Annotated in this window: 53 protein-coding genes (2 of these 53 running past the window's edge); 24 read left to right on the top strand and 29 right to left on the bottom strand. The window is 64.4% G+C overall.

Annotation, left to right across the window (positions count from 1 at the left end):
* The 3 genes from QKY98_RS14535 to QKY98_RS14525 form a co-directional block, all read right to left on the bottom strand.
* Positions 1–276, bottom strand: the 5' portion of a protein-coding gene (locus tag QKY98_RS14535; protein WP_007159112.1) for an outer membrane lipoprotein. 189 nt of this gene lie to the left of the window's left edge; 276 of the gene's 465 nt are visible here — the first part of the coding sequence; its start codon is at positions 274–276; its stop codon lies beyond the left edge, outside the window.
* 133 nt (positions 277–409) lie between these two features.
* Positions 410–1,057: a pyridoxamine 5'-phosphate oxidase gene (pdxH, locus tag QKY98_RS14530; RefSeq protein WP_074584359.1), complete on the bottom strand. Its 648-nt coding sequence runs from the start codon at positions 1,055–1,057 to the stop codon at positions 410–412.
* An 80-nt stretch (positions 1,058–1,137) separates the two neighbouring features.
* Positions 1,138–1,983 (bottom strand): OmpA family protein, encoded by an 846-nt coding sequence (locus QKY98_RS14525; protein WP_027596870.1) that lies wholly within the window; start codon positions 1,981–1,983, stop codon positions 1,138–1,140.
* A 254-nt stretch (positions 1,984–2,237) separates the two neighbouring features.
* On the opposite strand from QKY98_RS14525, the gene QKY98_RS14520 reads away from it, so the two are divergent.
* Together QKY98_RS14520 and QKY98_RS14515 are read left to right on the top strand one after the other, a co-directional pair.
* Positions 2,238–2,657, top strand: a complete 420-nt coding sequence (locus tag QKY98_RS14520) for a hypothetical protein (RefSeq protein ID WP_284671130.1) — start codon at positions 2,238–2,240, stop codon at positions 2,655–2,657.
* 256 nt (positions 2,658–2,913) lie between these two features.
* Positions 2,914–3,507 carry an NYN domain-containing protein gene (locus tag QKY98_RS14515; RefSeq protein ID WP_027596872.1) on the top strand — a complete coding sequence of 198 codons (594 nt, stop codon included), beginning with the start codon at positions 2,914–2,916 and terminating at the stop codon, positions 3,505–3,507.
* An 18-nt stretch (positions 3,508–3,525) separates the two neighbouring features.
* Here the strand turns inward: QKY98_RS14515 and QKY98_RS14510 are convergent, their stop codons facing one another.
* The 4 genes from QKY98_RS14510 to QKY98_RS14495 form a co-directional block, all read right to left on the bottom strand.
* Positions 3,526–4,671, bottom strand: a complete 1,146-nt coding sequence (locus QKY98_RS14510) for a serine hydrolase domain-containing protein (RefSeq protein ID WP_284671129.1) — start codon at positions 4,669–4,671, stop codon at positions 3,526–3,528.
* Between the two features lie 135 nt (positions 4,672–4,806).
* A complete protein-coding gene (dinG, locus tag QKY98_RS14505; RefSeq protein ID WP_074584362.1) occupies positions 4,807–6,951 on the bottom strand; it encodes an ATP-dependent DNA helicase DinG in 2,145 nt (714 codons plus the stop codon).
* 135 nt (positions 6,952–7,086) lie between these two features.
* Positions 7,087–7,347 carry a DUF1145 domain-containing protein gene (locus QKY98_RS14500; protein WP_007159119.1) on the bottom strand — a complete coding sequence of 87 codons (261 nt, stop codon included), beginning with the start codon at positions 7,345–7,347 and terminating at the stop codon, positions 7,087–7,089.
* A gap of 90 nt (positions 7,348–7,437) precedes the next feature.
* On the bottom strand, positions 7,438–8,097 hold the full coding sequence (locus QKY98_RS14495; protein WP_284671128.1) for a PA1041 family peptidoglycan-binding anchor lipoprotein: 660 nt from the start codon (positions 8,095–8,097) through the stop codon (positions 7,438–7,440).
* Positions 8,098–8,233: 136 nt separating this feature from the next.
* On the opposite strand from QKY98_RS14495, the gene QKY98_RS14490 reads away from it, so the two are divergent.
* Entirely contained in the window at positions 8,234–8,731 is a 498-nt protein-coding gene (locus QKY98_RS14490; protein WP_145249350.1) for a DUF6231 family protein, read from the top strand.
* 1 nt (position 8,732) lies between these two features.
* Complete coding sequence (locus QKY98_RS14485) at positions 8,733–9,206, top strand: YchJ family protein (protein ID WP_284671127.1); 474 nt, start codon at positions 8,733–8,735, stop codon at positions 9,204–9,206.
* Between the two features lie 12 nt (positions 9,207–9,218).
* On the opposite strand, the gene QKY98_RS14480 is transcribed toward QKY98_RS14485, so the two are convergent.
* Entirely contained in the window at positions 9,219–9,785 is a 567-nt protein-coding gene (locus QKY98_RS14480) for a hypothetical protein (protein WP_150338375.1), read from the bottom strand.
* A gap of 169 nt (positions 9,786–9,954) precedes the next feature.
* Between QKY98_RS14480 and QKY98_RS14475 the strand changes: the two genes are divergently transcribed.
* Both QKY98_RS14475 and QKY98_RS14470 read left to right on the top strand, forming a co-directional pair.
* Positions 9,955–10,437 carry an LEA/WHy family protein gene (locus tag QKY98_RS14475; protein WP_284671126.1) on the top strand — a complete coding sequence of 161 codons (483 nt, stop codon included), beginning with the start codon at positions 9,955–9,957 and terminating at the stop codon, positions 10,435–10,437.
* A 1-nt stretch (position 10,438) separates the two neighbouring features.
* Entirely contained in the window at positions 10,439–10,636 is a 198-nt protein-coding gene (locus tag QKY98_RS14470; protein WP_007159125.1) for an SEC-C metal-binding domain-containing protein, read from the top strand.
* Between the two features lie 57 nt (positions 10,637–10,693).
* Here QKY98_RS14470 and QKY98_RS14465 read toward each other — a convergent pair whose 3' ends face one another.
* Positions 10,694–12,187 (bottom strand): RimK family ATP-grasp domain-containing protein, encoded by a 1,494-nt coding sequence (locus QKY98_RS14465; protein ID WP_027596882.1) that lies wholly within the window; start codon positions 12,185–12,187, stop codon positions 10,694–10,696.
* Between the two features lie 139 nt (positions 12,188–12,326).
* Between QKY98_RS14465 and QKY98_RS14460 the strand changes: the two genes are divergently transcribed.
* From QKY98_RS14460 to yghU, 3 genes are all read left to right on the top strand, one after another.
* Positions 12,327–13,421, top strand: a complete 1,095-nt coding sequence (locus tag QKY98_RS14460; protein WP_042135720.1) for a GNAT family N-acetyltransferase/peptidase C39 family protein — start codon at positions 12,327–12,329, stop codon at positions 13,419–13,421.
* A 66-nt stretch (positions 13,422–13,487) separates the two neighbouring features.
* A complete protein-coding gene (locus tag QKY98_RS14455) occupies positions 13,488–14,390 on the top strand; it encodes an AraC family transcriptional regulator (protein WP_027596884.1) in 903 nt (300 codons plus the stop codon).
* Positions 14,391–14,575: 185 nt separating this feature from the next.
* Positions 14,576–15,409, top strand: coding sequence for a glutathione-dependent disulfide-bond oxidoreductase (gene yghU, locus QKY98_RS14450; RefSeq protein ID WP_284671125.1), 834 nt, complete (start codon positions 14,576–14,578; stop codon positions 15,407–15,409).
* 39 nt (positions 15,410–15,448) lie between these two features.
* On the opposite strand, the gene QKY98_RS14445 is transcribed toward yghU, so the two are convergent.
* Positions 15,449–16,840 carry a CoA transferase gene (locus QKY98_RS14445; RefSeq protein ID WP_284671124.1) on the bottom strand — a complete coding sequence of 464 codons (1,392 nt, stop codon included), beginning with the start codon at positions 16,838–16,840 and terminating at the stop codon, positions 15,449–15,451.
* A 162-nt stretch (positions 16,841–17,002) separates the two neighbouring features.
* Here QKY98_RS14445 and QKY98_RS14440 point away from each other — a divergent pair, with 162 nt between their 5' ends.
* From QKY98_RS14440 to QKY98_RS14430, 3 genes are all read left to right on the top strand, one after another.
* A complete protein-coding gene (locus tag QKY98_RS14440) occupies positions 17,003–18,046 on the top strand; it encodes an SDR family oxidoreductase (protein WP_284671123.1) in 1,044 nt (347 codons plus the stop codon).
* 85 nt (positions 18,047–18,131) lie between these two features.
* On the top strand, positions 18,132–18,671 hold the full coding sequence (locus QKY98_RS14435; protein WP_284671122.1) for a DsbA family protein: 540 nt from the start codon (positions 18,132–18,134) through the stop codon (positions 18,669–18,671).
* Positions 18,672–18,784: 113 nt separating this feature from the next.
* Positions 18,785–19,222, top strand: a complete 438-nt coding sequence (locus QKY98_RS14430; protein WP_284671188.1) for a YqaA family protein — start codon at positions 18,785–18,787, stop codon at positions 19,220–19,222.
* A gap of 76 nt (positions 19,223–19,298) precedes the next feature.
* Here QKY98_RS14430 and QKY98_RS14425 read toward each other — a convergent pair whose 3' ends face one another.
* The 3 genes from QKY98_RS14425 to QKY98_RS14415 form a co-directional block, all read right to left on the bottom strand.
* Positions 19,299–20,072, bottom strand: a complete 774-nt coding sequence (locus QKY98_RS14425) for a WaaZ-like lipopolysaccharide core biosynthesis protein (protein WP_284671121.1) — start codon at positions 20,070–20,072, stop codon at positions 19,299–19,301.
* A 531-nt stretch (positions 20,073–20,603) separates the two neighbouring features.
* Positions 20,604–21,002 carry a hydroxyisourate hydrolase gene (gene uraH, locus QKY98_RS14420; RefSeq protein WP_027602718.1) on the bottom strand — a complete coding sequence of 133 codons (399 nt, stop codon included), beginning with the start codon at positions 21,000–21,002 and terminating at the stop codon, positions 20,604–20,606.
* Between the two features lie 11 nt (positions 21,003–21,013).
* Positions 21,014–21,490, bottom strand: a complete 477-nt coding sequence (locus tag QKY98_RS14415; protein WP_042135734.1) for a GlcG/HbpS family heme-binding protein — start codon at positions 21,488–21,490, stop codon at positions 21,014–21,016.
* Between the two features lie 366 nt (positions 21,491–21,856).
* Here QKY98_RS14415 and dapA point away from each other — a divergent pair, with 366 nt between their 5' ends.
* From dapA to QKY98_RS14365, 10 genes are all read left to right on the top strand, one after another.
* On the top strand, positions 21,857–22,732 hold the full coding sequence (dapA, locus tag QKY98_RS14410) for a 4-hydroxy-tetrahydrodipicolinate synthase (protein ID WP_350030290.1): 876 nt from the start codon (positions 21,857–21,859) through the stop codon (positions 22,730–22,732).
* Between the two features lie 12 nt (positions 22,733–22,744).
* The gene (locus tag QKY98_RS14405; protein ID WP_284671119.1) at positions 22,745–23,911 is read left to right on the top strand and encodes an iron-containing alcohol dehydrogenase; all 1,167 of its coding nucleotides are present in this window, start codon (positions 22,745–22,747) and stop codon (positions 23,909–23,911) included.
* Positions 23,908–25,161: a four-carbon acid sugar kinase family protein gene (locus QKY98_RS14400; RefSeq protein ID WP_284671118.1), complete on the top strand. Its 1,254-nt coding sequence runs from the start codon at positions 23,908–23,910 to the stop codon at positions 25,159–25,161. Before QKY98_RS14405 ends, QKY98_RS14400 begins: the two co-directional genes overlap by 4 nt.
* A complete protein-coding gene (pdxA, locus tag QKY98_RS14395; protein WP_284671117.1) occupies positions 25,154–26,167 on the top strand; it encodes a 4-hydroxythreonine-4-phosphate dehydrogenase PdxA in 1,014 nt (337 codons plus the stop codon). Before QKY98_RS14400 ends, pdxA begins: the two co-directional genes overlap by 8 nt.
* Before the next feature lie 11 nt (positions 26,168–26,178).
* On the top strand, positions 26,179–27,129 hold the full coding sequence (locus tag QKY98_RS14390; protein WP_181083943.1) for a phosphoglycerate dehydrogenase: 951 nt from the start codon (positions 26,179–26,181) through the stop codon (positions 27,127–27,129).
* Between the two features lie 26 nt (positions 27,130–27,155).
* Positions 27,156–28,481, top strand: coding sequence for an MFS transporter (locus QKY98_RS14385; RefSeq protein WP_058792114.1), 1,326 nt, complete (start codon positions 27,156–27,158; stop codon positions 28,479–28,481).
* A 78-nt stretch (positions 28,482–28,559) separates the two neighbouring features.
* Positions 28,560–29,972, top strand: coding sequence for a sodium:solute symporter family protein (locus QKY98_RS14380; protein WP_144960315.1), 1,413 nt, complete (start codon positions 28,560–28,562; stop codon positions 29,970–29,972).
* Positions 29,959–31,089 carry a sialidase family protein gene (locus tag QKY98_RS14375; RefSeq protein ID WP_284671116.1) on the top strand — a complete coding sequence of 377 codons (1,131 nt, stop codon included), beginning with the start codon at positions 29,959–29,961 and terminating at the stop codon, positions 31,087–31,089. The genes QKY98_RS14380 and QKY98_RS14375 overlap by 14 nt, the downstream gene beginning before the upstream one ends.
* Before the next feature lie 11 nt (positions 31,090–31,100).
* A complete protein-coding gene (locus tag QKY98_RS14370; RefSeq protein ID WP_284671115.1) occupies positions 31,101–31,784 on the top strand; it encodes an SDR family NAD(P)-dependent oxidoreductase in 684 nt (227 codons plus the stop codon).
* Positions 31,785–31,839: 55 nt separating this feature from the next.
* Positions 31,840–32,601 (top strand): DeoR/GlpR family DNA-binding transcription regulator, encoded by a 762-nt coding sequence (locus QKY98_RS14365; protein ID WP_074584379.1) that lies wholly within the window; start codon positions 31,840–31,842, stop codon positions 32,599–32,601.
* A gap of 293 nt (positions 32,602–32,894) precedes the next feature.
* On the opposite strand, the gene QKY98_RS14360 is transcribed toward QKY98_RS14365, so the two are convergent.
* Positions 32,895–34,223 carry an APC family permease gene (locus QKY98_RS14360; RefSeq protein ID WP_042135753.1) on the bottom strand — a complete coding sequence of 443 codons (1,329 nt, stop codon included), beginning with the start codon at positions 34,221–34,223 and terminating at the stop codon, positions 32,895–32,897.
* Between the two features lie 107 nt (positions 34,224–34,330).
* On the bottom strand, positions 34,331–35,146 hold the full coding sequence (locus QKY98_RS14355; protein ID WP_042135754.1) for a carbon-nitrogen hydrolase family protein: 816 nt from the start codon (positions 35,144–35,146) through the stop codon (positions 34,331–34,333).
* 139 nt (positions 35,147–35,285) lie between these two features.
* Between QKY98_RS14355 and QKY98_RS14350 the strand changes: the two genes are divergently transcribed.
* Positions 35,286–36,068, top strand: a complete 783-nt coding sequence (locus tag QKY98_RS14350) for a helix-turn-helix transcriptional regulator (RefSeq protein ID WP_074584381.1) — start codon at positions 35,286–35,288, stop codon at positions 36,066–36,068.
* Positions 36,069–36,462: 394 nt separating this feature from the next.
* Here QKY98_RS14350 and QKY98_RS14345 read toward each other — a convergent pair whose 3' ends face one another.
* From QKY98_RS14345 to QKY98_RS14305, 9 genes are all read right to left on the bottom strand, one after another.
* On the bottom strand, positions 36,463–36,822 hold the full coding sequence (locus QKY98_RS14345; RefSeq protein ID WP_027596893.1) for a RidA family protein: 360 nt from the start codon (positions 36,820–36,822) through the stop codon (positions 36,463–36,465).
* On the bottom strand, positions 36,783–37,949 hold the full coding sequence (locus QKY98_RS14340; protein WP_284671114.1) for an NAD(P)/FAD-dependent oxidoreductase: 1,167 nt from the start codon (positions 37,947–37,949) through the stop codon (positions 36,783–36,785). The genes QKY98_RS14345 and QKY98_RS14340 overlap by 40 nt, the downstream gene beginning before the upstream one ends.
* Before the next feature lie 13 nt (positions 37,950–37,962).
* Entirely contained in the window at positions 37,963–39,342 is a 1,380-nt protein-coding gene (locus tag QKY98_RS14335; RefSeq protein WP_284671113.1) for an FAD/NAD(P)-dependent oxidoreductase, read from the bottom strand.
* A complete protein-coding gene (locus QKY98_RS14330) occupies positions 39,339–39,686 on the bottom strand; it encodes a (2Fe-2S)-binding protein (RefSeq protein WP_074584385.1) in 348 nt (115 codons plus the stop codon). Before QKY98_RS14330 ends, QKY98_RS14335 begins: the two co-directional genes overlap by 4 nt.
* On the bottom strand, positions 39,676–40,815 hold the full coding sequence (locus tag QKY98_RS14325; protein WP_284671112.1) for an NAD(P)/FAD-dependent oxidoreductase: 1,140 nt from the start codon (positions 40,813–40,815) through the stop codon (positions 39,676–39,678). Before QKY98_RS14325 ends, QKY98_RS14330 begins: the two co-directional genes overlap by 11 nt.
* Positions 40,812–41,609, bottom strand: a complete 798-nt coding sequence (locus QKY98_RS14320) for an ABC transporter permease (RefSeq protein WP_284671111.1) — start codon at positions 41,607–41,609, stop codon at positions 40,812–40,814. The genes QKY98_RS14325 and QKY98_RS14320 overlap by 4 nt, the downstream gene beginning before the upstream one ends.
* 5 nt (positions 41,610–41,614) lie before the next feature.
* Positions 41,615–42,487, bottom strand: coding sequence for an ABC transporter permease (locus QKY98_RS14315; protein ID WP_150338357.1), 873 nt, complete (start codon positions 42,485–42,487; stop codon positions 41,615–41,617).
* Positions 42,474–43,547 carry an ABC transporter ATP-binding protein gene (locus tag QKY98_RS14310; protein ID WP_074584388.1) on the bottom strand — a complete coding sequence of 358 codons (1,074 nt, stop codon included), beginning with the start codon at positions 43,545–43,547 and terminating at the stop codon, positions 42,474–42,476. Before QKY98_RS14310 ends, QKY98_RS14315 begins: the two co-directional genes overlap by 14 nt.
* A 229-nt stretch (positions 43,548–43,776) precedes the next feature.
* The gene (locus QKY98_RS14305) at positions 43,777–44,850 is read right to left on the bottom strand and encodes an ABC transporter substrate-binding protein (RefSeq protein WP_284671110.1); all 1,074 of its coding nucleotides are present in this window, start codon (positions 44,848–44,850) and stop codon (positions 43,777–43,779) included.
* Positions 44,851–45,073: 223 nt separating this feature from the next.
* On the opposite strand from QKY98_RS14305, the gene QKY98_RS14300 reads away from it, so the two are divergent.
* On the top strand, positions 45,074–45,967 hold the full coding sequence (locus QKY98_RS14300; RefSeq protein ID WP_284671109.1) for a LysR substrate-binding domain-containing protein: 894 nt from the start codon (positions 45,074–45,076) through the stop codon (positions 45,965–45,967).
* Between the two features lie 433 nt (positions 45,968–46,400).
* Here the strand turns inward: QKY98_RS14300 and QKY98_RS14295 are convergent, their stop codons facing one another.
* The 5 genes in view from QKY98_RS14295 to zorA1 are tightly spaced (at most 11 nt apart) and all read right to left on the bottom strand, a layout consistent with a single transcriptional unit that may run on beyond the window.
* Positions 46,401–49,502 (bottom strand): type I restriction endonuclease subunit R, encoded by a 3,102-nt coding sequence (locus QKY98_RS14295; protein ID WP_284671108.1) that lies wholly within the window; start codon positions 49,500–49,502, stop codon positions 46,401–46,403.
* A gap of 9 nt (positions 49,503–49,511) precedes the next feature.
* The gene (gene zorD / locus QKY98_RS14290; RefSeq protein WP_284671107.1) at positions 49,512–52,760 is read right to left on the bottom strand and encodes a type I Zorya anti-phage system protein ZorD; all 3,249 of its coding nucleotides are present in this window, start codon (positions 52,758–52,760) and stop codon (positions 49,512–49,514) included.
* Entirely contained in the window at positions 52,760–54,436 is a 1,677-nt protein-coding gene (gene zorC, locus QKY98_RS14285; RefSeq protein ID WP_284671106.1) for a type I Zorya anti-phage system protein ZorC, read from the bottom strand. Before zorC ends, zorD begins: the two co-directional genes overlap by 1 nt.
* Positions 54,437–55,174 (bottom strand): type I Zorya anti-phage system protein ZorB1, encoded by a 738-nt coding sequence (gene zorB1 / locus QKY98_RS14280; RefSeq protein ID WP_284671105.1) that lies wholly within the window; start codon positions 55,172–55,174, stop codon positions 54,437–54,439.
* 11 nt (positions 55,175–55,185) lie between these two features.
* Positions 55,186–56,111 carry the end of a type I Zorya anti-phage system protein ZorA1 gene (gene zorA1, locus QKY98_RS14275; protein ID WP_284671104.1) on the bottom strand. It continues 1,270 nt past the right edge of the window, so only the last 926 of its 2,196 coding nucleotides appear in the window; the start codon falls outside the window, past its right edge; it ends in the stop codon at positions 55,186–55,188.

Genomic DNA, 56,111 nt, shown 5'->3' with positions numbered 1-56,111 from the left:
GGCCACTGCACCGATGATGGCGGTGACGAAGCTGCCACGACCGCCGCCGATGGCGCTGCCGCCAATGCCACCGACCACGGCACCGGCCCCGGCGCCCACCGGCGACTTGGTGCCCTCGATGGTGACCGGGCGCAGGGCGGTGATGGTGCCGGTACGGACCGTCTGCACCTGCCGCGCCTCATCGCGCGAATAGACGTCGCCGGACTGATCGGAGGCGCAGCCGGCCAGCAGGGCGACGGCGGTCAGGGAGGCGGCGAGCTGAAGGACTCTGTTCATGGGGCAACTCCAAGGGCAGTTGAAAGACACTGGCCGTACCGGGCAGCGGTACTGGCGCAGATCGCTATTATCCTTGACCCAGGGCGTCCGGGGAGGTTTCCGGCGACTGTAACGCCGGTACCTTGCGAACGCCTTAAGGTGCCAGGCGCTGGCGCTGCCACTCGCCTTCCACGCGCCGGTAGTCCAGCCGATCGTGAAGGCGGCTGGAGCGGCCCTGCCAGAATTCGATGCGCTGCGGCCTCAGGCGATAACCACCCCAGAACGGCGGGCGGCTCGGCTCACCGTCGGCGAAGCGCTGCTGCACGGCGGCCAGGCGCTGCTCCAACTCATGACGATCGGCGATGACCTGGCTTTGCGGCGAGGCCCAGGCACCCAGGCGACTCCCCAGCGGGCGGACCCGGTAGTAGGCGTCTGATTCCTCGGTAGAGACCTGCTCCACCAAACCCTCGATGCGCACCTGGCGCTCCAGCGCCGGCCAGAAGAAGGTCATGGCCGCCCGGGGTTGCCTGGCCATCTGCTGGCCCTTGGCGCTGTCGTAGTTGGTGTAGAAGACGAAGCCCTGGGCATCGACGCCCTTGAGCAGCAGCACGCGGCAATGCGGCTGACCCTCGTCATCGACGGTGGCCAGCCAGCAGGCGTTGGCTTCGACGGGAGGCTGCTCGGTGCGCACCGCCTCTTCGAACCACTGCCCGAACAGGGCATAGGGATCCGCGGGTGCCTGGGCTTCGGTCAGGCCGTCGCGGGTGTAGTCGCGACGCATATCGGCGAGGGACGGTGACATGGAGGTCTCCTGCTAGGTCGTTGTCGACCTAGCTTAACCAAGTCCCGCCCCGCTCGCCTGCTTCAGGACAAGCTTTGCGGCTAGCGCGCGGCCAGGGATTGCAGGCTGGCCAGCACGGTGGCGCGCGGCTGGATCAGCACCTCGACGCGGCGGTTGGCGGCGCGGCCGGCGGCGGTGGTGTTGTCGGCACGCGGATGGGCGGCCGCAAGACCCCGCACGATCAGGCGATTGCCGCTGTAGCCACTGAGACGGAAGATCGCCGCCACGGCCTGGGCGCGCTGCAGGCTGATCTTGTCGTTGAGCGCGGCGGCACCGGTGCTGTCGCTGAAGCCGAGCACGATGACGGCGCTGTCTTCATCCACGCTAACCGACTTGGCCGAACGCGACAGCGGGCCGAGCATCACCGGCAGCAGCATCTCGGCGCGATCCGGATTGAAGGAGCCGTCCACCGGGGTCACCAGCACCAGGGCATCGTCGCGACGCTCGACCTTGACGTTGCTGCCGGCCACGGCGACGCGCAGCTTCTGCTCGTGCTCGTCCAGCCAGGCCTTGCTGACCTTGACCGGTACCGGCTTGAGGACTTCCGCCTTGGCGACGGGCTTCACGTCTTCGCTGCCGAAGGGCCACCACCAGTGACTGCCCTTCTCGCCGGCCGCAGCGGCCTGCTCCGGCTTGGCCGCCGGCGCCTTCGCCGCGACCTTGGTTTCAGCCTTGGGCTCGGCGGCCTTGGCCACCGGCTTGACTGATTCGGCCGCCTTGTCGCTGCCGCCGAACGGCCACCACCAGTGGCTGCCACTGGTGGCGGTGCTGGCCTGGGCATTGCCCGGCTTGGCGGGGGCGGCGGCCTGGTCGCCATTTCCCTGGAAGGAGCTGCAGGCGGATACGCCCATGCAGAGAATGAGGGTGGTGGATTTGATCAGCTTCATGCAAAGTTTCCCATCGGCGAGCCGGAGGACCGAGTGAATCAATGCCCCGGCCAGAGCCGGCAGCACGAGTGAACTTAAAGTAGTTTCGAGATTGTGGCCGCAAACCTACGCCGGGCAAAGCGGTGGAGTCACGAAATTTGCGTATCCGCCGACCAGTGGCGTGTCTTGAGCCACGCCTCGACCAGATCCATACAGGTCAGGCGACAATCGAGATCCGTGGGCGCAAGGTCGCCCGACCAGCAGGAGGCTTGGGCATGGAAGACTTCATCGATGTCGCGACCCTGAAGGAACTGGCCGCCACCGCTGCAGCCATTACCCAGGCCTGCCATTGCCAGCAGCGGGATCTGTCGGGATGGACAGCCTGGCCAGTGGGCTATCGGGAAGCGGATTTCGCCCGAGTCGGCACCCTGGCGCGCCACGCGCCCGAGGAGTCGACCCTTGAGGAGTATCACCCCGCAGGCACTCACTACTGGGCGAGCGCCGCCCCGATCGCACCTCGCTTCTATCCCTGCAACCAGAGCACACTGTGGCGGTGCCTGGGCTGCCAGCGGCTCTACCTGCGACATAACGATGACGGTGCTTACCACGTAGCACCGCGAATCCGGCTGCTGCAGCCGACGCTGATCGTCGATGCCGCCCACGCCAGCGACGGGCGCGACAGCACGGCGACCTGACTACGCCAGTGCCAGCCGGCCTCTGCGCTGGAGCTGCTGCCAGCAGCCTGGCACGACGCCCGTACCGAACTGGTGGTCGCCTCCCCCGTCGCCTGGAGCGACGCCTTCACCCTCGCGGGCGCTCTAGCATGCGCCCCCTGGAATTCCTTCGCGTTACCTGAGGCGCAAACCGGGAATTAAGCCCACAATAGGCACCGCGTATCCCGCGTGCGGGTGTGCGCCCATCAACGGTAGAAAACCTGGTCCCAGCAATACGATGGCTACTACAACTCGAACGGGCGTCGCCTGGTTTGTCGACGGCGCCTACGCCCTGAGCGCCTGGAATGGTTCGGTATATGGCGCCAAATTCGACTATCTCAAACTGCGGCTTTTCATCGAGCAGGATGCGGGCGAACCCATAGGCGACGCCTACTACTTCAACTGCGACAGCGATCCGCCCACCGTCGCCCAGACCAACTTCAACAAGTTTCTCAGCTCGGCCCCACCCAAGGGCGCCGGTCTCAGGGTCAAGCTCTACTGGCTGCAGAGCAAGGCCCACGAATGGCCCGCCTCGGCCGGCGGCGGCCCGATCCTGCATCCGGTGACCGGCGAGCAGTACACCACCAAGAGCCAGAAGGGCGTCGATGTCGGCCTGGCCTTCAACCTGATGCGCTCCCATGCCAAGCGCGGCTGGAAGAAGCTGTACCTGGTCGCGGGCGACGGCGATTTTCACGAGGTGGTGCAGTACCTGGTGGAAAACGAAGGGGTCGAAGTCACGGTGATCGGCGCGCACTTCTCCATCAGCGGCGAGATCGCGCCCTATGTCCGGGTTATCGAATTCAAGGACATCGAGGCGGCCATCGCCCGCTAGCCGCCCGTCGCGAGGTCCTTACAGGCACTCCCCCACCGCGCGCGCCAGGGCCTGGGCGCGCGGATCCATCAGTACATAGGGGCCGAGGGTGTTGGTGACGAAGCCAAAGGCCACCTCGCGCTCCGGATCGGCGAAGCCGGTCGAACCGCCCGCCCCCGGATGGCCAAAGGCCTGGGGGCCTAAGCCGTAGGTGGCATTGGCCTGGTCGGGCTGGTCGAGCATGAAGCCAAGGCCGAAGCGGGTCGGCGTGAGCAGGGTGCGGTCCTCGCCCTGGCTGTGCTCCACCAGGGCCTCGCTAAGCGTCTCCCATTCCAGCAGATCGCCGGCCAGCAGACCGGCATAGAAGCCCGCCAGGCTACGCGCATGGCCATGGCTGTTGGCGGCCGGCTGCTGGAAGCGGCGCCACTCCGCCTTGTTGGTGCTGGTGAGCACCCCGGACGGATTGCCAAAGGCCAGGGTCGGCAGCGCCGCCGGATCGCTCATGGTCGTCTTGAGCAGGCGCTGCGCGGCGGCGTCGCCCAGCACGCCTTTTCCACGCACGATATGGGCGACGCGTTCGTCTTCGCTGGCCGGCAGGCCGATATGGAAATCCAGGTCCAGGCGCCCGGCGGTACGGCCGACGATGGCCTCGCCCGGGCTACGGCCATCAGCGCGCCGGATCAGCTCGCCGAGCAGCCAGCCAAAGGTGATGGGCGCATAGCCATGGGCGGTGCCAGGCGTCCACCAGGGAGCCTCGGCGGCGACCGCGGCAGTCATGGTGTCCCAGTCGTACAACGCATCCCCAGCCAGGCGTTCGCGCAAGGCGGAAACGCCGGATCTGTGGCTGAGCAACTGCCGCAGGGTGATGTCGGCCTTGCCGGCGGCGGCGAACTCCGGCCAGCGTTCGGCGACCGGCGCATCGAGGGCCAGCTTGCCCTCCTCCACCAGCTGCAGCGCCGCCACCGTGGTGAAGGCCTTGGTGCAGGAGAACAGATTGAGCAGGGTATCGGTATGCCAGGGCGTCTGGCCGTCCTTGTCGGCCATCCCGCCCCAGAGATCCAGCACCGTTTCACCGCCGACCTGGACGCACAGCGCCGCACCGCGGGTCTGACCGGCTGCGAGCAATTCGGCGAAGGCTTCGCGGACGGATTCGAATCTCAGGTCATGGTAGCCGTGGACGGTCATGGGGGCTCCTGGGGGTTTAAGGTGTTTACCGATAGCGCTGACAGGGAGTTTGGATAGGATCGCGGCCATGGGCCGCTCCTACGGTTAGGGTTACCTGTAGGAGCGGCCGCATCGGCGGACCGCCATGGCCACGAATTACTGGATCTCCCGCCGGAACGGCGGCAGCGCATTGAGGATGGCCTTGCCGTAGCGCTGGGTCACCAGGCGGCGATCCAGCAGCGAGATGGTGCCGCTGTCCTGCTCGGTGCGCAGCAGCCGGCCGCAGGCCTGGATCAGGCGCAGCGAGGCGTCGGGCACGGCGATTTCCATGAATGGATTGCCACCGCGCGCCTCGATCCACTCGGCGAGGGCGGCTTCCACCGGATCGTCGGGCACAGCGAAGGGAATCTTGGCGATGACCACGTGCTCGCAATAGGCGCCGGGCAGGTCGACCCCCTCGGCAAAGCTGGCCAGGCCGAACAGTACGCTGGCCTCGCCATCGTCGACGCGCTTCCTGTGCTTGTTCAGGGTCTCCTGCTTGGACAGGTTGCCCTGGATCAGCACCCGCTTGCGCCAGTCGCGCTCCAGGCCGTCGAAGACGTCCTGCATCTGCCGCCGCGAAGAAAACAGCACCAGGGCGCCACGCGCGCCGTCGAGCATGGCCGGCAATTCGCGAACGATGGCCGCGGTGTGCTCGGCGGCGTTGCGCGGATCGGCCTTGAGATCCGGCACCCGCAGCACCCCGGCCTCGGCATGGCGGAACGGACTGGGCACCACGGCGGTGGCTGCCGAGCGCGGCAGTCCGGATCTCATGCGAAAGCGGTCGAAGGTGCCCAGGGCGGTCAGGGTCGCCGAGGTCACCAGGGCGCCATAGGCGACGTTCCACAGGTGGCGGCGCAGCATCTCCGCGGCGAGGATGGGGCTGGCGTTGACCTCGATGTCGTACAGCGAACCCGTTTCGGCGAGGGTCATCCAGCGCGCCATGGGCGGGCTGTCTTCCGGATCCTCGCAGGTAAAGGCCGTCCACAACTCCCAATTGCCCTGGGAACGCGCCAGCAGACTGCCGAACAGCGGATACCACTCCTCGGCCTGGTAGCTGGCCAGGCCGATGCTGGATTCGCCATCCATGGCCTGCTTGAGCATCTCGGTCAGGCGGGTGAAGAGATCGGTGAGCTTGGCGAAGCCTTTCTTCAGCTCGATGCCCATCTCGCGCAGGTCTTCGGGAATTACCCCGCCGACGAATCTGTGCCGCGGCCGCTCGCGGCCTTCCATGTCCTCGCCCGCGCGAAAATCCGCCAGGGCCTCGCAGGCGGTAAACATGAATTGCTGCTGGGTGCGGATCTCCCGCGCCAGTTCCGGTACCTGCTCCACCAGCCGGCCGAGATCGCCCGGCAAGGGGTGCTGGGCAAGGAGCTTGGTGAGGTTCTTGGCGATCTGCTCCAGCCACTCGGCGGTGGATCTCAGCCGGGTGAAATGGGCGAAGTGGCCGATGGCCTTGTCCGGCAGGTGGTGGCCTTCGTCGAACACATAGAGGGTGTCGCGGGGATCGGGCAGGATGGCGCCGCCGCCCAGGGCCAGGTCGGCCAGCACCAGGTCATGGTTGGTGACGATGACGTCGACCTTGGTCATGCCTTCGCGCGCCTTGTAGAAAGCACACTGCTGGAAATTCGGGCAATGGCGATTGGTGCACTGGCTGTGGTCGGTGGTGATGCGCGACCACTGGACGTCCTCGATGGCTTCCGGCCAGCTGTCGCGATCGCCGTCCCAGCGATTGCCGGCCAGGCGCTCGATCATCTTGCCGAACAGCTCGTTGGACGCCTCGTCCACATCGATCTTGAAGCCATCCTCGGCGAACAGCTGGGCCGTGGCGTTCTGCGCCTGGCCCTCCTGCAGCAGCATGTCCAGCTTGGACAGGCACAGATAGCGCCCCCGCCCCTTGGCCAGGGCAAAGCTGAAGGACAGGCCGCTGTTGCGCAGGATGTCCGGCAGATCCTTGTGCACGATCTGCTCCTGCAGCGCCACCGTCGCCGTGGCGATCACCAGGCGCTTGCCGGCCGCCTTGGCCGCGGGAATGGCGGCCAGGGCATAGGCCACGGTCTTGCCGGTTCCGGTGCCCGCCTCCACCGCCACCACGGCGGGCTCGCCTTCGCGATGCCCCTCCTCGTCCTGGGCGATGGCACCCAGGCCCTTGGCGGTCTCCGCGATCATCAGCCGCTGGCCATAGCGTGGCTTGAGCGACTTGGCTTCGAGGAAACGCGTATAGGCGCCCTGGATCTGGGTCTTGAGTTCGGTGCTGAGCATGCCTGGTTCCGGGCGATGGCGAAGCAGCGCCACGTCCGGCGGACGAGCGCTGTATGCATCTACAGTAATGGATCTTGGGCGCTATGATAACGCGCCTGTCGTCAGGATGCGCCCGACGTTGAGGTCGCAGGCCGCTCAGGCCACCGGCAGCTGCGGCGGCAGCCGATGAAAGGCGCCAAAGATCAGCAGGCTCAGGCGGTCGAGCCAGGGATGGCGACGCAGGCGCAGGGCACGACGACTGGCGAAGACTTCACCCAGATGCAGGAGCAGCAGGGCCAGGGCCACCAGGGCGAGCAATTGGGGGAAAGGACGAGCGAGAGGCAGAGCGATGGCGGCGGCTGCGGCGAGCCAGAACAGCAGGAGAAGAACTTTGCCGGTAAGGGACAGGGTTTTCATGGATTCCAGCAGGAGGACGAGATGGATCGGACCATAACGCCTGGAGCCGGAAAAAGTAAAGGCGGCGGACCAGGGTCCGCCGCCGATGCATCACTCGCGGTCGATCTGGATTTCGACGCGGCGGTTGGTGGCGCGGCCTTCAGCGGTCTCGTTGGTGGCGATCGGCTGACGCTCGCCCATGCCCTTCACGGAGACGATGCTGGCTGCCGGCACACCGGCCTGGATCAGGTAGTTGCTGACCGACTTGGCGCGACGCTCGGACAGACGCTGGTTGTAGGCGTCGGTACCCTTGCTGTCGGTGTGGCCGGTGATCGACAGACGGGTGCTGGCGGCTTCGCCACGCAGACGACCGGCGATGCCGTCCAGCTGAGCCCGGTCTTGAGCATCGATGGCGGCGGAGTCGAAGGCGAAGTGCAGATCACTGGCGGTGATCACTTCCTGCTTCGGCAGCGGGGCCGGTGCGGGAGCCGGTGCGGGCGCCGGAGCCGGGGCCGGCGCGGGCTCCATGCGGGCGACCTGTTCGTTGCCCTTGCCATGCACCCAGCAATAGGCGCCGGCGGTGGTACCTATGCCCAGGGCCGCCATGCCGGCGACGTTACCGCTCTGGGTAGCGCCGGCCGCACCGCCGACCAGCGCGCCGACCGCAGCGCAGACCGGCCAATCGGATTTCTGTACGCCGCCCGCACAACCAGCCAGCACGGTGCTTGCCAGGATGAGGGGTAAAGCTGTCCTTGCGATGCTCTTGCTCATGAAGGGGTCTCCTATAGACCAGGTACCGCGAGTTGTGCTCGTCTTTCGTTTTATGGCGCTGTCAGACTAATGGTGGCGTACACATCTTGACAACGCTGGTTGCTTAGTCAATCGCGATTTGATTAGGGTTCCCTTAATGGCAAACATATTCTCGTCCCGTACCCCGCAACAGGCTCTGGCAAGCCTGCTCGAGCACCATCAGCCCAGGCGCCTGCTCTGTGTGGCACGCGAACCGCTGCCGGCGCTCGCGGCCTATGCCGAGGCCCATCCGCACTGCCAGCTGGTGCAAGCGACGGTGCCTCTGGATGATCCCAGCCTACTGGCCGAACGCTACGATCTGGTGATCGTCGCCGACTGCCTGGAACATCTGCCGCTGCGCCAGGGGCGTGAACTGCTCGGCGGCTTGCGCAACTTCAACACCTCGCGCCTGGCGGTGCTGGTGGACCTGGCCGCCAGCGACTGGCAGCTGACGGATTTCTATGCCCTGGCCCTGCAGGCCAGCGAGCGCTTCGCCCGCGACGGTCAGGTGGTCACCCTGTTCAGCTATGATCTGCACGACTACAAGCAGGTCCCGGACTGGCTCAATGCCAAGTTCTGGGCCAACCCGCAGAATTTCGGCAAGTACTGGTGGTGAGATGCAACCCATGGCCCCCTGCCCCTGTGGCTCGGATCGTCCGCTCGGCGACTGTTGCGGCGTCTTTCATGCCGGCACGCCGGCGGCCGATGCCGAACGCCTGATGCGCTCGCGCTACAGCGCCTATGTGCTGGGCTTGATCGACTATCTGGTGGCCACCACGGTGCCTGCGCAGCAGGGGCAGCTGGACAGGGAAGCCCTGACGGCCTGGAGTCTGGGCAGTCGCTGGCAGGGGTTGCAGGTGCTGGAGCATCGCCCCGAGCCAGGCGATCCTGACCATGCAAGGGTCAGCTTCGTGGCGCGCTGGGAGGATGGCCGCGGCGCCCATCGCCATGAAGAGCGCTCGGGCTTCGTCCTGCGCGAGGGGCGCTGGTACTTTCTCGATCCGACCGTACGCCCGCTGCCGGGTCGAAACGACGCCTGCCTGTGCGGCAGCGACGCCAAGTTCAAGAAGTGCTGCGCCGGCTTCCTGTAACGCCGGCCGTGCTCACTCCCTGACCAGCGTCAGGTGATCGGTATCCGGGACCGCCACGGGTAGCGGCTCTGAGGCCGGGCCCAGGTCGCTGCCCACCGGCGCCAGACTCAGGTGCGACAGATCGACCCGGGGCGGCGCCACCGGTGCGGCCTCGTCCTGGAGATCGGCGCCCACCGGTGCCAGGCCGAAATCCGGTGCCTGGACATCGACGAAGGCCGCCATCACCGCGTCGCGCGGGGCGACCGACAGGGATCCGCGCTCCGCGGACGGTGGCGAGGCGGTCACCGTGGTGGCCGGGGTCGGTTCCCGCGGCTCGACGGGTGCGGCAACCGGCTCGACCGTTTCGGCCATGGGCGCCACCTCGACCCGCGCCCCGGCCTGGGCCAGGGTGGCGCGATAGCGCTCGGCGGTGGCGGCGTCGAGGCGATTCTTGATGATCATGCGACGACCGGAAAAGAGCACGGCGATGCGCTGTTCATCCGCCTGAAACAGACGCATCAGATTCTGTCGGGTCTGCTGCGCATCGGCGCCAGCGACCAGCTCGCCCTGGAAGGCGATTTCATAGAGCACGGCGGACATGACGACCTCCTCGGTCACGGCAAGAGCTGCAGGATGCAACGTCGCGCCGGAGGGGTCCAGTCCGCATGGTCGCCTGGCCCAGGCGTTTTTTTGTTAGCCTGTGCCGAAGCGGCCCCGACTTGTGCAGCAATCGGTGCTTGTTAAACTGCGCAGAAAACGGGAGTGCCGCATGCTTCGCCAGGCCTTGTTCATCACCCTGCTCGGCGTTTTGCTGAGCAGCCTTGGCGGTTGTACCTACATGGGGCGCAACTATGAGGAGCCCCAGGTCGAACTGACCGGCGTGGAGCTGATCCGCGCCCGGCTGTGGAGCCAGGACTTCGTGCTGCACTTCCGCGTCCAGAATCCCAACGACAGCGCTCTGCCCGTGCGCAGCCTGGCCTATACCGTCTACCTGAACGATCTGCTGCTGTCCCAGGGGACCGCCAACCTGCATTCGTCGGTGCCGGCCAATGGTCAGCGCAGCTTCTCGGTGCCGGTGCAGACCAATCTGTGGCGCTACGTGAAGGACGTCGGTCGCATGCTGGAAGACCCCAACCAGCCGATCAACTATCGGCTGCGCGGTCGGGTGAAGACCGGCTGGCTGTTCGGGCGCAGTGTCCATTTTTCTCGCCAGGGGCAGTTCGTGCCTGGCGCCTACATCCCGGAGTTATGAGATGAACCAACACGTCCACGGTCCCGATTGCAATCACGACCATGACCACGATCACGGCCATGCCCACCATGTGCACGGCCCGCACTGCAACCATGGCCCGGCCCAGGAGCCGGTGCGCAATCCGCTGAAGGAAGTGGGTCGCAACGATCCCTGCCCGTGCGGCAGCGAGAAGAAATTCAAGAAGTGCCACGGCGCCTGATCGCGCTTTGAGCGACGGGTGAGGCCCTGCCCTCACCCGCTCCGCGACCCTGGCGCCTTACCAGGGCTGTCCGCCGCGCTGCGACTCCAGCCGCCGGATGAATTCCTCCAGCACCAGGGCGTAGAGATCGTCCTTGAGCACCAGATCCTCGACCCCGCAATCGATGTTGGGGTTGTCGTTGACCTCGATCACCGCCAACTTGTCGCCCGCCTGTTTCAGATCCACGCCATAGAGACCATCGCCGATCAGGTTGGCGGTGCGTACCGCCAGCTCGACCACCGCATGGGGCGCGTCCTGCACCGCCAGAGTGCGGAAATCGCCACTGACCTCGGTGGCGCTGGCGCTGTGGTCATAGATCTGCCAGTGCCCCTTGGACATGAAGTACTGGCAGGCGAAGATCGGCTCCTGGTTGAGCACGCCGATGCGCCAGTCGTATTCCGTATAGAAGAATTCCTGGGCCAGCAGCAGTACCGAACGCTCGAACAACTCGGCGCTGGCCTTGCGCAGCTGCGCGGCGTCCTCGACCTTGATGACGCCACGGGAAAAGGAGCCATCGGGAATCTTCAGCACCAGCGGAAAGCCCAGGCGTTCGCCGAGGCCTTCGAGTTGGCCGGGATTGTCCTTGTAGAGGATCTCGGTCGCCGGCATGTCCAGCTTGTGGGCGCGCAGCAGGTCGGCGAGATAGACCTTGTTGGTGCATCTCAGGATGGAGCGCGGGTCGTCCATCACCACTAGCCCCTCGCTTTCGGCCTTCTTGGCGAAGCGATAGGTGTGGTGGTCGATGGCGGTGGTCTCGCGGATGAACAGGGCATCGAATTCGCCCAGCCGCGCGTAATCCTTCTTTTCGATCAGCTCCACGTCCAGCCCCAGGTGCTTGCCGACGCGCACGAAGTTCTTCAGTGCCTTGGCATCGGAGGGCGGAAACGCTTCCTTGGGGTCGTGCAGGATGGCCAGGTCGAAGCGGTACTTCTCACGGCGCCCCGGCTTGAGCCAGACGCGGCGACTGAAGCCGTCGAGGGCGTTGGCGAAGAGGTCTTCCTGCTGCTCGTGCAGCTTGTGGATGCTGCCCAGCTTGAGGCCGCCGATGTGCCAGCCGGCGCGGTCGCGGCGGAATTCCACCAGCAGCAGCGGACAGGGAAAGGCTTCGAACACCTGGCGCGCCAGGTCCTGCAGGGGCGCGATGTCGGTGTTGCCGAAGTAGAGCGTGAGGGTGAAGCCATCGGCGCTGCCATAGGGATGACCGGCCAGCGCCTTGGTCAGCAGCTTGTCCAGGTCCTCCAGCGCCAGGCCGTAGAGGGACTTGCGCGCCAGTTCGCTGATGGTGCGCACCGAAGGGATGACCTTGTGCCCGCGGGCTTCGGCGAGCAGCGAGCAGTAGTAGCCGTGGCCGAGGTACTTCTGGCTGCGGCACAGGTTGATCACCTGCACGCGTTTACCATTGTCCTGTTCGTTGGATTGCTCCAGGTATTCCTGGGCGGTGATGACGTCTTCGCTGGGATAGTAGGACGACCAGTCTTCCTTGCGTTCCACGACGATATACAGCTTGCTCACTGGACCTCCTGGTTGCGGGGCGTGGTCCCGGCGGAAACCCGGATGCCGCCGGACCACTCCAACTGTTGTAACGCGGGTGCTATTAACCGTTGCTTAACCATGCCAGGCTGCCCGCTCTGCTCCAGGAGAATCCTTCGCGATGAGTTTCATGCTCAGGCCCGCCGGGCTGGACGATCTGGCGGCGCTGGTCGATCTGGAAGCCCGCTGCTTCAGCTATGACCGCCTTTCCCGGCGCAATTTCCACTACATGCTCACCCGTGCGAACGCGGTCCTGATCCTGGCGGAAAATGACCGCCAGGTGGCCGGCTACGCCCTGGTGCTGTTCCACCAGAACACCTCGCTGGCGCGGCTCTATTCCATCGCCGTCGATCCCGAGGCCCGCGGTCATCGCCTGGGCCAGCGCCTGCTGGAGGCTGCCGAAGCCGAGGCGGTGGAGCGCGATTGCGCCTACCTGCGCCTGGAGGTCCGGCCGGACAACGCCGCCGCCATCGCCCTTTACGAGCGCAACGGCTATCTGCCCTTCGCTACGGTGGAGGATTACTACGAGGACCACAGCCAGGCGCTGCGCTTCGAGAAGCGCATCCGTCAGCCGCGCGAAGGCCAGGCCCGCCCGGTGCCCTTCTATCGCCAGACCACCGATTTCACCTGTGGCCCGGCCAGTCTGCTGATGGCCATGGGCGCCCTGCAGCCGGGCCGCCCGCTGGAACGGCGCGAGGAACTGCGGCTGTGGCGCGAAGCCACCACCATCTACATGACCGCCGGCCACGGCGGCTGCGGCCCCCATGGCCTGGCCCTGGCCGCGCTGCGCCGGGGCTTCAAGGTCACGCTGCAGGTCAATACCCGGGGGCCCCTGTTTCTCGACGGCGTGCGCAGCGAGGAAAAGAAGGAGGTGATGCGCCTGGTGCACGAGGACTTCAGCGCCGAGGTCAAGCAATCGCCCATCGAGCGCCTGTACCGGACGCGCCTGGACATTGCCCACTGGGTCAACCAGGGCGCCTTTCCGCTGGTGCTGATCAGCTCCTTCCGCCTGACCAAGGCCAAGGGGCCGCACTGGGTGCTGGTCACCGACTGCGACGAGGACTTCGTCTACCTGCACGATCCCGATGTCGATCACAGCCAGCATCGCCGCGAACTGGATTGCCAGCACATCCCCGTGTCCCACGCCGAGTTCGACAAGATGAGTCGCTTCGGCCGCGGCAAGCTGCGCGCGGCAGTGATCCTGCGCACCGGCTGAACCCGGGGTTGTACTGGGCGTCGAACAGGGCCAGGATCAAGGCCAACCAGAACGACGGGGCGGTCCATGAGTCAGTCCTTGCGCAAGCGCAATCCCTCCTACGAATTGATGGAGGACCTGAGCGGTCACTCGGTGATCTACCGGGAGCATGGTTTTCCCTGCCCGCTGGTGCGCTGGCATTTCCACAAGGAATACGAGCTGCACCTGATCGTGGCCAGTTCGGGGACCGCCTTCATCGGCGACTACATCGGCAACTTCTATCCGGGCAGCCTGTTCCTTACCGGGCCGCATCTGCCGCACAACTGGATCAGCCGCGTCGCCGAGGGCGAGGTGGTGGCCAAGCGCGACATGCTGGTCAACTTCACCAACGAGACGGTGGACAACGCCACGGCGGTGTTTCCCGAACTCAGCGGCCTGGCGCCGCTGCTGGAACGCGCCCGCTACGGCATCGAATTCCAGGATCCGCAGCTGATCGCTCGCGCCGAGGCCTTGCTGCAACAGATCTCCGAGAGCGGCGGCGCCACCCGTCTCGGTCATTTCCTGGTACTGATGGAGGCACTGGCCACCTCGGAGCGCTACCAGCTGCTGTCCGGCAGCGTCGAGCCGGCCACGGCCAGCGAACAGGCGGTGGATCGCACCAACCGGGCGCTGAATTTCATCTTCGATCACTACCAGCGTGATTTCACCCAGGAAGAAGTGGCCGAACACCTGGGCATGACGCCCACCTATTTCTCGCGCTTCTTCCGCCAGGCCACCGGTCGCACCTTCGTCGAATTCGTCAACAGCCTGCGCATCAGCAAGGCCTGCGAGATGCTCTCCCACAGCAGCATGCCGGTCACCGACATCTGCTTCGAAGCCGGCTTCAACAACATCTCCAACTTCAATCGACGCTTCCACCAACTCAAGGGCATGACCCCACGTCAGTACCGCACCCTGACGGTACAGCGGCTGACCGAGCAGAACGCCTGAACGACCTGTCGCGTCTCGGTCCTGCGGCGTCGAGCGGGTCTGTGATCAGCAACCGTCCTTGAGCCCTGCTGTCGTGTGAATGCGCGACAGTGTTTATCGCCAGCTTGCGAGCCATTGAACAGACCGGACGCAAAGTTCGGTTATGATCGAACTACCAACCCTTGCCGACCGAGGCCAGTGCCACCATGACCGAATCCTATATCCCCCCACGCGTCTGGACCCCCACCACCTCCGGCGGCAACTTCGCCAGCATCAACCGCCCCATCGCCGGCCCGACCCACGACAAGGAACTGCCGGTCGGCGAGCATCCCTTCCAGCTGTATTCCCTGGGCACGCCCAATGGCATGAAGGTGACCATCCTGCTGGAGGAGTTGCTGGCGGCCGGACATGCCGACGCTGAATACGACGCCTGGCTGATCCGCATCAGCGAGGGCGAGCAGTTTTCCAGCGGCTTCGTCGAGATCAACCCCAACTCCAAGATCCCGGCCCTGGTGGATCGCCGCGGCGCCGAGCCGCTGCGCGTCTTCGAGTCCGGTGCCATCCTGCTCTATCTCGCCGACAGCTTTGGCGCCTTCATCCCGAAGGATCACGCCGGTCGCACCGAGACGCTGAACTGGCTGTTCTGGCAGATGGGCTCGGCGCCCTTCCTGGGTGGCGGCTTCGGGCATTTCTATGCCTATGCGCCGGAAAAGCTCGAATACCCCATCAACCGCTATGCCATGGAAGCCAAGCGCCAACTCGATGTGCTCGATCGCCTGCTGGCCGAGCGCAGCTATGTGGCCGGCGAGGAGTACGGCATCGCCGACATCGCCATCTGGAGCTGGTACGGCAACCTGGTGCTGGGGCAGTTGTACAACGCCGCGGAATTCCTCTCGGTGCAGGACTACAGCCACGTGCAGCGCTGGGCCCAGGCCATCGCCGCGCGGCCGGCCGTGCAGCGCGGGCGGCGGGTCAATCGCACCTGGGGCGAGCCGGGCGAGCAACTGGCCGAGCGGCATTCGGCCAGCGATTTCACCTGATCCGGCAGAGCGGACGGCGGCGGCATGTCTCCGCCGCCGCTAGCGACTCCAGTCCGCGGTCGCGGAGCCGAGTCGTGTCGCGGGGCGTTGCCACTGCAACTCGACCTCGCCGATCCTCAGCGGCGCCCGCAAGCGCAGCGCCGGACCCCAGGCGGTCGGCTCTTGCGTCTCGCCATAGTCGCCCTCCTCCGGCCCTCCATACGCCGGACCACCACTCGCGCCCGGTCGCTCACTCAGTAGCACAGCGATACGGGCAAGGGACAGTCGCGCCGTCATAGCTCGCCGCTCCCGCTGACGCAGCGCCAGCCCGCGAAGGGCGGCGGCCGCCATGAGGTAGCCGGTAGCGTGGTCGAGCGCCTGCACCGGCAAGGGCACCGGCTGCTCACCGCCCTGCCAGTCGCGCCCGGCCGCGGCGATACCGCAGGACATCTGCACCAGGCTGTCGTAGCCCCGACGGAGCGCCCAGGGACCGCTCCAGCCATAGGCGCAGAGCGAAATATCGATCACCCCGGGATTCAGCGCGCGACGTGCAGCGACGCCGTAGCCCAGTCGCTCCAGCGCATCGGCGCGATAGCCGTGGACCAGGATGTCTGCCGAGGTCAGCAGCGCCTCGAATCGCTGGCGATCGGCGGGGCGCCTGAGGTCCAGTCGCGCGCAGCGCTTGCCCAGGGTCACCTCGGGTGCCTGGGCCGGTTCGTCCCAGTCGGGCGGATCGATCCGCAGCACCTCGGCGCCCAGCCCGGCCAGCAGGCGGGTGGCGATCGGCCCGGCGAGGATGCGGGTCAGGTCGAGGACGCGGATGCCCTGCAACGGACGCTGTGGATCGGGCCGCCAATTGCTGGCGATATCCGCGACTGTCCATTCCTGGGCGATCAGCGGTTCGGCGCCAACGGCCTGCCCCTGGGGATGCGCCTGCCACTCCGCCTGGGTGCGCAGCTTCGCCGCGCAGCCGCCCGCCGCGACGATGGCCGTCTCCAGGTCTTCGCCCGACCCGCCCGCCATGGCCTGAGCCACGGCGTCATGGCTATTGGCGCAGCCCAGCACGGCCAGGGCGCGCTCCCGGTGATGAGGTGCATTGGCGTGCAACCGTAGCCAGCCGTCGCGGGTACGGTAGTCGCCGGTGATCGGGTCCCAGACGGCGGGCAATTCCCAGCCCAGGGGACGCAGAGATGTCTTGAACCAGGCCGCGGCCAGGTGCCGGTCCACCTGCACCGGCAATCCGGGGGCTCCTTCGGCCAGCAGGTCGGCGGCGGCCAGGCCGGCGACCCCGATCGCCGCCGTGGCGAGGTCGCTGACCGGAAAGCAGGAGGCCAGGCTATCGTTGCCCCGGACCTGCAGGTTTGCCGCCTGGGCGGCAGACAGATCCAGGGCGGTGACGAGTTCGCCGAGCAGGGATTGAAAGACGGCAGGCGTACGGGACGGGTGGGTCAAGGCAAGGTCCTCCGCGGCAGCAGGCAGTGCTCTCACAGTAGCCCTGCTTGCGCGAGCAGGACACCGGCGTTCGTCCGTCTACCGTCCAGCCCGACACGGGGACAAATCGCCCTCTGCCTGGGTCTCCCCTTCATCAGCCCACCTACGCTATCGGGAGACCCCATGACCGAACGACAGCTACTCATCGCCGGCGCCAGCGGCATCATCGGCCAGGCCGTGCTGGAAGCCTTCGCCAACGCCGGCTGGTCCATCACCACCGTCGGCCGCTCGCGACAGGCACCCAGTCGCTTTCCGCACCTGACCGCCGACCTGCTGGACCCGGCCAGCCTGGCCGCGGCCAAGGCCGATCTCGCCGGTGTGACCCATCTCTTCTACAGCGCCCTCAAGCCCAACCCTGACCCGGGCGTCGAGGCGGACGAAAACGCCGCCATGCTGGAGAACCTGGTCGCCGCGGTGCGTAGCGCTGGCGCGCCTCTGGCCCGCATCACCTTCGTCCAGGGCGGCAAGATCTACGGCGCCCACCTGGGGGTGTACAAGACCCCAGCCCGCGAGGATGACAGCCGCCACTTCCCGCCCAACCTCTATTTCCGCCATGAAGACTTCGTGCGCAGCCTGGAGGCCGACGGCATCCGGTGGACCGCCCTGCGCCCCGACATCGTTATCGGTCACTCACTGGGCTCGGCCATGAACCTCGGCAACCTGATCGGTCTCTATGGCGCGCTGTGCAAGGCGACCGGTACCGCCATGCAATTCCCCGGAACCGAGCAGGCCTATCGCGGCGCCCTGGTCAACATCACGGCCGCGCCGCTGCTGGGCGAAGCCGCGGTCTGGGCCGCCGAAGAGGAGCGCGATGGCGCCTTCAACCTCACCAACGGCGATGTCTTTCGCTGGAGTCACGTCTGGCCACAGCTGGCCGACTGGTTCGGGCTGGACGTCGGCGAGACGCAACCCATCTCCCTGGCTCAGCGCCTGACCGCCCTGAAGCCGGTCTGGCAGGCGCTGGCGCAGCGCGAAGGACTAGCCGAGGCCGATCCCGAGCGGATCGCGCCCGGGACCTTCGGCGACTTCATCTTCCATGTCGAGAAGGATGCCATCTTCGATGTGACCAAGGCGCGGCAGGCCGGCTTCGGGCAGATGATGCTGAGATCGGACGAAGTTCTGCTCGCGCACCTGGAGGACATGCGTCGGCGGCGACTGATTCCCTAAGGCATCCCGCGCCGTCCCGATTGCGGGAAAACGCCCGGGACGACATGCGGTCTCAACCCCAACGTCTCGCCATTGGAGTTCTAACTTGTACGCCGACACCCTCACCTGGGGCCATGGCCCCCGCACCTTCGAAGTCTTTCTCGAGCCCACCTGCCCCTTTTCGGTCAAGGCCTTCAACAAGCTCGACGACCTGCTGGCCCAGGCCGGTCCGGACCGCATCACCCTGAAGATCCGCCTGCAATCCCAGCCCTGGCACCTCTTCTCCGGTGTGGTGGTGCGTTGCGTGCTGGCCGCCGCCACCCTCGAAGGCGGCAAGGAGAGCGCCAAGGCGGTGCTGGCAGCGGTCGCCGCCCATCGCGAGGAATTCGAGTTCAAGGATCACGCCACGGGACCCAATCGCGACGCCACGCCCAACGACATCATTGCGCGCCTGGAAGGCTACAGCGGCCTGGCCCTGGTCGATGCCTTCGCCAATCCGGACCTGCAGCACGCCATCAAGTGGCACTGCAAGTACGCCCGGCAGAACGGCATCCACGTCTCGCCGACCTTCATGATCGATGGCCTGGTGCAGCCCGATATCAGCAGCGGGGATTCGGTCGCGGACTGGCTCGCGCGGCTGGAGTGAGCACCGAGGCTCAGGGTCGCGAAGAGGCATAGTCCGGTCCCTCGCGCTATGCTCGGCGGCTTCCCCTCGACCCGAGAAAGCCTCGTCATGGCCTGCCCTGCTGGAGCGCTATCCTGGAAGCCCTGAGCGTCTACCTGGGCCTGGCCGCCCTCGCCTTTGGCGCGGCCACCCTGTTGCCCCTGCAATCGGAAGCGGCCCTCGCCGGGCTGCTGCTCACCGAGCGCTATGCCACGCCCCTCCTGCTGCTGGCCGCGACGCTGGGCAATGTCGCCGGCTCGACGCTGAATTGGTGGCTGGGCACCCATCTCGAACGCTTTCGCCAACGCCGCTGGTTTCCGCTGTCGCCGGAGCGCCTGGCGCGCATCCAGGTGGCCTACCAGCGCTGGGGCTGGTGGTCACTGCTGCTCAGCTGGACGCCCGTGATCGGCGATCCCCTGACCCTGGTGGCCGGGGTGATGCGCGAACCCCTGTGGCGCTTTCTAGTGGTGGTGACCCTGGCCAAGGCCACGCGCTACGCCGTGGTCTGGGGTCTTACCCTGGGCTGGCAGTGATCGAGCGCAGCAGGCAAAGGTCCGACGGTCCCTGCCATCCAGACCTCTCGATGCGCTACCGAAACATCGAGCGCGCTCAACTGGCCTGACGGGTCCGCTGGCCCAACCAGCCCGCCTCGACGGCGGCCAGGTCGGCGCGTGGGATGAGTTGCACAGGAATACAGCTGCAGCGCGACAGATTGAAGACCTGGCGGCCCGCGGCGGTCATGACGTCCTGCATGACCTTGAGCCCCGGCAGGATACGGTTGTGCAGATGCTCGTCCAGACCACAGGGCGATCTCGCGTCCGCGCCGCCTTCGTAGAAGCGTGGGGCCCGGGCATTGAGGTCGACACCGGCCAGATAGATCCTGGTAAAGCCCAGGTGATAGGCCAGCTGCAGCGCGATGAAGGCAACGGTCCGGACATCGAAGATGCCGTAGTCCATGTCCCGGCTGAAGCCGATGTCGCGCGCTCGGCGACTGAGCAGGGTGAGCGTGCGTTCGGCCTGGTCGCGCTCCAGCCCGAGGTAGTGTTCCAGCCGGGTACTGGGCGCTCGTCGCAACGCGTGAGCCTTGGCCTGCCGGCTTTCCGCCAGGCTTTCGATCGCCATCGGCCACAATGCCAGCCGCTGCGCCTGCTCGAGCCCGCATTCATAGAGCTCAGGTTGCTGCTCGGCAAAGCTCAGGTCGCTGCAGACGTAAAAGAGCGGACGGATGCCGCTCCCGCTCAGCTTGGCGATGGCACCGTTCATGGTGATGATCGGCACATCCTGCCAGGCGTCCAGGTTGAGTTCGGCAGCCGAAGGTCCGGAGGCCAGCAGGAGCACCGGACCCCGTTGACTGTTGCGCAGGGGCGCGAAGTCCCGGCTCACAGCAGCGAGCCACCTGGAGGCGCGGCATTGAGGACCTTGGACAGACGGTTTGAAAGCTGCTCGAGTGGCATGCCATCAGCTCCCTATACGGCAATGACGAAGGTTATTAGTCATACATATTCAACGGTGCCGATAAAAAAGTAACCGGGCACCCTCATGAATGACGCTACCAACGCTACGTTTTGCCGCTTAGGACTCACTTAAGGGGCTCGTACCGAAATGAGGCACTCATAGCAATTAGAAGACTTGTCCGTGAGCCAGTAGGAGCCAAGGTGGCCCAGGGCCTGGAACGATCCGAAGATCCGCCCTACCCCCACCGACATCGCGGACGACCTATTACCCCTTAGCGGAGATGCCGCTCCTATGCTCAGGAATACCGCGCGGAGAAGCGCCATTCCTGCAGAGCCTCGACCGCTCGCGAATGGCCCTCACCAAGCATGGCAGGGTCACAGGGCTGGAATTTGCCGCCAACCGCACTGTGCCTGCACGAGCGCGGTGGACAGGCGCGCGGACTGACGCATCGCCGGCGAACTAGGAGCCGCGGTAGGTGCTGAAGCCATAGGGGCTGAGCAACAGCGGGATATGGTAGTGCTGCTCCGGCTGGGTGACGTCGAACACCACTGGGATCTCGGGGAAGAAGGCGCTGCGGCCCTGCTGGCGATAGTAGTCGCCGGTCTTGAAGACCACGCGGTATTCCCCCTTCTCGAAGGTCTTTTCCTTGGGAAACAGCGCGGGCACCCGGCCCTGCTCGTTGGTGACCTCTTCCGCCAGCGGCTGCCAGCCCTGCCCCACCTGACGTTCCAGGGTCACATGTACGCCGGCCGACGGCTTGCCGTCTTCCAGGTTGAGCACATGGACACTCAGGGGATTGGGTGCGGCGACCGCGAAGCCGGACAGGGCCAGGCCAGACAACAGAACGAACGTCTTCATGAAAATCTCCTTCAAGGATGGGAGGTGAGGTTGAGGTGTTCAGCGGCCGCCAGCGCACAGCGCTCATCCGCCCCGCCACCGCCGGCACCGGCGATGCCCAGGGCGCCGACCAGCTGGTCGCCTTCGTAGAGGGGGATGCCACCGCCCAGCAGCAGCAATTCGGGCAGGGTGACGAGATTGGCCGCGTCCGGGTTCTGCCGGGCACGCTCGGCCAGCGCCTGCGAGGGGGTACGGGTGGACAGCGCGGTGAACGCCTTGCGCCGCGCCGCCTCGGCGTTGTGCGGTCCGATGCGGGTATCGCGTTGCAGGAGGATCAGTTGACCGCTGCGGTCGAGCACCGCCAGCGCGGCGCTGCAGGGCGCGGCCTGTGCCAGTCGCTGCGCGGCAGCAAGGTCGAGATCGGGATGCTGCGGCAGCGCCGCCTGCGCCTGACCGAGCAAGGCAGCGCCCAGCAGCGTGACGGTTAGGGAAGAAAGAAAGCGCGACATGATTGGAGGTCCAGGAGATGACCTCGCCAAATTATCCTGATCGTTCGGTCAGGAACGGGTACTGCGGGATGACAATTTTGTCAGAGGGATCAGCGGGATAGCTTGCCGGACCCAACAGGCACCACTCCTTACCCATAGCTTGAACATTCGTCCCTTCAGACGCGTGAAGGCGCCGCGCCGAGGCTGCCATTACGTTTATCCGTCTCTATTGCCGAGCAATCCGAGTCAATAGTTGCTTCGCAAATGAGCTATTGCCTTTAGAGGTGCACAGGCTCATCGAACGCGCAAAATCGTCAGACCACTATTGATCGATTAGATCAAAACATGCTTTATTGTGATCAGAACAATCACAAGGTAGGCATGACCATGAAATTCCGCGGCATCGTTCCCGCCCTCGTTACCCCTTTTGACGCCCAGCAACGTGTCGATGAAAACGCTTTGCGCGGTTTGATCGAAAACCTGATCGGTGCCGGCGTCCACGGCCTGTTCGTACTGGGCACCAACGGCGAATTCTTCGCCCTCTCCGAAGCCGAGAAGCTGCGTATCGCCGAGCTCACCGTGGGTGCTGCGGGCGGCCGGGTCCCGGTCGTGGCCGGCACCGGTGCCTTCGCCACGCATGAAGTGATCGAACTGAACAAAAAGATGGCGGATCGCGGTGTTGATGCCCTGTCGGTGATCACGCCCTACTTCAATGCCGTCAGCCAGAAAGAACTGATCACGCATTACGAGGCCATTGGCGACGCCTCCCCGCTGCCGCTCATGCTCTACAACATTCCGGCCAAGACCGGCATGTCGATCGGCATCGGCGCTGTCGCCACCCTGAGCCAGCACCCGCAGATCAAGGGCATCAAGGACAGCGCCGGCAACTTCGACGCCCTGGTGCAGATGATGAAGTACCGCAGCGACGACTTCGCCGTCTTCGCCGGTACCGACTCCCTCATCTACTGGAACCTGCTGGCCGGCGGCGATGGCGCCGTGGCCGCCACCGCCAATGCCGTGCCCCAGGTGGTCATGACCATCTGGAACGCCTTCCAGGCCGGCGACCACGCCACGGCCCGCGCCGCCCAGGAAAAGCTGCGGCCGCTGCGCGATGCCTTCGCTCTCGGCACCATGCCCTCGGTACTGAAAAAGGCCGCCGACCTGCTCAACGTCCCGGTCGGCCCCTGCCGAGCCCCGGTCGCGCCGCTGGACGAAGCCACCGTACACAAGCTCGAAGGCCTGCTGGCCATCTACCGCGACTGATCCGGAGCGCCCATGTCCCTCTATCATTTCCAGACCGTCAAACACCTGGTCCACGGCGCTGGTGCCCTGGATCAGCTCGGCGACAAGCTCGCCCTCCTCGACGTCCCGCTGCGCCGCGTGGTGCTGGTCACCCAGAACGCCATGCATGGCCTGGGCGTGACCGAGCGCGTCACGGCGCAACTGGCCGCCCGCGACATCGAGGTGGCCGTGATCGACAACGTCGAGATCGAGCCGACCCTGGAGAACATCGAGCAGGTCTTTCGCGAGCAGGTCGCGCCGCGTCAACCCGACGCCCTGCTCGCCATCGGCGGCGGCTCGGTGCTGGACGCCGCCAAGCTGTTTGCGGTCATGCTCACCAACGAGCAGTCGCTCAGATCCATGCTCGGCATCGACCAGGTGGCCCGCGCCGGGCTGCCCACCGTGCTGGTCCCGACCACCGCCGGCACCGGCTCGGAAGTGACGCCTAATGCCATCGTTACCCTGCCCGACGAAGAGCTGAAAGTGGGCGTGGTCAGCCGCCACCTGCTGCCCGCCCTGGTCCTGCTCGATCCGCTGCTGACCCTGAGCCTGCCCAAGGCCATCACCGCGGCTACCGGGATGGACGCCTTCACCCATTCCCTGGAGTCCTTCATCTCCAACAAGGCCAACCCGGTCAGCGATACCTTCGCCTTGGAGTCCATGCGCCTGATCGCCGGCAGCATCGTCGAGGCCTATCAGCAGCCGGATTCGGTACGCGCCCGCAGCGATATGCTGCTCGGCTCCACCTATGGCGGCGTGGCCCTGACCGCCGCCGGCACGGCCGCCGTGCATGCCCTGGCCTATCCCCTGGGCGGCAAGTTCCATGTCACCCACGGCGTGGCCAACGCCATGCTGCTGCCCCATGTCATGGCCTTCAACCTGGACAGTTGCGCGCCACGCCTGAAGCGCGCCGCCCTGGTCTGCGGCCTGGCCCGCGAGGAGGACAGCGACGAAGCCGCCGCGCACAAACTGATCGAGCAGATCGCCGCCTGGACCGCCACCCTGGAGATCCCCCAGGACCTGGCCGCCTTTGGTGTCCGCGAGGAACACCTGCCAGAGATGGCCGTGGCGGCATCCAAGGTCACCCGGCTAATGGTCAACAATCCCAAGCCGCTGAGCCTGGACGACATCCAGGCGCTGTACCGGCGCCTGCTGCCATGACCCGCCTGCTGATCCTGGCCGATGACCTCAGCGGCGCCGCCGACTGCGCCCTGGGCTTCGCCAAGGCCCAGGCGACCCGGGTGCTGCTCGACGCCGAGGCCCTGGATGCCCAGGCGCCGGTGACGGCACTGGATCTGGACAGCCGTCGACTGGATGCGCGTGCGGCGGCCGCGCGCCATGCCGCACTGCTCGGGCACCCGGCGTTGGCGGGCGCCGCGCTCTACAAGAAGATCGACTCCACCCTGCGTGGCAATGTCGCCGCCGAGGTAGCGGCCCTTACCCCGCGCGGCCTGGCCCTGGTCGCGCCCGCCTACCCGGCACTGGGCCGCACGACCCAGGGTGGCCTCCAGTACCTGGACGGCGTACCGGTCGACCAGACCGATGTCTGGCGCAACGAGGGCCTGACCGGCAGTGCCGATCTGGTCGCTCAACTGACCGATCACGGCATCAGCTGTGCCCGGCTCGACCTCGCCACCCTGCGTCAGCCGGTGGCCCTGGCCGCCGCCCTGCGCCGCGCGCTGGACAGTGGTCTGCCCGCGCTGGTCTGCGACGCCGAGCGCCAAACGGACCTGGAGGCGCTGGGCCGGGCCTCCGCGCCCCTGGCGCAGCAACTGTTCTGGGTCGGCTCCGCAGGTCTGGCCGAGGCGCTGCCCGCAGCGCTGGGCCTGACCGACCACATCGCGCTCCGCCCTCCAAGCGACGGCCCGATCCTCACGGTGGTGGGCAGCATGTCTCGGCACTCCCAGGCCCAGGCCGAGCGTCTGGTGGCGGGGAGCGGCCAACACTGGCAGCGGCTGGCCCCTGCCTGGCTGCTGGAGCCGCAACACGCCGCCGGGCGTACCGCGCTGGCCATGGCCCTCGCTCGGCAGCTCGCCCGCGGCGAAGACGTCCTGGTCAGTCTTCACCAGCAGGCCCGGGATCCGCGTCAGGCCGTGGCCCTGAGCCAGGCCCTGGCCGAATTGCTGCAGCCCGCCCTGCAGGAGTCCGCCGCCCTCATGGCCACCGGCGGCGAGACCGCTCGCGCCCTGCTCGCCCAGGCCGGCATCACCGCGCTGGACCTGCACGGCGCCCTCGCGCCGGGCGTGGCCCTGGCCAGCACCCGTTGGCGTGGCCGTGCCCTGCGGGTAGTGACCAAGGCCGGCGGCTTCGGCCAACCCGACACCCTCCTCGACGCCTGGCGCCACCTGCGCGCCAGCCTACCCGCACAGGCCGCCCCGGCCTCCCTGCAGAAGGAAGCCCACCATGTCTGAACGTCCCGTCATCGGCATCACCATGGGTGACGCCACCGGCGTCGGTCCCGAGATCATCATGAAGTCCCTGGCCCACGCCTCGGTCTACGACAGCTGCCGCCCGCTGGTCATCGGCGACGCCGGTCGCCTGGAGGATGCCAATCGCATCGTCGGCGGTCGCCTGCAGATCAACGCCATCGAGCGGCCCGATCAGGCACGCTTCCAACCCGGCGTGGTGGATTGCATAGACCTCGGGCTGATTCCCGCCGACCTGCCCTACGGCAAGCTGTCCGCCCTGGCCGGCGACGCCGCCTATCGCTACATCGAACGCACCGTGCAGCTCACCTCGGCCGGTGAACTCGATGCCATCTGCACCGCCCCGCTGAACAAGGAAGCCCTGCACGCCGGCGGCCATATCTTCCCGGGCCACACCGAGCTGCTGGCGCACCTCACCGGCACCGAGGAGGTGTCGATGATGCTGATGACGCCGATCCTCAAGGTCATCCACGTCACCACCCATATCGGCATCATCGATGCCATCGCGCGCATCGAGCCGGGCCTGGTCAAGCGCACCATCGAACGCGCCCACGCCACCCTGCAGCGGGCCGGCATCCAGGATCCCCTGATCGCCATCTGCGGCATCAACCCGCATGCCGGCGAGAACGGCCTGTTCGGCTACGGCGAGGAAGAAACCAAGATCCAGCCGGCCATCGACGAGCTGCGCGCCCGTGGCTGGCGCGTGGAAGGCCCGTTGCCTGCGGACACACTCTTCTTCCGCGCCGGGCGCGGCGATTTCGACTGCGTGGTGGCCATGTATCACGACCAGGGCCACGGCCCGGTCAAGGTCATGGGCCTGGAAGCGGGCGTCAATGTCACCGTGGGCCTGCCGGTGATCCGCACCTCTGTGGACCACGGCACCGCCTTCGACATAGCCGGCAAGGGCATCGCTGACGAGCGCAGCCTCATCGAGGCGCTGCGCCAGGCCACCGAACTTGCCAGCCGGCATCGCGCCAGCCAGGCCGCCTGAGGAGGCTGACCATGAAAGTCGTCTGCACCTCGCCGTCCTTCGCCAAGTACTCCCGGGAACCGCTCGAGCTGCTGGCCCGCCACGGCATTGACCTGGTGACCCTGCCCGCCGACATCGATGCCGAGGGTTTCATCGCCGCGGCCGCCGACTGCCAGGCGGCCATCACCGCCTTCAACGTCTTCGACGCCGCCACCTTCGCGGCCCTGCCGCAGCTGCGCCTGGTGTGCAAGCACGGCGTCGGGGTCGACAACATCGACCTGGACGCGGCTCGCGCCCATGGCGTGACCGTCTGCAACGTGCCCAACTCCAACCGCCACGCGGTGGCCGACTACACCTTCGCCCTGCTGCTGGCCTCGGCCCGCCAGGTGGCCCGCGCCGACCGCGAAACCCGCGCCGGCGACTGGCCACGGCTGTTTGGCGCCGACGTCCACGGCAAGACCCTGGGCATCGTCGGCCTGGGCAGCATCGGCAAGGAAGTCGCGCGGCGCGCCAGTGGCTTCGCCATGCGCGTCATCGCCCATGACCCCTATCCCGATCAGGCCTTCGCCGATCGCGAACGCATCGAATTTCGCGCCCTCGACGAACTGCTCGCCGAAGCCGATTTCGTCACCCTGCACATCGGCCTGTCCGACGCCACGCGCCACCTGCTGGATGCACGGCGACTGGGCCTGATGAAGCCGGGTGCCCACCTGATCAACGCCGCCCGCGGCGGCATCGTCGATGAAGAGGCGCTCTACCAGGCGCTGCACAGCGGCCACCTGGGCGGTGCGGCCCTGGACGTGTTCGAGGACGAGCCGGCCAACCAGCACCCGCTGTATGGGCTGCCCACCGTGGTGGTGTCGCCGCACATCGCCGGCTACACCCCGGGCGCGCTGGACATCCTCAGCCTCACCTGCGCCCGCAACGTGGTCGCCGCTCTCACCGGCACCGGCCCCCTGGAGTCCGTCGTCGTCGCCCCCTGACCCCCAACCCCTTTCGGAACCTGATCATGGATAACAACAACAAGGCCACCAGGATTCGCTGGATCATCGCCGGACTGATGTGGACGGCGATCGCCATCAACTACATCGACCGGGTGGTGCTCTCCGCCGCCGCACCCTTCATCAGCAAGGAATTCGCCCTCAACGCGACCGAGATGGGGCTGATCATGTCGGCCTTCTTCTGGTCCTACGCCCTGCTGCAGTTGCCCGCCGGCTGGCTGGCCGACCGCTTCGGCCAGAAGGCCACCCTGGGCGGCGCCGTGCTCTGGTGGTCGCTGGCGACCGCTCTGACCGGCCTTGCCACGGGCTTCAAGTCGCTGTTCGCCTTGCGCATCGGCCTGGGCATCGGCGAGGCGGCGGCCTACCCGAGCAACGCTGGCATCACCTCACGCTGGTTTCCCGACAAGGAGCGCGCCACCGTCTCGGGCATCTTCGACAGCGGTTCCAAGTTCGGCGGCGCGGTGGCCATGCCGCTGATCGTCGGCCTGATCGCGCTGTTCGGCTGGAAACTGACCTTCGTCATCAGCGGCGCCCTCGGTATCCTCTGGGCGCTGGCCTGGTTCGCCTTCTACCGCAACGATCCGGAAGACCATCCGCGCATCAACCAGGCCGAGCTGCGCTACATCCGCGAAGGCCAGCGGCGCCGCGAAGGCAATGGCGAGAAGCCGGCCATGCGCTGGTACGAGCTGCTGCGCTACCGCAACGTCTGGGCCATGTGCCTGGGCTTCTTCTTCATCAACTACAACTCCTACTTCTTCATCACCTGGCTGCCCACCTACCTGGTCAAGGAAAAGGGCATGGACCTCATCTCCATGGGCTTCATGGCGGCGCTGCCGCTGCTGATCGCCATGGTGGTGGAAGTCTTCGCCGGCTGGCTGTCGGACCGCATCTACCGCAGTGGCCGCTATTCGCTGACCACCATCCGCAAGACCTTCCTGATCGTCGGTCTGCTGATGGCCTCCTGCATCGGTCTGGCGGCCTTCGCCGAATCGGCCTGGATCGCCATCGTGCTGCTGTGCATCGCCAAGTCCGGCACCACCGTGGCCGCCACCCAGGTGTGGGCCATGCCTGGAGATATCGCGCCGCGCGGCATGACCTCGATGCTGGCCGGCCTGCAGAACTCGGTGTCCAACATGGGCGGCGTGGTCGGCCCTATCGTCACCGGCTTCATCGTCGCCACCACCGGCTCCTTCAATATCGCCCTGCTGTTCTCGGCGGGGCTGATCGTGGCGGCCATCCTCAACTACCTGTTCCTGCTCGGTCGGGTGGAACCCATCGTCACCGAGGATGAACCGACAGCAGACCTGCTGGGCGCCGGCCAACCCAGCCACTGACGTTCCTCGCCCAGGGCGTCGGCGGCCTGCCGGCGCCCTGTGAAAAAGCTCGTACAACAACAACACGGAGCGATTTCCATGCAGACGTTCGACGTGCAAAGCACCGCCATCATCATCGGGATGGTGGTGGCCTACATCCTCTTCACCACCTGGCTCAGCATCCGCCTGCGCAGCCGTACCAGCGGCGAATTCATGGTGGCCGCGCGCAGCATGCCGGCCTTCGTGGTGGGCATCCTGATGATGTCGGAATTCATCGGCGCCAAGTCCACGGTGGGCACCGCCCAGGCGGCCTTCGAAAGCGGTTTCGCCGCCTCCTGGTCGGTGATCGCCGCGGCCATCGGCTTTCCGCTGTTCGGCCTGCTGATGGCGCGCAAGCTCTATGCCTCCGGCGAATTCACCATCTCCGGTTTCATCGCGCAGAAGTACGGCCTGTCCACCAAGCTGATGGTGTCGATCATCATGATCTACGCCCTCTTGCTGGTGAACGTGGGCAACTACGTCAGCGGCGCCGCGGCCATCGCCACGGTGCTCAAGATCAACCTGCCCACCGCGGCCTTCATCACGGCCATCGTCAGTACCCTGTACTACGTCTTCGGCGGGCTGAAGAGCGTGGCCTACGTCAGCATCCTGCACACCTCGGTCAAGTATGTGGGCGTGCTGATCGTCCTGGGCGTGGCCCTGCACATGACCGGCGGTTTCACCCCGGTCATGCAGAACATGCCGGAGCACTACTTCACCTGGGACGGCGCCATTGGCGGCAGCAAGATCTTCGCCTGGATCATCGGTACCGTCGGGGCGATTTTCTCCACCCAGTTCATCATCCAGGCGATCTCCTCGACCAAGGATGCGCGCGCCGCCCAACGCTCCACCTTCCACGCCTCGCTGCTGTGCATCCCTATCTCACTGGCGCTGGGCTTCATCGGGGTCGCGTCCAGGTACCTGCATCCAGAGATGAGCAGCCTCTACGCCCTGCCCGTCTTCCTGCAGTCGATGCACCCGGTGCTGGCCGGCGTGGTGACCATTTCCCTGGTCGCCTCCATCTTCGTCAGCGTCAGCACCGTGGCCCTGGCCATCGCCTCGCTGGTGGTGCGCGACTTCTACGTGCCGCTGCGCAAGCCCACGCCCGAGCGTGAGTTCAAGGCCACCCGGGTGATCTCGCTGATCATCGGCTTCGTGCCGCTGTTCTTCGTGTTCTTCGTCCCCGAGATCCTCAACCTGTCGTTCTTTACCCGGGCGCTGCGCCTGTCCATCGCGGTGATCGCCATGATCGCCATCTACCTGCCGCTGTTCGCCACCAACCGCGGTGCGACCCTGGGCCTGCTGGCCTCGACCATCACCACCAGCGTCTGGTATCTGCTGGGCAATCCCTATGGCATCGACAACATGTACGTTGCCTTGGCGACGCCTGCCATCGTCGTGGTCATCGAACGTCTCTTTCCCCAGCCCGCCGCCAAAGCCGCTCCTGCCGAGGTCCCCCATGTCCATCACTGAAATCGCCATCGCTGGCCGCCAGGACAGCTTCCTGCCGACGCCCTATCCGCAGAACCACGCCGCCAACCTGCTGGCTCAGCCTGACGGCACCCTGCTGTGCACCTGGTTCGCCGGGACCCAGGAAGGCAAGGCCGACATCTCGGTCCTGCTCAGCCGCCGCGATCCGAAGACCGGCATCTGGAGCGAGCCCGTACAGCTGTCGGACGACCCGACCCGCTCCGAGCAGAACCCCATCCTGTTCCTGGCGCCGAATGGCCCGTTGTGGCTACTGTGGACGGCTCAGGTGGCCGGCAACCAGGACACCGCCATCGTTCGTCGTCGCCTATCCACCGATGGCGGCCACAGCTGGGGCGCCATCGAGACCCTGATCGACACCCCCGGAACCTTCGTTCGCCAACCGCCGGTGGTGCTGGCCAACGGCGACTGGCTGCTGCCGATCTTCCACTGCATCGCCCGCCCTGGCGAAAAGTGGGTAGGCAGCCATGACACCAGCGCCGTGTTGATTTCCAGCGACCAGGGACGCAGCTGGACCGAGCATGCCGTGCCCGAGAGCACCGGTTACGTACACATGAATATCCAGCCGCTGGGAGATGGCACCTTGCTGGCGCTGTTCCGCAGTCGCTGGGCCGACTACATCCACGCCAGCCGCTCCCAGGATGGCGGGCGCAGCTGGAGCGCCCCCAGCCCGACGGCCCTACCCAACAATAACTCCTCCATCCAGTTTATTCGCCTCACCCGCGGCGAGCTGGTGGTGGCCTACAACCCCACCAGCGCCGCCGACTACAGCGAACGCCGCGCCTCGCTCTATGACGAGATCGACGATGGCGACAGCCGTGTCGATCCGGTGGCGAAGGACGGCGAGCGCAGCGCCGTCTGGGGTGTGCCGCGCGGTCCCATGAGCCTGGCCGTCTCCACGGACGAGGGTCACAACTGGCGGCGCCTGGATGTCGAGGCCGGCGATGGCTATTGCCTGACCAACAATTCCACCGAGAAGCTCAATCGCGAGTATTCCTATCCCAGCCTGGTGCAGGCGGCTGACGGAGATGTGCACCTGGCCTTCACCTACTTCCGCCAGCGCATCAAGCACGTCCGCCTGCCCCTGGCCGCGCTGCGTTAGAGGAGACGGTTATGACGACTCAGCCTCATGCCCTGGTGACCGGCGTCAGCTCCGGCATCGGCGCGGCCATCGCTCAGCGCCTGCTCGACGAGGACTGGCGGGTGACGGGCCTCAGCCGCCGCCCGCCGGAACAGCCCCATCCGGCGCTGACCTGGATCGGCGTCGACCTGGCCGATGCCCAGGCGCTGGATGCCGTGCTGGCCGACATCGGCCCGCTGGACGCCCTTGTCCACGCCGCCGGCTTCATGCGCACCGCGCCACTGGGCACCCTTGATCCGGCCGACGGCGCCGCCATGTGGCACCTGCACGTCGCCGTGGCCAGCCGGCTGGTGGATCGCCTGATCGAGCGCCTCACCGAGGGCGGGCGCATCGTGCTGATCGGCAGCCGCACCATGCAGGGCGCGGCCGGACGCAGCCAGTACGCCGCCACCAAGGCGGCCCTGGTGGGCCTGGTGCGCTCCTGGGCGCTGGAGCTGGCCTCGCGCGGCATCACCGTGAACCTGGTGGCGCCCGGGGCGACCGAGACGCCCATGCTGCGCGATCCGGGTCGCGCCGGTACGCCGCCGCGGCTGCCCCCGCTGGGTCGCTACGTGCAGCCTGAAGAGGTCGCGGGCCTGACCGCCTTCCTGCTCGGTCCGGATGCCGGCGCCCTCACCGGCCAGACGCTGACGGTCTGCGGTGGCGCGTCGCTGTGATGTGGGGGAAGCGTGACTGCGCTAGAGTAGCGCCGTCTCTCCCGATGGATTCCCCATGAAGGTCGCCAAACGTCGCCAGGCCATCCTCGAACTGGTTCTCGCCGGTCACACTAACGTCGAAACCCTGTGCCGGCATCTGGGGGTGTCGGAAGCCACGGTCCGCCGCGACCTGACCGCCCTAGCGGAAGAAGGCCAGATCCTGCGGACCTACGGCGGCGCGACCCACATCGGCACCCGTGAGCCCGAGCCGTCCCTGGAGCAACGCAGCAACCAGTCCGGCCCGGAAAAGGCGCTGCTCGCCCGCGCCGCCCTCGCCCATATCAACGACCACGACACTCTGGTGCTGGACGGCGGCACCACCACCGCCGCCCTGGCCAAGCTGCTCAACGAAAGACGTGGTCTGCATGTCATCACCAACAACCTGCTGGCGGTGCCGCTGCTGCGCGATCTGCCCGAAGGCCATGTGACGTTGCTCGGCGGCGACCTGCGCCCCGGCAGCATGTCGACCTTCGGCCCGGCGGCCTTCACCATGCTGGAGCGACTCTCGGCCGACAAGGTCTTCCTCAGCGCCGACGGCGTGGTCGCCGGCCGCGGCCTCTGTGAGGCCAGCACTGAGCAGGCCTACCTCAAGGAATTGATGATCCAACAGGCCGCTGAGGTCTTCGTGCTTGCCGACTCGACCAAGCTGGGCCGGGATCGCCAGCAACACTGGACGCCGCTAAAAACGGACTGGACGCTGATTACCGATGCGACGGCGGGTGAGGTTCTGACGCCGTTCAGGCAGCTGGGATTGGTAAGGGTCGAAGTGGTTTCCTGAGCGCTAACGCGCTGATCTACGCAGGGCCTTGGCGTAAGGATCAGTCGTTAAACGCGGTAGGCGGCTGTGATCCACACACCAGCTTCATTCCAGGCGTGCTTTGGGTGCCACCCCTGAACCGTGTCGCCGGCTCCTGACGCCAAACCTTGGCCGGCGCCTGAGCTGAGTGCATAGAGGCCACCCGCAGCCGATACGGCAATGGTTCGGTATGTGGCCACCGGCGAAGCAGCTGTACTCACACGCCTTCGCCGGCTTGGCTGGGTACCTGCCCTGCACAGCGAAAAGCGCGTTACTTACCCTTGCTCAGCTTCGAAACTAAGTGCGGGCGGGCGACTACGAAAACCTCCCGTCAGCCAAGCCAGATAGAGTCCACCGAGCAGCAGCCAGCTGCAGCCAAGCATGATCGCCAAGCGGTCAAGACTGATCATCAGCCAGAGCGTCGCCAACATACCGATGAGTGGACATAGTAGGTAGAGCACCAGTTGTAGGGGGCCACGCTTCTGCGGCTGGCGTGCGAAGTGAACGATCACTGAGAGGTTCACGAGGCTGAACGCTAGAAAGGCGCCGAAGTTGATGAATGAGGTCGAGGTGGTGACATCGAGCCTCAGGGCCAGCAGCGCCACTACCGCGCAGACCAGGATAGCGCCTACCGGCGTACCGAAGCGCGGGCTCAGGGTGCCCAGTAGCGCCCGGGGCAGCACGCCATCGCGGCCCATGGCGAACATCAGTCGCGAGGCGCTGGCCTGCGCCGACAAGCCCGAGGTGAACTGGCCCACGATCAACCCGATCAGGAAGACCGACACAAACAGGTCACCCCCGATATTGCGCGCGATCTCGTAAGCGGCCGCATCGCTGCTTTCAAATAGGGTGGACGGATGGGCCAGCTGAACGAAATAGGCCGTGACCACGAAAATCAGTCCACCGATCAGGGTGATCAGCAGGATCGCCCGAGGAATGGTGCGCTGGGGGTCGCGGGTTTCCTCGGTCAGGGTGCTGACCGCATCAAAGCCCAGGAAGGAGTAACAGGCTACCGCCGCGCCGGCCATCACCAGGGACAGGTTCACGCCCTCGCCCAAGAACGGTTGCAACGACAACAGCGGCTTGCTGGCGTCGCCCAGCACGTAATGCACGCACAGCGCCACGAAAGCCAGCAGTACCAAAAACTGCACCAACATCAGTACGCTGTTGATGCTCTTGGCCAGGTGCAGGCCAAAGATGTTGATCACGCTGGTGACCAGGATGAACGTCAGCACCCAAACTGCCTGGGGTAGCTGCGGGAACGCCGAATGAAGGTAAGCCGCGCCAATCAGCCAGATCGCCATCGGCAGGAAGAGGTAGTCCAGCAACACCGCCCAGCCGGCGATGAACCCGAGGTGATCGCTGATGCTGTGGCGCACATAGCTATAAGCCGATCCGGCTACCGGAAACAGCTTGGCCATGCGCGCGTAGCTCAGCGCGGTGAAGCACATCGCCACCGCAGCGGCCAGGTAAGCCGCTGATACGGCACCGTGGGTAATCTCGGCAAGGATGCCGAACGTGCCGAGTACGATGATCGGCGTCATGTAGGCGATGCCGAACAGCACCACCGCTCCCAGAGAAAGGGATCGTTGCAGACGAGCCATTACTGGTTACTCCCATTTTATACGTTGTTATGGCAGGACCGAAGTCGGCAAAAGCGCGCGGCAAGGCCGCAACGGGCGCGTCTGTGGCGCCCTTCAGAAGGAAAATGTCAGGGGATCAGTAGCTCACGCACGCCATTGGCATGGTCGATACGCGTACCTGGCAGCGTCATGCGGCGCTCTTCCAGGTAGCGATAGTCACGGCGGGCTTCGGCCAAGCGATGAAAGTCCAGGGAGATGGACTGCGCGCAGGGCTCTCGACCGGCTTCCAGCAGCAGGCTGCCGTTGGGGTCGACCACTGCACTGCCACCGGCGAATACCAGACCGTCATCGCCTGCGCCGACCCGGTTGGTCATGACCGCATAGGCCTGGTTTTCCATCGCCCGCGCCATAATCGCGGTTCGGTGCGTCGGCCCGTAGGGGTCCATGTTGCCGTTGGTGACGATCAGCAGCTCTGCGCCAAGCTCACCCAGGGCCCGTGCGCTCTCAGGGAATTCGATGTCGAAGCACACCAGCAAGCCGACCCGTACGCCGTCCAGCAGCGCAGTGGCGTAGCGATCGCCCGGCGCGAACACGCCGCGATCCGACGCCCACAGGTGCGTCTTGCGGTAGGTCAGCACAATGTCCTGCCCGTCCATCAACACAGTGGTGTTATAGAACGTGCCACCGTCGTCTTCTGCAAAACCGATGGCAACAGCCAGCCCACGCGCAGCCGCTGCCTTGCCGATGGCGGTCAGGCTCGGGCCATCCAAAGGCTCAGCCAGGGCCGCAACGTTTTCTGGCGTCGGAAAGCCCGTCAGGTAGGTCTCCGGGAACACCAGCAGGCGAGTGCCCGCCCTGCACGCCGCGATAGCCTGCAGGGCCTGGGCGAGATTATGGGCCGTATTACCATCACGACCGGTGAGCTGAGCGAGTTCAACTTGCATGACGGGGCTCCGTTCCTAGTGTTGCATCACGTGGGGGGCAAACACAGAATGCGAACGCCCCTCCGTCCGAAGTCGAGTATGGAGGCGGAGCCACACAGGCGGAATTACGCACGCGGGGTAACCCCATAGGGGTAGACAGATGACCATGACCTTGCACGACATCGCCTTCCATCAGACCGTGGCCGAACTCATCGAAGCGCTCGAACGCCCGCATTTTTGGCGTGCCATGACCCGCGCGCTGGAGCAGTACGTACATCACGACAGCTGGGTGGCCCTGATCTTTAGCGAGGGACGCCCGCAGGTGTTAGCCGAAAGTCCCGCCGACGACGGTGCACCGGACCGGCTCTTTCAGGACTACCTGCACGGCCTGTACCTGCTCGACCCCTTCTACATCGCCAGTCGCGAGAGCCAGCGGGAAGGTCTCGTGCGCTTGAGCGAAATCGCGCCTGACTGTTTCGAGCAAACGGACTACTACCAGCGCTATTTCAGCCTCAACGTGGTCGCTGACGAGGTGCAATTCAATGTTGCCCTCCCCAGTGCTCGAACGCTGTGTCTGTCACTGGGTTCACGGCAACGGTTTCAACCCGAGCAGATAGCCCTGCTCTCCCTGGTAGCCCCCTGGGTTACGGCACTGGTGCGCCAGCGCCTGCGGTACGAGCCGGAGCCCAGCGAGCCAACAGCCGCTCCTCCTTGGCAGGAGCGCCTTGAACGGATGGCTCGCCAAGTGGAAACGGCGCTGACCGGTCGCGAGTTGGAAGTGGCGCGCCTGGTCCTCAGCGGGTACTCCAGCAAAGAGGTGGCGCGCAAATTAGCCATTTCGGCTGAGACCGTGAAGGTGCATCGCAAGCACGTCTACAGCAAGCTGGGCATCAAGTCGCAGTCGGAGCTGTTCGCGGTGTTCCTGCAGGCTCAGCGCGGATGACGGCAGCAAGCTGGGTAAGCCGGTGACCTAGGCTTCATGGTCTAGACACGCCTATGAACCATGCCGATGCGGATCTTCATGCGTCTATGCTAGGCGAGTTGCCTGCATCATCGCTCAGGGGTTATTGGACGAGAGGGTCCGCCGAAAACTTTCCGGCTCCCGGTACACCAGCGCTCAAGCGACTACCGTCGAGTAGACACGGCGGTTGGGCCTGGTCGAGCAACCTTGCCAGCCCTAGGCCTCCCCCTTTGCCCGACGAACGTCTTACATCACGCACCCGCTCCAGCGATCTTCGCAGGTGTGTAGCCAGGTCAGCCGTACCCCACAAACGGGCTCTGCTAAAGGTTTGAGATAAGCGCAGCGTCCCATCGAACGCGAGCCACTGCGCCTGTCTTCACTCCGCCGCCGCGACAATGGCGATCTCGACCAGCAATTCCGGTGCCGCCAGCCTGGATTCCACCGTGGCCCGCGCGGGTGCCTGCCCTTCCGGTGCCCAGGCGTCCCACACCTCGTTCATGCCGGCGAAGTTGGCCTGGATGTCCGAGAGCCATACCTGGGCGCTGAGGATGCGCGTTTTGTCCAGGCCGACCTTGGCCAGGTAGTCGTCGATCTTCTGCAGCACCTGCGCGGTCTGCCCCTTGATGTCCTGGGTGCGATCATTGGCCGTCTGGCCGCCGACGAAGGTGATGCCGCCCTTGTACTGGACGACCCGGCTCATGCGCTGGTTGGTTTCGATACGGGTAATGGGTTGCATATAGGCTCCTTGGGTTGCCTGGGGGTTGAGAAATCTCTGTGGAAGCGATCGATGGCAAAGGCCGCGAGATCGATGGGTGAAGACTCGCCCAGCACCAGCTGCGCGACGCGCTGGCCGGTGCCGAGACTCATCTGGAAACCGCTGCCGCAGTAACCGAACGAGTAGGTCAGGCCACTGGCGCGACTGCTGCTTGAGATGACGGGCAGATCGTCCTCGGTAAAGGCTTCGATACCGGACCAGGCACGGTTGATGCCCAAATGCCTGAGGTGCGGAAAAAGATCCGTCACGGTCTGGGCGCTGGTTACGAGCCGAGCGATATCGACCTCGCCGTGGCGGGCATCGAAGTCCAGAGCACCGATCAGCTTGCCGCCAATGACCACCGTGCCGTTGTCGAACTGCTTGAAGGACAGGGCGCGACCGGTGGCGCCGAGTACCTGCCTGCAGAAGGGCGCTACCCGGTGGGTCACCATCAACATCAGGCCTTGCGGATAGGTGGGTACCGGCTCGCCCACTTCGGCAGCCAGGCGCCCCGCCCAGGCACCGGCCGTCACCACCAGCTGGTCCGCATCGAACCGCCCTTGGCGCGTCTCGACCTGCCAGCACGTGCCGCGCTGGGTGATGGATAGCGCAGGCGTCTGTTCATGCAGCACCACACCCAGGCGCTCCGCTGCATGCCGAACCGCCGTCACTACCTGGTAAGGCGTCGCGTAGCCATCGTCCGCCACCCAGATGCCTCCCACCACATGAGGCGCCACCGTCGGGAGGAGTTCGAAGACCTCCTCCCGATTGATGAGCACCTCATGGGTGAAACCGTGCGCCTGGAGGTGGGCGACTCGGTCCCGGCATTCCTGCAGTTCTGCGTCGGTTTCGGCCAGCTTGAGCTGGCCTCTGGCGACAAAGCTCGCGTCCGTTCCCAGCAGCGCCGGCAGGTGGTGCCAGAGCGCGCGCGACGCCAGCGCTAGGGGGATTTCCGCCAGGTGCCGGCCAAGCGTCCGCACCCCGCCGGCGTTCACCCCGGAGGCATGTCGCCCGGCATAGTCGGCTTCGAGCACGATTACCCGCACGCCGCGCTGCGCGAGATGCCAGGCCGTGCTCAAGCCATGCAGCCCGGCGCCGATGACGATCACGTCCGCCGTCCTGTCAGCCACTGGCGAGTTCTCCCAGGGTGATGGGTTTGATCGGTGGCCGAATGCGGTAGTAACCCACCTCGTCGGGCGTGAGTCCGCGGGACTTGGCGATGATCTCGGTGACGGTCAGTCCACACATGCGTCCCTGGCAGGGCCCCATGCCGCAGCGCCCGAAGGATTTCGCCTGGTTCGGACCACTGCACCCAAGCTCGACGAAGCGCCGGACGTCGCCCGCCGTTACCTCTTCGCAGCGGCAGATGGTGACGTCGTCACGCGCGGGAATCCGGTTCTCCTCGCGCGGGCGATACAGGGCATCGAGGAAGGGGCGGATACGCAGGTTGCGCTCCAGCTCCGCACGCAAGGGAGCGGCCTGGGCATCGCGCTGCGCCGGGGTGATCTGGCCAAGACTACGCGCCAGCCCCAGTGCCGAGAGTTGTCCTTGCAGCGCGGCCGCCTGGGCACCACCGATGCCCGCGCCATCGCCGGCCACCGAGATGAAGGGCACGTCGAGCGCGCCCCACTGATCGACTTCCGGGACGAAGCACAGCTGCGCGTCATCCCAACGATGCTGGGCCCTCAGCGCCTGGGTGAACTGGATGTTCGGCACCACACCCTGGTGCAGCAGCACGGTGCTGGCCGGCAAGCGATGCGACTGCCCATCGACGACGAAGCTGAGCGCCTGCGCCTGCCCTTCCCCCTCGACCTGGAGTTGTTCGGCACCGGTGTAGTGCGGGACCTCTCCTTTGCGCAGGGCGCGCAGCAGCGAGACGCCCTTGCGCAGATAGGGCCAGGCCCGCAGCGCCGCCAGCAGGTGCCCACGGGCGCGCCAGTAATCCTCACGGCGACTGGTGTCCACCATGCCCACAATGGGTATACCCGCCCGCAGGTATTGCCAGCCGAGCAGGTAGAGCAGCGGTCCGCACCCGGCCAGCACCACCGGTCCCTGCGGACCGATGCCAGCGGTCTTGAGCAGGATCTGCGCGGCCCCGGCGGTCATCACACCGGGCAGGGTCCAGCCGGGAATGGGAAAGGGTCGCTCCATCGCACCGGTCGCCAGCAGCACGGCCCTGGCGGCGAAGGAACGTACCTGTCCGTTCTTGAGATAGTGCACCTGACGCTCGCGGGTGATCTGCCAGACGGAGGCACCCGTCTCATGGCGCACGGTCGTGCTCTTCACCGCATTCGCCAAGTCGGCGCCAGCCGCATAATCCGGCCCGAGCAGCGTACGCCGTGCCGCTGAGGCGCTGTCGATACCGCGATAGATCTGTCCGCCGACCGCCGACTGCTCATCCAGCAGCACGACGGAGAGTCCCAGGTCCGCCAGGGTGCGGGCCCCGGCCATGCCGGCCGGGCCCGCGCCGATGACGACGACGTCCACAGGTTCGAGATTCATGGCTGCACCTCCATCACCACGGGTTCGGCAGCGGTGAAGGGCAGCTCCCGGGCGCCCTGCTGCGAACGGATACGCATGCCGTCGGCCGCCTCGATCAGGCAGCTCTGGCGACTCGGCACCCCATCGATCTCGACCAGGCATTCGAAGCACACGCCCATCATGCAATAGGGTGCACGGGCTTCACCGCCCACCGGCGAGGTGCGGAACTGCCGTACGCCGGCCAGCAGCAAGGCGGCGGCAACCGTGAGACCGCTCGGTACCTGGAAGGCCTGGTCATCGAAGGTCAGGGTGATGAGGCGGCCGCCTTCGGCGTCCACGCGGCGAAACAAGGAATCAGTGGGCATGGGAAAACACCTCCCCCGTAAGAAAACGTTCGCCGGCGAACACCGCCAGCTCTTCTGGCTGTTCACCGCCCCGAACCCAGGGCGCGATCCGGGTCGCGTGCGCCGCGGCCAGGGTCACGCCGCTGTGGCAGGTGACGACGAAGGCACCGGGATGCGAGGCGGACTCTTGATAGATCGGATAGCCATCCGGGCTCATGACGCGCAGGGCGCCCCAGGCGCGCACCAGGCGTACGTCAGCCAGCAGCGGGAAGGTGCTGACGCCGCGCTGGGCGATCCGGGCGAGCACGTCGGTAGTGGTCAGGTCGTTGAAGCCGACCTCCTCCATGGAATCGCCGAGCTGCACGCTGCCCTCGTCGGTCTGGCGCACATTGATCGTCGGGTAGTCGAGGAAGGGGCGAACCCGCTCACTGACCAATACCTGCCCCCGATTCGGAGCGACCGGCACATGCAGCCCGACCTGCTCCCCCAGCGCTCGATTGCCCAGGCCTGCCGCCAGCACCAGGCGCGGCGCGGTGAAGCGCTGCCCCGGCGTGACCACGGCGAATTCGCCCGGCGCGGAATCGATCCGCTCGACCGACATCCGCCCCAGTATCGTCGCCCCGTGGTGCCGCGCCCCGGCGTGCAGAGCGCGCAGCAGCTTGAGCGGATTCACGTGGCCATCCATGGGCGTGTAGCTCGCCCCGACGACATTCGGCCCTATGCCGGGCAAGCGCGCCCGCAGATCCGCCTGATCCAGCATCTCGAAGGGGTAATCGCCCAGACCGGCCTGCATACCTGCCAGCCGCGCCTGGCGCTCCGCCAATTCCTGGTCGGAAAAGCACATGTGAAAACCGCCGGGCTGCTTCAGGCGGACATCGACATCCGTCTCCTGCAGCAGGCCTTCGGCCAGCCCGGCCCAGGCCAGCGCGGAGGACCTTGTCCAGCGCGAATATTCGAGGCGGTCGAAACCCTTGCCCTGCACCCAGACCAAACCGAAGTTGCCCCGGGAGGCGCGGAAGGCATCATCGCCCTGGTCGAGCACCAGGGTCCTGGTGCCGGCTTTGGCCAGGCCATAGGCGACCGCCATGCCGACCAGGCCGCCACCGACCACGATGACGTCCGCCGAGGTCGGTACGCTGCTGTCGTTCATTGCTTCTCTCCGATCAACACCCGATCCAGGCCGACCAACCGATCTAGTATCAACATCACCGCCAGGGTGCCCAGGATCAGCACCGTGGAGGCTGCCGTGATCAAGGGGTCGATGGTCTGGGCGATCTGGTTGTACATGGCGACCGGCAGGGTCGTGGTGCCTGGCGTGGCGACGAAGACCGTCATGGTCAGCTCGTCGAAACTCTGGATGAAGGCGAGCAGCCAGCCACCCACCACGCCGGTGCGGATCCGCGGCAGGATCACCCGCCAGAAGGTCTGCAGCCGATTGGCGCCCAGGGACAGCGCCGCGTGCTCCGCATCGCGCTCGAGGCCGATGGTGGACGCCAGGGTCAGCCGCAAGGCATAGGGCAGCACGACGATGACGTGGGTGATGCTCAGGGCCCACAGCGAGCCGCCCACCTGGGCGAGGGAAAAGAAGCGCAGGAAGGCGATCCCCAGCACCACCGAGGGAATCATCAGCGGCGACATCAGGAAGCCCGTGATCGCCCCGCGGCCGGGAAAGTCGTAGCGACTGATGGCCAGCGCCGCGGGGACCGCTAGCAGGGTGGCGACCGTCGCCGACACCAGGCCCAGCTTGAGCGACAGCCAGAAGGCATCGACCATTTCCTGATTGGCCCACAGTGCCTGGAACCAGCGCAGCGACAGCCCACCGGAGGGCAGCGAGATGAAGCCTTCGCCGGTAAAGGACACCGCCATCACCACCACCAGCGGCGCGACGATGAAGGCGATGAAGAGCGTATGAAAGGCAAGGGAGAAGAAACCGTTCCGGTACATGGCGATCACTCGAAGACGTGTTTGAAACGGCGCTCGGCCAGCCGGCTGCAGCCCACCACGATCACCAGGTTGGCGATCAGCAGCAGAACGGCTATGGCGGCGCCCAGCGGCCAGTTCAGCGAGCCGAGGAATTCGTCGTAGGCAGCCGTGGCGACCACCTTGAGGCGTCGCCCGCCGATGATCGCGGGGGTGGCGAAGGCCGAGGCCGCCAGGGCGAAGACGATGATCGAGCCCGAGAGGATTCCCGGCACGATCTGCGGGAGCACCACCCGCCTGAAGGTCGTCATCCGCGAAGCGCCCAGCGACAGGCCGGCCTGCTCTACCTGCAGATCGAGCTTTTGCAGGCTGGCCCAGACGGCGATCACCATGAAGGGCACCAGCACATGGGTCAGCGCCAGCACCACGCCGAACTGGGTAAACATCATGCGGATCGGAAAATCGATGATGCCCAGCGCCTGCAACGCCTGGTTGATCAGGCCATTGTTGCCCAGCAGGATGGCCCACCCCAGGGTGCGCACCACGACCGAGATGAGCAGCGGACCGAGCACCACGAGCAGGAACAGCGATCGCCAGGGCGCCCGCATCCGGGCGATGATGAGCGTCTCCGGTACGCCGATCAGGACCGAGCAGATGGTCACGGCGAGCGCCATTCCTCCGGTACGCAGGAAGATCTCGTGGAAATAGTCGTCGCCGAACACCTCCAGGTAGTTGGCGAGCGAATACACGGGAATGACGCCCTTGGTATCACTGAACAGGTTCAACGACAGCATAGCGGTGAGCACCAGCGGCGCCGCCAGCAGGGTCAGGAAGACGAGAAGCGCAGGGCCAGTCAGCAGCCAGGGGGCACTGCCGACGCGCTCGGCATCATAGGTGGCCATGGGACACCTCCCGGCCGAGCAGGCGCAGGTCATCGTCCAGCCAGGTCAGGCCCACCTCAGACCCTTCCAGCGGCGGCGGCGCGCCGAGGTTCGGCTGCGTCAGGTTCACCGGTCCCAGGGGGCTCTCGACGCCGATCAGCCAGAGGTTGCCGAGGAACACCCGCATGCGCACCGTGCCGCGCAAGCGCGCTTCGGCCGGCTCGGCCAGGCGGATCTTTTCCGGCCGCAGGTAGACGTTTACATCGCCGTCGAACTGATGCCCCTCATGAGGGATATGCAGCATCAGGCCGTCGACCTTGACCTCGTAGCAGCGCGGCTTGCGGGTCTGGACGGCCCCAGGGAAGGCATTGGTCTTGCCCAGGAAGCTCGAGGCGAAGGGCGACTGGGGCCGCTCATAGGTCTCGAACGGCGAACCGATCTGCACGATGCGCCCGCCGTGCATCACCGCGATACGGTCGCTCATGGTCATCGCCTCCACCTGGTCATGGGTGACGAGGATGGTGGTGATACCCAGGTCGCGCTGGATGGCGCGCAACTCGATGTGCATGTCTTCGCGCAACTTGGCGTCGAGGTTCGACATGGGCTCGTCCAGCAGCAACAGGTTCGGCCGAATCGCCAGCGCCCGGGCGATGGCCACCCGCTGACGCTGCCCGCCGGACAGGGCCTTGGGATAACGCTCGCCCAGGCCCTGCAGCCGCACCATGTCGAGTGCCGATTTCACCCGCTCTGCCCTATCGCTACGCGACACGCCGCGCATCTCCAGGCCGAAGCTGACGTTCTCGGCCACGGTCATGTGGGGGAACAGCGCATAGCTCTGGAACACCATTCCCAGTCCGCGCTTCTCCGGCCGGACATGGGTGATGTCACGCCCGTCCAGCACGATGCGCCCGGCCGTGGGCTGTACGAAGCCGGCAACGCTCTGCAGGGTCGTGGTCTTGCCGCATCCTGAAGGGCCGAGCAGGGACAGAAATTCGCCTTTCTCCACTGCCAGATCGAGTCCGGCGATGGCGGTGAAATCACCATAGGTTTTGACGAGGCCGTCGAGGATCAGGAAAGCCATGGGCATGCCTCCGACGATCACGAAGGCGTGATCGCTATTCGTCCAAGAGAGGTGGGAGCGACCGGTTAGCAAGGGATAACCGGCGGCTCGATCATTGAGCGAGGTGGAACCGGACGAGGGTGAAATGGACTCAGGGCCTGCTATAGCGGGCGGAGGGATAGCCCGAAGCTGCCTCCTCTCCATTCGCAAACCCTAGCGTCATTTCATCGCCGTCTGGCCGGTACGCCCTCTACCGCTCGATGGTCCTGTTCCAGCGCGTCGTCCACTCGGAACGCTTCTGGTTGATGGTGTCCCAATCGACCTTGAGCAGGCTGTCGACCTTTTCCTGTCCGTAGGGCATACGGGCAGCCAGTTCTGGCGGCAGCTTCACGGTGCGATTCACCGGCGCGAAGCCGTTACTTTCGGACTGGATCTTCTGGATTTCCGGCGACAGCACGTACTGAATGAATTGCTGGGAGAGTTCGGACTGTGCATTAGGCGTGACGGAGCAGGCGGCGACCTGGAGGGCTACGGCACCCTCCTTCGGATAGATGAACTTGAGCGGAAAGCCGGTGTTCTGCAGCGCCACCGCACGGCCACTGCCGTACACCGCCATGACCACATCACCGTTCTGCATCATCCCGTCCATCTCACCGGGCGCACTCACCCAGGCCAGCACGTTGGGCGCGATCTTCTTCTCGAACACCGCGAAACCCGGATCGATGTCTTTCTCGCCGCCGCCATTGAGCCGCGCCATCTCGATCAGCGAATGCAGGCCGTAGGTATTGGTGATCGGCGGCATGCCCAGCAGTTGCCGATACTTCGGATCTTCAAGATCAGTCCAGGACGTCGGGGCCGCCCACCCGCGCTTCTTGAAGGCTTCTTCGTTGTAGCCGATCCCGGTGGCAACCATACCTACCGCAGTCGCCTCGGGACTCAGACGCGCCAGGGGATACAGGTCCTGGTAGACAGGCGCATCCGTGAGCTTTTCGCAGAACCCGAGCTGCAGCGCCTGGTACATGGGGCCGTCGTCCATCATGGCGACGTTGATCTGTTGCCGTCCTTTCTGCGCCTGCAGCTTGGCCAGCGTTTCCGTCGAGTTGCCCGACACATACACGACCTTGACCCCATGGGCCTTCTCGAAGGCAGGAATGACGCGGGTCTTGTACATCTGCTCGGTGGAACCGCCGACGCCGGCGACGTATAGCGTCGGTTCAGCGTGAGCGGTAAGCGTCATGCCAGCGGTCGCTGCGGCCAACAGCAGCGCGGACAGACCCTGACGCCAGGAGATGGATGAAGTACGGACGAGATACGGACTGGTCACGGGCAATGCTCCCTTTTTTGCGTTGCGGCAGATCGAGAACGTCGTGAGGACACGACCGGAAGATCTAGGCATCCGCCTCCGAGGACATCGCGGTAACCGCCATTCGGAAACGCTTTCTTTTTATGGGGCCATTTGGCTTGTGACCGAGTATTGTCAGCCTAAACCCATAGGGTCAAATACGAAGGTACGGGTTAAGTATTCATATTTGATATGGAGAGTTCTGTTGAATCTCAGACAGATCGAAGCCTTCCGCAGCGTAATGCGTCTAGGCTCCATGACCGCGGCCGCCGAAGCCCTGCACACCTCGCAGCCCAACGTCAGCCGACTGATCGCCCAACTGGAGCTGAGTACCGGACTCAAACTGTTCGAACGCGCGGGGGTACGCCTGATACCTACGAAGGAAGGCAGCGCCTTCTTCCAGGAAGTGGAGCGTGCCTATGTAGGGTTGGATAGCCTGCGCCAGTCGGCCAAGAACATCCGCAACCTGGGAACCGGCCGCCTGCGTATCGCGGCAGTACCCTCAACTGGCCTCACACTCATCCCCCACGTCATCAAGGACTTCGTCGCGACCCGCCCTGAGCTGACCGTCTCCCTGCACATGAACGCCTCGCCCACCGTAGTGCAGTGGGTACAGTCGCAATTCTGCGATTTGGGTGTCGTGGTCCAGCCCAGCGACGCCGGCCCTCTGGAAACGCTGCTAATCACCCGGCTCCGCGCCGTCTGCGTCCTGCCGCCAGGCCATCGCCTAGCGTCACGGGAGGTCATCAGAGCTCAGGATCTCCACAGCGAGAACTTCGTCTCCCTCTGCCATGGCGATGGCACCCGCGAGCAGATGGACAGGGTCTTCGAACAGGCCGGTGTCGAACGCAAACTCGCCGTGGAAGGCCAATACAGCTCCATCACCTGCGAGATGGTCGCCGCCGGCATGGGCGCCGCCCTCATGAGCCCGAATGTCGCCCAGGATTTTCTGCATAAGGGCATCACTATCCACCGCTTCGAGCCAGAGCTCCTATTTCCTGTTTACGTGGTAGCCCCCACAGGGTCTGGCCAAACGCCTTTGGCCACAGATTTTATTCAAGCGTTACGTACGCATTACTCGAGTCATTTCCCTTACTAAACCCATCCGCAGGGCCTTTCCTAGCAGCAAAGTGATCCGGGTGAGTGATCGGCTCTCATGGCGTGGTTCAAGAATATGAAAGAGGAATTGGGCACGAGCATCAGCCGGGATGCAGCTCCCTGCGACGAGCGCTAAAGGCAGCTATGGCGCGCTGAAAGCTAAGCCCCCGTGCGTTTCGCTGAAACTGGATCAGAACCCAAGATCAAACGCAGAAGCTTTTCGCAGGCATCCCGCTGATTAATGAGTTGATTCAGATGATCCAGGCCGCTGTAGCCGGTAATGACCAGCACATCGCTCGGTCTGCACAAATTTGGCATCAACACGAAATAGATTTACGGGCCGAGAGGTAGATCGGCATCCGTGCCTGTGATGCCAGGTCGGTACAGCTCAGCGCTATCTCATCAAACAGCGATGCCTGCATGCTACCTCCGGACTACATCCACGACTCACACAGCGACTCAGCTTGTGCCAGCACCAAATGTGCCGCCGCCTCCTGCTGATCTGGCGGATATTTGTATTTGCGCAGAATACGTTTCACCAACAGCCGCAACTTAGCTCGCACGCTGTCACGGTTGTTCCAGTCCACAGTCACATTCTGGCGCAAGTTCGCAGTCAGTTCATGGGCGATCTTGGCCAAGGTTTCATCACCCAATTCGCGTACCGAAGCCTCGTTATTAGCCAAAGCATCGTAGAAGGCCAGCTCGTCGTCATTGAGCCCAAGCTGATCACCACGTTTGCCGGCAGCGGCGAATTTCCTAGCCATTTCGATAAGCTCTTCGATCACCTGAGCTGTTTCGATCGAGCGATTCTGGTAGCGCTTTATCACGCTATCGAGCAGCTCGGAGAATTTCTTCTCTTGGGCTAGATTACTGGTGAACTTGCTCTTGATCTCACCCTCCAGCAGGCGCTCCAGTAGCTCAACCGCCAGGTTCTTCTCCGGCAGATTGCGCACCTCGGCAAGAAACTCGTCATCGAGCAGGCCAATATTGGGCTTGTCCAAGCCAACCGCCGCGAACACATCAACGACATCCCCAGAGACAACTGCATTGCCGATGATCTGGCGGATGGCTAGCTCGCGCTCTTCATCGGTCTTTTTCTTGGCGCTGATCTCGCGCTTCGTCAGCAGCACCTTGATGGCCTGCAGGAAAGCCACTTCCTCACGTACCGCCTTGGCCTCGTCCAGGGTGCAGCACAGGGTGAAGGCCTTGCTCATAGCCAGAGCATTGTCGGCAAAGCGCTTCTTGCCATCCTCCAGCCCCAGCACATGGTTGGCGGCACCGGCCAGCAGCTTGTGCCCGCCGGTCAGGAAGTCGCCGTAATCGAAGCCATGCAGCAGGCTGCGCAGCACGTCGAGTTTTTCCTCCAACACCGCATAAGCTTCATGGGCATCGACGGTGGGCCGCCCCCTGCCTTTGCTGGCGGTGTACTCCTTGAGCGCCGCCTTCAGCTCGTTGGCAATGCCGATGTAATCCACCACCAGGCCGCCCTGCTTGTCCTTGAACACCCGGTTCACCCGGGCGATGGCCTGCATCAGATTGTGGCCCTTCATCGGTTTGTCGACATACAAGGTATGCACGCAAGGCGCATCGAAGCCGGTCAGCCACATGTCGCGGACGATCACCAGTTGCAGCCGATCGGCAGGATCCTTGAAACGCTTTTCCAGACGCTTCTTCACCTGGCCGGGATAAATATGCGGGCGCAGCAGTGCCTTGTCCGAGGCACTGCCGGTCATGACGATCTTCACCGCGCCCTTCTCCGGATCCTCGTCGTGCCATTCGGGGCGCAGGGCGATGATCTCGTTGTACAGGTGCACGCAGATCTCGCGGCTCATGGCCACCACCATGGCCTTGCCGCTTTGCGCCTGGTTGCGCTCCTCGAAGTGCGCCACCAGGTCGGCTGCCACACTCTTGATACGCGGCTCGGCGCCTACCACCTTTTCCAACGCGGCCCAGCGCGACTTCAAGCGTGACTGCTGATCTTCTTCCTCATCTTCGGCCAGTTCGTCGACCTCGTCGTCGATATGCGCCAGCTCTGAGTCTTTGAGCGACAGCTTGGCAAGCCGCGACTCGTAGTAGATGGCCACGGTTGCACCATCTTCCTTGGCCTGCTGCATGTCGTAGACGTGGATGTAGTCACCAAATACCGCACGGGTGTCGCGGTCTTCGCTGGACACCGGCGTACCTGTGAAGGCCACAAAAGTGGCGTTGGGCAAGGCATCACGCAGGTGCTGGGCATAACCCACCTGATAGCGGGCACTTGCCTCGGCAACCTTGAGGTCCGGCGCCTTCAATGAGGCACTGAAGCCGTACTGGGTGCGGTGCGCCTCGTCGGCGACCACCACGATATTCGAGCGCGTGGACAACACCGGGAAGCTGTCTTCATCCTCGCCCGGCATGAACTTCTGGATGGTGGCGAAGACAATGCCGCCACTGGGGCGGTTGGCCAGTTTCTCGCGCAAGTCACTACGGGTGGCCACCTGCACCGGCTGTTCACGCAGCAAATCCTGCGACAGCGAGAACACGCCGAACAACTGGCCGTCCAGGTCGTTGCGGTCGGTGATAACCACGATGGTCGGGTTCTCCATCGCTGCGTCCTGCATAACCCGGGCGGCGAAGCAGGTCATGGTGATGCTCTTGCCTGAGCCCTGGGTATGCCAGACCACCCCGCCCTTGTGCGTGCCGCTAGGGCGCGAGGCGCTGACCACCTGCTGGATCGCCGCACGTACCGCATGAAATTGATGATAGCCGGCGATCTTTTTCACCAGCCCACCGTCATCCTCGAATAGTACGAAGTAGCGCAGATAATCCAGCAGCATCGGCGGCTGCAGCGCGCCGCGCACCAGCGTCTCCAGCTCATTGAACTCACCCAGCGGATCCACCGAGCCCCCATCGATGGTGCGCCAGCGGGCAAAGCGCTCGATATCGGCAGACAGCGAGCCCATGCGCGCCTCGCTGCCATCGCTGATAACCAGAATCTCGTTATAGTGAAAGACGTCCGGGATCTGCTCCTTATAGGTCTGCAGTTGATTGAAGGCCTTGCCAAGATCGGCATGCACATCCGCGGAATTCTTTAGCTCCAAAAGCACCAAGGGAAGGCCGTTGACGAACAGGATGATGTCCGGCCGGCGTGTATGTTTAGGCCCCTGGATACTGAACTGGTTGATCGCCAGCCACTCGTTGGCTCGCACATCGGCCCAGTCGATCAACCGCACGAAATCGCCGCGGGTCTCACCGTCCTTCTGGTATTGCACCGGCACACCGCCGACCAGCAGACGATGAAACAGGCGGTTGGCCGACAGCTGCACCGGCACACCTAGCTCCAGCACCTGGCGCAAGGCGTCCTCACGCGCCGCCAGCGGGACCTGCGGATTGAGTCGAGCGATGGCCGTGCGCAGGCGCATGGTCAAGAGCACGTCGCGATAGCTCTCGCGCTCGGGGTTATCGCCGTCGTGGGCGATATCCGGACCATACAGATGCGCGTACCCCACCTCACTGAGCCAGCCGAGGGTTTCCTGCTCCAGCTGATCTTCAGTCATTGTTCAATCTCATCCTTGCGCCCTTAACAATTCCCCAAACTCAGATGCCTGAAGCTCAGATGCTCCATGCAGCATATCCCGCGCCAACGCGCGTCGCTTCTGTAGCAGCTCATCCAGCGTCGCCTCAAATGTAGGCATCCCTTCATCACGCACAGTCGGGTAATAGACGTACACGTCCTTCTCCTGACCAATCCGGTAAGCGCGATCAGTTGCCTGATCCTCTTTGGCCGGATTCCAGCAGCGAGTGAAATGGATAACGTGGTTCGCCGCCTGCACGTTCACACCAAACCCAACCGCAACAGTGGAGAGGATTATCACCGAGAAACCCGGCTGCTCTTGGAAACGATCAATCAAGCGCTGCCGGCTCTGCGCACTCTGGCTGCTGGTGCTGGTATCACCATTGATTACAGTGGGTTTGAATCCGAATCGCTCCTGAATCGCATGCTGCAATTCACGCTGGATGTCCCGCAACTCGGTGAACAGAATGACCTTGTCGCCATTGCCCGAACGCGCGATGTTGTCCAGCGTGCCCAAGAGCCATTGGAGCTTCGGGGAGTGCTCCCTCAAACGAGGATCCGGCTGTACGCCGAACGGGTGGGCGCACACCAGTTTGAGCTTGTGCAGCAGGCCGAGCATGCCGCTCTCTCGCTGCTCTAATTGCTCCTGCATCTGCTGCTTCTGTGTGTACAGGGCAACCTCGGAAAAATAGAGACTGCGCTGCAACGTGTGCATCTGCAGCTTACGACATCCCTGATCCTCGATTTTGGCTGGGAGATCCTTCGCCACATCCTGCTTGGTACGCCGCAATGTCTGGGGTTCGATAAGCCCACGCAGGCGTTCAAGCGCCGCCGTGTCCCGCTCCATGCCGGCCTCAATGGGGCGTTGATACTCCCGACCGAACTGATTCAGCCCCCCCAGGAAGCCCGGTTGGATAAAGTCGAAAAGACACCACAAATCGATCAGCGTGTTCTCCACCGGCGTTCCCGTGCAGGCGATACGGAATCGCGAGGGGATAGCTTTCGCCGCTTGCGTGATCAGCGCCGCCGGGTTCTTGATCTTCTGCGCCTCGTCGCAGATCACGATGGCCCACTGCTGCCGCGCCAAGGAGAGTTCCTGATCACGCAAGGTTTCATAGGTAGTCAGCACGATACGAGCGTCGCCCATCCAGCCCGGCCGCAGAAGATTTTTTATCCCCTTGGCCTGCAGATCCCCGGGAATCTCGTCCTTCTTGAACTTCACGGCGCTGAGCGCGCCGCCATAAAGCTTCAGTACCGGCAATGCATCCGCATAGAAGAAGCGCTGCAGCTCGCGCTCCCAGTTATCCAGCAGGGAAACGGGGGCAACAATCAGAACCGGTTTACCCTGCGGGTTCTGCTCCAAATACCAGACCACGAAGGTCAGCAGTTGAATGGTCTTACCCAAGCCCATGTCATCGGCAAGCAAGCAACCTGCGACATGATCCGGTGATAAGCCAAACAGGTGCTGCATCCATGCCACACCTTTCATTTGATGATCGCGCAGCTGAACTTCGGGCCGAAGCAGCTCCGGAATATCGGCATTGGCATGCCGCCCCGCCAACAGTGCCACCTCGCGGCGGTGGGCGTAGGTCGCTTCTTCAATGTTGTGCTCGATATGCAGCACTGCACGACGGGCTGCCGGCTCAGCAGGAGATGATTTAGGCTCGACCGGATTAAGTTTTTTCGACCAGGCCTCATAAACTTGCTCCGCTACCTGAAAAGTTAGCGGGGTTTCAGTACCCGGTAGACATACCTGTTCATCACCTGCCATACGCGCCTGGTCGATGCGGTGCTCAAATTCTTCAAAATCTTCGCGGCTGGCAGGATCCCACTGGCTGAGCAGTTCGCCATCCACCCCAAGCTCTTTCACATCTGCCGGCAACCAGTTTTCCGTTGACTCTTTCACCAAAAATGGGGATGTAATGCGCTCCGCCTCACCAATACCGACGACGCGATCACCATACGAGGCCAAATCCAGCACCGCCTCGAATGTCTGCCCGGCCTCCTGTCGCTGCCAATGGCGCAAAAGCTCATTGACCCCTGCCAATTGCGCGAGGTCGAAGTCACTCAGTTCCAGCTCATAGCCCTGCCAGAATCCTGCAGGCATACCAGCCGCCAACTTGACTTGCAGCTCATTCACGAATGGTGCGAACTCATGAGCAAAATCGAAGCGCAGCTCGACTTCGGGTAGCGGCTTGGCCGAGATGGGCTCAAGGAACAGACCAACCGACTGAATATGTTTGCCGTCTTCGCCCAGGCAAGGCTCCAGGCGGAAACGATGGAAGTAGATGCCCGCGTCGGCCAGTTGCTCCTCATACTCGTCCGCATCAACAACCTTCTCGGCTGCATCCCCGATCACACTGTAGGGGTTGCGCACCAGTGACAGCGCTTCATCACCGGCTACCCGCCGCCCCGGTAACGCGCGAACAGATTCAAGCACCGCCTTTACATCCGGCTCAATCAGCACGTGCGTCACCGTTCCATCGGCACCCGGCACCCTGTACTTATCCTGCACCTGCTTGTAACCATCGAAACTGGCCAACCAATTGTCAGGCTGCCCATCAAACGCGACATCCAACTCGATAATCGGCGTACCGGCGACAACTGCCTTACGCGGCTTCAGCTTCAAGTGCTCAGGCTTGACCACCACAGTTTTGTCGAGGAACCCGTCCAATCCCGCACCAGCGCGCTTGGCCAACTTACGGATATTGGCCCAACCGATCTGGTTGGCGATTTCTCCCGGAGCCTGCTGCTGAGTGGCATGCAGGTCCCGAATGGCCTTCAAAAGCTCCCAGACCGCTCGCGGAAGCATCTCAGTGGTGCTGGCGTAGCGCACCACGGCGCCAACACGCTCGAAAATAATTGAGTTGCCCGTCTGCGGGTTACGCCAGGACTGGATAAACACCTTGAAATCCGGATCCGACAAGCCACCCGTGCTGGCCAACTGTGGCTGTAGCTCGGAAATCGCGGGCAAGCCAAGTAAAGGAAGGCTGCTAGCGTGCTCCGGATCATCCAAGAGCTGATAGATCGACTCCCAAGGCAACAACCAGCGATCACTCAGTTGGCTGGCATAGTCCTCTTCAAAGAGCTGATCCAGGTAGGCAGCAACGGGCCAGCTTGCATCGTCATAGGCCAGACTCAAGGCATAACAAAGACCTTGTTCTTCGATCTGGTAAGCACCAGGTGCTGCCCCCTTGGCAAGCTGGGAACGATCCTTCCCGGAAAAAAATCGGCCGAGCATCAAAGCCTCCAGAACATGAGTGCATTGTTTTTCACAGCCTTGAAGCCGAGGCGCAGCAGCGCTGTTTTGGCAGCCGCATCATCCCTGGCAAGCAAAACCTGGTAGACCCCGCTGGTCGAGCGGTGGTCGAACGTCTTATAAGGCACACTGCCCAACATCGACTCAACCTGCACGTCCAGCGAATTACCCGCAACAGATGCAGACGCAGCACTTTGGGCGGTGGGCTTGTCTTCGGAAACGCGGGGGTGCGTATATAAAGCTGGACGCTGCGCGACGATTCCCAACGCTCGGAGCTCGTCATCAAACTTATCCAGCCACCCTTCGACCACATTGGGTCGCCGCGGGGCTGGAGCGTGGGACATACGCTTCAGCGCCCGTCCTTGCTGCTTCAGCTCAGTTGTCAGCCCCAGCACCTGTTTGTCCGGATTGAATGGAGCGGCATCAGCACGATAGACGTAGCACGCATTGCCGGTACCGGAGAACTCGACAAAAAAGTAGTTGCCTATCTGCATCACCACCGCATTGTTGTGGCTCGGCCCACCGGTAAGCTGACTCAAGCGCCCTTTGTTTTTCTCGCGGAAGGCCACGAAATCACTACCCCGGTCATGCCACGCATCGCCACCCATCACAATCCGCGTATAGCTCATTTGATTGGCAAAGCGCAGCCAGTAGAACAGGCGCGACTGGTCAACCTCCGCCTCGCCCTTGAGCAAGGTGAAGAAGTGCTCCAGATCTTCCTTGGCGAACCAGGCCACCACCATGGCGCAGACAGCCTGCTCCACATACTGCAACCAGGCGTTCTGCTTGGAACGCATCTGTGGGCTGCCCCAGTGCTCCAACGCAGCCTGCTTGAGTAGCGAGGACGACTGCTCGCGATATCGCGAACGGTGATAACGAGTCAGGCAGGCACTTAGCACCTGATTGAGATAGCGCGTATTCATTTGCCCCAGAGCTACCAACTCCGGCAGGCGCTTTAGGAAGGTTTCGTCATCCAGCAGGAAAATGCGCGAAAGCAGAACCGCAAAAATCCGCTGCCACAACCAACTGCTATCCGGCACCTGGGCAATGGCCTGCAGAGAGGAAAGGTCACGCGCCCGGCCCTCGAATATCTCCTCCGCCAGACGGGTTCCAGCCTGAGCGCCGAACAGTTCGCGATGCTCAGCTACAATGCGCATCCACTCTTTCTCACGACCAATACGCTGCCTGACAGCATCAAAGCCGCAATCAATATCGTCACGCAGCACCCGCCAGTTCGCGTTGTCGTCGGGTTTGTGCTCATCGTAGGCAAAGTAGCTGAAACACAGCGCCAGCCAGTCGCGGCGGCTAAGTGACCGCTGCTCGATACGGCCAGCCACCTCCCGATGAACACGGTCAAACAGCTGATCGTCCTCCAGCACCGGAACACTGACTTCATCGTCATCGGCCAACCCGGCGAAAACCAGGCGCCACTCCGATGAAGTCAGCGCCTGCTCGCGCTTGAACTTGCCAAGTGCCAGCAAGCGTTTCTCACGGGGCGGTGCCAAAGCTTTTTCGACCTGATCAAAGCGCCGAGAAAGCTCAGTGCTGGCGCGTTTCAGCGCCACCAAGCCACTGAGCCCGGCATTGCCGCTACGCTCATTCTGGCGCTGCAAGCCGGAAGCGATGGCCGCCGACAGAGACGACAGAGCCCGGCTCATCTAGCGCATCTCCAACTGGCATTTCTCGTTTGCCGCGTAAGCAAACTCAAGCGCTGGTTCCTGACCTTCATGCCCCTGATCCTTGAGCCCGAAGAACTGCATGCGCAGCTCTACCCGCCGACTCTCCTCCTTGCTCTCCTTGGCATTGTTGAACGACACACCGCCAGCCAGGAACATGGAGCGAATCTGCTGTTGACGCTCAGCTGAAAGCCCTTTCTGCACCGGGCTGCGGCTATCGAGCAGACTGCACATCACCCACTCCGAGCGCTGCAGGGAGAGGTGCAGGTTGTACAGGTAAGAGCCGTCCGTATCGGTGAAGCCCTCGATCACCACCTGCTTGAGCCACTTGCGCCCCTCTTCGCTGTCAGCGGCATCCAAGATCAACGGCACAACATCCTGCAAGGCTTGCTGCCCCTGGCTGTTGAGGAAGTATTGATTGTGGCCAAAGCGCCCAGCCTCACCGAAACTAATGCGGTTATCCCGGCAGTCCACCACGATGGTGGAGTTAAGATCTCCCGCCCTCAGCTTGAGATCCCGGCAGAGCTTCGTGATGTCCTTGCCGCGCTGTTTCTCGCCTTGCTCAGCCTGCTGAATGCGCTGCGTCACCGAGCTCAGCGAGGCCACCATCACTACCAAAAACAAGATCATCATCGCCGTCATCAGGTCAGCGAATGAAATCCAGAAAGGCTTCTCGCCCTCGTCACGCGCCCGAGCGGGAGCGGCTGATTTGCCGAACATGCTCTACCCCCTCAGCGGCGCTGAACGCGCTCCATAATGTCACCGAAGTCTTCCAGGCTTTCCTTAACCCCTTCGACACCTCCGGCCAGGCTGGTCATCGCCTTGTGTAGCTCGGCGTCCAGACTCCCCAGCGTCTGCCGCAAGCTACGATCTACTCCCTCGCTAAATTCGTTGAAGCCCTTGCCCAGCACTGCGCTGATCTGCTCCAAGTAGTCGTTCACTTCACGATTGAGCGCCTGTAACCGCTCGCCTTGCTGCTTCAAATCATGCAAGTATTGGCTGCGCCCTGCAGACTCGCCCTGAGCAGTGGCGACCACACCTTGAATGACCGCAAGCGTCTGATTCAGTGCTTCACGGTTATTGCGATAGTCGGCCACCACACTGGTCAGTTCACGGGAAGCGCCGACCAAATCGCCGCTCGTGCCCTGCAGCGCACCCAGCACGCCCGCAGTCGCCTCGCCGGCTTTACTTACGCTCTGCCCGGCGCTGTCGAAGCGCTCGGCTGCCACGCGCATCTTCTCGGCACCTTGTTGCATGCTCTGCAGGTGTTGCTCGGTTTGCGCTCCAAGCAGTTTTAGGCTGTCCTGCATCGCGCCTTGCTGATCGGCGACAGCATCCAGCAGGGTTTTCACCTGCTCTTCCAGCCCGCCAACCATCTCGCGCGTACCACGGTGCAGTTCGACCTGGGCTACCTTGCTGGCCTGGTCCATCTGCGTACGGCTATGCTCAAGCTGCTTGAAGAGGCCGCCCAACTGCTCGCCCAGCACATCAACCGAGCTGGCGATCTTGGCCATGGTCTCCTGCTGGCCCTGGCCCATGCTCTGCTGCATGGAGTCGACAAAAGCCTGCAGATTTGCCGCCATGGCCTGCTGACGCGCTTCGCTATCAACGAACAGCTTCTCCAACTGCTTGGCCATTCGCTCACCTGCTCCCTCAC

Origin of the sequence: Pseudomonas sp. HR1 (genome assembly GCF_030175875.1) — a bacterium.
GTDB classification, from domain to species: Bacteria; Pseudomonadota; Gammaproteobacteria; order Pseudomonadales; family Pseudomonadaceae; genus Chryseomonas; species Chryseomonas oryzihabitans.
Note: the sequence above shows the minus strand (reverse complement) of the source record. Positions and strands in the feature narration are given on the sequence as shown.

What these genes read in the sequence shown, in the direction of transcription:
- pdxH (WP_074584359.1), bottom strand. Translation starts at nt 1,057, where the DNA reads ATGTCACCGTCCCTCGCCGATATGCGTCGCGACTACACCCGCGACGGC.
- QKY98_RS14525 (WP_027596870.1), bottom strand. Translation starts at nt 1,983, where the DNA reads ATGAAGCTGATCAAATCCACCACCCTCATTCTCTGCATGGGCGTATCC.
- QKY98_RS14520 (WP_284671130.1), top strand. Translation starts at nt 2,238, where the DNA reads ATGGAAGACTTCATCGATGTCGCGACCCTGAAGGAACTGGCCGCCACC.
- QKY98_RS14515 (WP_027596872.1), top strand. Translation starts at nt 2,914, where the DNA reads ATGGCTACTACAACTCGAACGGGCGTCGCCTGGTTTGTCGACGGCGCC.
- QKY98_RS14510 (WP_284671129.1), bottom strand. Translation starts at nt 4,671, where the DNA reads ATGACCGTCCACGGCTACCATGACCTGAGATTCGAATCCGTCCGCGAA.
- dinG (WP_074584362.1), bottom strand. Translation starts at nt 6,951, where the DNA reads ATGCTCAGCACCGAACTCAAGACCCAGATCCAGGGCGCCTATACGCGT.
- QKY98_RS14500 (WP_007159119.1), bottom strand. Translation starts at nt 7,347, where the DNA reads ATGAAAACCCTGTCCCTTACCGGCAAAGTTCTTCTCCTGCTGTTCTGG.
- QKY98_RS14495 (WP_284671128.1), bottom strand. Translation starts at nt 8,097, where the DNA reads ATGAGCAAGAGCATCGCAAGGACAGCTTTACCCCTCATCCTGGCAAGC.
- QKY98_RS14490 (WP_145249350.1), top strand. Translation starts at nt 8,234, where the DNA reads ATGGCAAACATATTCTCGTCCCGTACCCCGCAACAGGCTCTGGCAAGC.
- QKY98_RS14485 (WP_284671127.1), top strand. Translation starts at nt 8,733, where the DNA reads ATGCAACCCATGGCCCCCTGCCCCTGTGGCTCGGATCGTCCGCTCGGC.
- QKY98_RS14480 (WP_150338375.1), bottom strand. Translation starts at nt 9,785, where the DNA reads ATGTCCGCCGTGCTCTATGAAATCGCCTTCCAGGGCGAGCTGGTCGCT.
- QKY98_RS14475 (WP_284671126.1), top strand. Translation starts at nt 9,955, where the DNA reads ATGCTTCGCCAGGCCTTGTTCATCACCCTGCTCGGCGTTTTGCTGAGC.
- QKY98_RS14470 (WP_007159125.1), top strand. Translation starts at nt 10,439, where the DNA reads ATGAACCAACACGTCCACGGTCCCGATTGCAATCACGACCATGACCAC.
- QKY98_RS14460 (WP_042135720.1), top strand. Translation starts at nt 12,327, where the DNA reads ATGAGTTTCATGCTCAGGCCCGCCGGGCTGGACGATCTGGCGGCGCTG.
- QKY98_RS14455 (WP_027596884.1), top strand. Translation starts at nt 13,488, where the DNA reads ATGAGTCAGTCCTTGCGCAAGCGCAATCCCTCCTACGAATTGATGGAG.
- yghU (WP_284671125.1), top strand. Translation starts at nt 14,576, where the DNA reads ATGACCGAATCCTATATCCCCCCACGCGTCTGGACCCCCACCACCTCC.
- QKY98_RS14440 (WP_284671123.1), top strand. Translation starts at nt 17,003, where the DNA reads ATGACCGAACGACAGCTACTCATCGCCGGCGCCAGCGGCATCATCGGC.
- uraH (WP_027602718.1), bottom strand. Translation starts at nt 21,002, where the DNA reads ATGAAGACGTTCGTTCTGTTGTCTGGCCTGGCCCTGTCCGGCTTCGCG.
- QKY98_RS14415 (WP_042135734.1), bottom strand. Translation starts at nt 21,490, where the DNA reads ATGTCGCGCTTTCTTTCTTCCCTAACCGTCACGCTGCTGGGCGCTGCC.
- dapA (WP_350030290.1), top strand. Translation starts at nt 21,857, where the DNA reads ATGAAATTCCGCGGCATCGTTCCCGCCCTCGTTACCCCTTTTGACGCC.
- QKY98_RS14405 (WP_284671119.1), top strand. Translation starts at nt 22,745, where the DNA reads ATGTCCCTCTATCATTTCCAGACCGTCAAACACCTGGTCCACGGCGCT.
- QKY98_RS14400 (WP_284671118.1), top strand. Translation starts at nt 23,908, where the DNA reads ATGACCCGCCTGCTGATCCTGGCCGATGACCTCAGCGGCGCCGCCGAC.
- pdxA (WP_284671117.1), top strand. Translation starts at nt 25,154, where the DNA reads ATGTCTGAACGTCCCGTCATCGGCATCACCATGGGTGACGCCACCGGC.
- QKY98_RS14390 (WP_181083943.1), top strand. Translation starts at nt 26,179, where the DNA reads ATGAAAGTCGTCTGCACCTCGCCGTCCTTCGCCAAGTACTCCCGGGAA.
- QKY98_RS14385 (WP_058792114.1), top strand. Translation starts at nt 27,156, where the DNA reads ATGGATAACAACAACAAGGCCACCAGGATTCGCTGGATCATCGCCGGA.
- QKY98_RS14380 (WP_144960315.1), top strand. Translation starts at nt 28,560, where the DNA reads ATGCAGACGTTCGACGTGCAAAGCACCGCCATCATCATCGGGATGGTG.
- QKY98_RS14375 (WP_284671116.1), top strand. Translation starts at nt 29,959, where the DNA reads ATGTCCATCACTGAAATCGCCATCGCTGGCCGCCAGGACAGCTTCCTG.
- QKY98_RS14370 (WP_284671115.1), top strand. Translation starts at nt 31,101, where the DNA reads ATGACGACTCAGCCTCATGCCCTGGTGACCGGCGTCAGCTCCGGCATC.
- QKY98_RS14365 (WP_074584379.1), top strand. Translation starts at nt 31,840, where the DNA reads ATGAAGGTCGCCAAACGTCGCCAGGCCATCCTCGAACTGGTTCTCGCC.
- QKY98_RS14360 (WP_042135753.1), bottom strand. Translation starts at nt 34,223, where the DNA reads ATGGCTCGTCTGCAACGATCCCTTTCTCTGGGAGCGGTGGTGCTGTTC.
- QKY98_RS14355 (WP_042135754.1), bottom strand. Translation starts at nt 35,146, where the DNA reads ATGCAAGTTGAACTCGCTCAGCTCACCGGTCGTGATGGTAATACGGCC.
- QKY98_RS14350 (WP_074584381.1), top strand. Translation starts at nt 35,286, where the DNA reads ATGACCATGACCTTGCACGACATCGCCTTCCATCAGACCGTGGCCGAA.
- QKY98_RS14345 (WP_027596893.1), bottom strand. Translation starts at nt 36,822, where the DNA reads ATGCAACCCATTACCCGTATCGAAACCAACCAGCGCATGAGCCGGGTC.
- QKY98_RS14335 (WP_284671113.1), bottom strand. Translation starts at nt 39,342, where the DNA reads ATGAATCTCGAACCTGTGGACGTCGTCGTCATCGGCGCGGGCCCGGCC.
- QKY98_RS14330 (WP_074584385.1), bottom strand. Translation starts at nt 39,686, where the DNA reads ATGCCCACTGATTCCTTGTTTCGCCGCGTGGACGCCGAAGGCGGCCGC.
- QKY98_RS14325 (WP_284671112.1), bottom strand. Translation starts at nt 40,815, where the DNA reads ATGAACGACAGCAGCGTACCGACCTCGGCGGACGTCATCGTGGTCGGT.
- QKY98_RS14320 (WP_284671111.1), bottom strand. Translation starts at nt 41,609, where the DNA reads ATGTACCGGAACGGTTTCTTCTCCCTTGCCTTTCATACGCTCTTCATC.
- QKY98_RS14315 (WP_150338357.1), bottom strand. Translation starts at nt 42,487, where the DNA reads ATGGCCACCTATGATGCCGAGCGCGTCGGCAGTGCCCCCTGGCTGCTG.
- QKY98_RS14310 (WP_074584388.1), bottom strand. Translation starts at nt 43,547, where the DNA reads ATGGCTTTCCTGATCCTCGACGGCCTCGTCAAAACCTATGGTGATTTC.
- QKY98_RS14295 (WP_284671108.1), bottom strand. Translation starts at nt 49,502, where the DNA reads ATGACTGAAGATCAGCTGGAGCAGGAAACCCTCGGCTGGCTCAGTGAG.
- zorD (WP_284671107.1), bottom strand. Translation starts at nt 52,760, where the DNA reads ATGCTCGGCCGATTTTTTTCCGGGAAGGATCGTTCCCAGCTTGCCAAG.
- zorC (WP_284671106.1), bottom strand. Translation starts at nt 54,436, where the DNA reads ATGAGCCGGGCTCTGTCGTCTCTGTCGGCGGCCATCGCTTCCGGCTTG.
- zorB1 (WP_284671105.1), bottom strand. Translation starts at nt 55,174, where the DNA reads ATGTTCGGCAAATCAGCCGCTCCCGCTCGGGCGCGTGACGAGGGCGAG.